This is a genomic window from Hyphomicrobium album (assembly GCF_009708035.1).
GTDB classification, from domain to species: domain Bacteria; phylum Pseudomonadota; class Alphaproteobacteria; order Rhizobiales; family Hyphomicrobiaceae; genus Hyphomicrobium_A; species Hyphomicrobium_A album.
In genome coordinates, this window is record NZ_WMBQ01000002.1 from 895,260 (window position 1) to 949,564 (window position 54,305).

The window sequence follows — 54,305 nt, forward strand, 5'->3', positions numbered from 1 at the left end:
CCGCGGGCTCCTCACCTCGTTCATCGGCCATGCTCTCCTGTTGGCCTACGCGCTGCTCAACCTCCCGCAGGAGCCGCTCGACCTGCCGACGATCATTCCGATCGAGGCGACGATCATCACGCCGTCCGAGCTGACGCGCCTGAAGCAGGGCGATCCGCAGTCCAAGCAGCTCGAAGCGAAAGCGAAGGAAGAGCCGCCGGAGGAGATCTCCAAGAAGGAGGCGGAGAAGCCGAAGCCGATCACGGCGCCGCCCCCCGCCGCCGAGCCGCCGCCGCCGGCCGAGCCGGAAAAGGCCGAGCCGCCGCCCGAGCCGAAGAAAGACCCGATCGCCGACAAGCTCGCCGCCGCGCCGCCAGAGCCGCCGCCGGAGCCTGGTCCAACGCCTGACGAGAAGAAGAAGCTCGAGGAGAAGCTCGAGCTGGAGCGCAAGGCCGAGGAAGAGAAGAAGCTGGCGGAAGAGAAGAAGCAGGCGGAAGAGAAGAAGAAGGCCGACGAAAAAAAGAAAGCGGAAGAGAAGAAAAAGGCCGAGGAAAAAAAGAAGAAGCTGGCCGAGGCGAAGCGCAAGTTGGCCGAGAAGCAGAAGTTCGACGCTGACAAGATTGCCGCGTTGCTCGACAAGACGCCCGACAAGCGCGGCGCGCCGCAGTCGGCGACGCCGCCGACCAAGCCGACCGACTACACGGGGCCGACCGCCGGCGAGCGGCAGGGCAACGATACGGTGCTGTCGGCGCGCGAGCAGGACCTGCTCTTGTCGATGATCAATCAGCAGCTCGAGCCGTGCGCACGTCTACCGGGTGGCGGCGGAGGCCCGGACACGCCGATCGTCAACGTGCGCTTCCAGTTGAACCAGGACGGCTCGCTCAACGGCGAGCCCGTCGTCGTCAACCGACAGAATACGCCGCTCTATGCCATCGCCGCCGATGCGTCGGTGCGTGCGATCAAGCAGTGCGCCCCGTTCCAGCTGCCGCCCGACAAATATGCGGCATGGAGCACCGTTACATGGGCATTCGACTGGCCGGTAATATTAGGGCTCGTGCAGCGATAGGAATGCGTGCCGCAGCGATTCGATGCTAAGCAGCCCGCAATCGGCAAGGGAATTTACGACATGCGAGACGACAAGCGAGTGACGGCGGGCGGGCGCAAAGGCTTCTCATGGCGCTCACATCTGCTGAGCACGCTCGCGTGGCTCTTGGCCGCCGCGCTCATCGCGCCCGTTTCGGCGCAGCGTCCCGACGACAGCTACAAGGGGCCTTCGACGGGCGGCGGTCTCGACGGGCAGATGCGCCAGTTCGATGCGCCGCCTCCAGCGCCCAGCGGCGGCGGTGGTGGTCTCGTTGGCGGTGGCGGCGCCGGCGGTCTGCAGGGGCGGCAGACGCAAGGCACGATCGCGCCGATCCCGATCGCCATTCCGATTTTTCTCGGACCGGATCCCAAGCTGTCGGCGGAGATCGCCGACGTCGTGCAGAACGATCTCGGCGGCTCGGGTCTGTTCGAGCCCCTCGACCGCGGCTCGTTTCTCGAGCAGGTACGTGACGTCAACGCGGCCCCGCGCTTTCCCGATTGGCGCTCGATCCGCGCCGACGCCCTCGTCGTCGGCGACGTCTCACGTGGCGCCGACGGCCGCATCGTCGCGCAGTTCCGTCTCTGGGACGCGACGACCGGAAAACAACTCGCCGGCCAACGATTCGCCACCAGCGCGCAGAATTGGCGCCGCGTCGGCCACATCATCGCCGACCAAGTCTACAAGCAGCTCACGGGCGAGTCGGGCTACTTCGACACGCGCGTCGTGTTCGTCGACGAGACGGGGCCAAAGGACAAACGCGTGAAGCGGCTGGCGATCATGGACCAGGACGGCTTCAACGTGCGCCTGCTCAGCAAGGGCCAGGAGCTCGTGCTCACGCCGCGCTTCAGCCCGACCAATCAGGAGATCACGTTCATGTCGTACGCCGGCGACCAGCCGCGCGTGTTCCTCATGAACCTCGAGACGGGGCAACGTGAGATCGTCGGCGACTTTCCGGGGATGACATTCGCGCCGCGCTTCTCGCCCGACGGTCAGCGCGTCATCATGAGTTTGCAGGCGGAAGGCAATTCGGCGATCTACGAGCTCGACTTGCGCTCGCGTCAGCGGCGGCAGCTCACGCAAGGCACCTCCATCGATACCAGCCCGAGCTATTCGCCGGACGGCCGGCAGGTCGTGTTCGAAACCGATCGCGATGGCAGCCAGCAGATCTACGCGATGAACTCGGACGGCTCGAACCAGCACCGCATCAGTCAGGGCGAGGGCCGCTACTCGACGCCCGTCTGGTCGCCGCGCGGCGACTACATCGCCTTTACCAAGCAACTCGGCGGACGCTTCCTGATCGGCGTCATGCGGCCGGACGGCTCCGGCGAGCGTGTCCTGACCGAGGGCTACCACAACGAGGGCCCGACCTGGGCGCCTAACGGGCGGGTGCTGATGTTCTTCCGCGAATCGCAGGGTGAGACCGGCGGAGCGGGAATCTTCTCGGTAGATTTGACCGGGTACAACGAGCGAACGATCCGTACGCCATCCTTCGCGTCCGACCCCGCGTGGTCCCCTCTCCTGAATTGAAACGGGCCTTAACCCGAAATTAACCAAAATTAGGGCTCTATGATGCCCAAGCGCTTCGAGGTCGGAGCGGCAACTTTAAGCCGCAGATTCAAGCTCTTCCGGCGACTCGGGGAAGGCGGTGCTGGCTGTGTGGGAGGGTGCGGATCGGCGTTGCATTTTCGCACCTACCGGCTTGGAAAACTGAGGGATAACTGCCTCTGTTCTTGATCAAGACGAGCCACGCCAGTACCCCAATAGATGGCTAGTGCCGATAAAGCATCAGGAGATGAGACCATGCAGGGTTTGAAGGGGCTGATCGTTTTGTCAGCAGTGGTTGCGGCCGTTGCGCTGAGCGCGTGCCGTCGTGAAGAGCCGGCGCCGTTGAAGCTGGGCGCTGATATGCCTGCCGCCGCGCAGCCCGCTCGCTAGAGCCGGCGGCAAGGCCAGGACAACAATAGGAGAAAATACTATGAAGAGTGCAATCGTACTCGCCGTCGTCGTCGCTGCTGTTGCTCTGGGCGCTTGCCGTCGTGAAGAGCCTGCTCCGCTGAAGCTCGGCGCTGACATGACCACGGAAGTTGCTCGCTAAGCATTTGCTTATCGAGGTGGGACAACCTTTTTTAGGAGAATGACGATGAAGGGGGCCATCCTTATTGCGGCTGTTGCCGCTGCGGTTGCTCTCGGCGCTTGCCGCCGCGAGGAGCCTGCTCCGCTCAAGCTCGGCGCCGACCTTCCGGTCGCTGCCCAGCCGGCTCGCTAAGTTTGCCGTAAGGCTAGCCTCCTCTGCGCAAGCGGAGGAGGCTCGATTTCAAGGTCGAGGTGGACGCTCAAGGGCGCCGCCTCGGCCTTGATGTGTTTTGGGGGCGTCACTGGGCGTCAATCGGTGCTCTGAGCGATTCTCAAGGCAAGCGCCGGCCGGACGTCGCTGGACGGGCTAATGGGATAGCCGCCACCGATCGCCGCAATGCCTCACATCCGAGCAATAGCGGGGATCGTGTTATTGCCTTCGGGCAACACCGGGTCCATTGGTCGCCGCGCCGGACTGCTTCCCACCGCTTATTGTTTTGACGTCGGTGCCTCCCATGGCGAATCGGGGGAAGGTGCCGGCTTACCACCGGGTTGGCGGCCACATTTTCGTACAAGCTGTGAGCTAACCCTCGGTCGATCTGGAACTCTCGCCCCGCTTTGATGTTGAGTGGTGGGCGACGAAAGGGACGTTCATGGCCACGACAACCTGGTTCACCCGCGCGGCGCGCCTGCTCGCAGTTCTGCTCGTGGGTGCCCTGGCCGCCGCCTGTGCCAACAACGAGAATCAGCCGAGCTCGCAACTGACGGGCCGCGACGGCTCGGTGACCCCCGGCTCGCACCGCGACTTCTCCGTCAACGTCGGCGACATCGTCTACTTCACCACCGACAGCACCGACCTGACGTCGGAAGCGACCGCGATCCTGCAGAAGCAGTCGCAGTGGCTGCAGCAGTATCCGCAGTACACCATCACCATCGAGGGTCACGCCGACGAGCGGGGCACGCGCGAGTACAACATCGCGCTGGGTGCCCGCCGCGCCACGACCGTGCGCAACTTCCTCGCCCAGAACGGCATCAACGGCTCGCGCATCCGCACGATCTCCTATGGCAAAGAGCGCCCCGTGGCGGTCTGCAACGACATCTCCTGCTGGTCGCAGAATCGCCGCGCCCAGACGGTGTTGAACTCGCGCACCGCCGGCAACTAATCCGCACGACGCCAAGTTACGGCGTTTAAATCCCGGGGCACGCCCCGGGATTTTTGTTTGTGCGCGCCCTGCAAAACCAGCCCTTGCAACGCCGTCTGTGGCACCCAAGCCGCACATCCACACCTGTGATCGCAATTGCGCAACACGGCAAAGATTCGCCGCAAATCCTGAGCAATGATCGTTGAGATTTCAGCGGTTTACTCGTGAGGATTTCGATGTCGTGGCTTCAGCGCGGATCGAGCGCTTCGCTCATCGCAGCTTGTGCCCTCTTTGCGTACGCAGCCGGCGATCCTACGCGCGTCGCCAACGCCGAGCCTTCGTTTTCTTCGCGCGCGGATGAGCGCTACGGCACCGAGCAGCGCGCCGACGAACTCTACCTCGACGCCGTCGAAAAGCTCGATGCGGGCCATCCGGACTTCGCGCGCGAGCTGTTCCAGTCGGTCGTCGAGCGCTATCCGATGTCGTCCGCCGCCGAGCGTGCGCGCGGTGCGCTCACTGATCTTGCGCGCAACGATGCAGCGCGCCACGCCGACGCGAGCCCGCCCGCTCGTCTCGATGGCACACCGCCCATGACCACCGGCTCGATCACCGCGCCGGAACTGCCGGACGCGCCTGCGGCGCTCCCCGTTCCCGGCATCCGCACGCCCGTCTGGGATATCGAGTTGCGCCGCAACGCGTCGATTCAATCGAAGCTGCGCGTCGAGGCGGGCGATCGCGTATTCTTTTCGCCCGGCAGCGCCGATCTCGGCAGCCGCGCCCGCACGGCACTCAGCGCCCAGGCCCAGTGGCTGATGCGCTGGCACGAGTTCGAGGCGGCGATCGAAGGCCATGCCGACGAGCCCGGCTCCGAACAGGAAAATGTCGTCCTTTCGCAGCAGCGCGCCGAGGCCGTGCGCCAGCGCCTGATCGAGGAGGGCGTCGAGCCCGACCGCCTCGCCGTCGTGCCTCTCGGCCGCTCGGTGCGGGTGGCCACTTGCGCCGACACCGACTGTCGCGCCCAGAATCGCCGCGCCGTGACGCTCGTCTTTGCCACCGGCACGCGCGACCGGTTGGGGCTCAACGCCGGCGCCCCGCGTGCAGCGGCAGTGAGCTTCGCGCCTGGCAACACTGCGCCCGCCGCAACTGCCCGGCAGGCGGGCGTGACGCGTTGACAAGGCATGCCGTAAGTGATGCGTAGGAACCGTGATCGGCCTGCCGCTACCTCGTTTGCCGCACCGCCGGGGGCCATGCATTTGACGACAACTGCGGGCCGCCGCGCATCAAGGCCGTCGCTCAGCTCAGGACGTCGAACGCTCATGCTTCGCCTTTTCGCCCCGATGATTTTCAGCTGCGTATGCGCCATCGGACTTGGATCGGCTGCCTTCGCCGAGCCGCAGCAAGCGCCGATCCGCGTCGCCCAGGCGGCGCCGCAGGCGCAACCCAAGGCCAAGGCAGCGCCGGCAGCACCGGTGGCCGACGATTCAGCTTTGAAGCAGCGCGTCGAGCAGCTCGAGGAGCAGCTCGTCGACATGCAGGTCGTCGTCGGCACCCTCGAATCACTCGCCCGCGGCGGCGGCGCACTGGCCGCTTCGGGCGCAGGTGGCGCCGGCTTTAGCGGCGGCGCCGATAGCGTGCGCCTCGACGGACTCGAGACGCAGTTGCGCGCCCTCTCCGCGCAGATCCAGCAGTTGACCGACCAGGTGCGTACGCTTGGCGGTCAGCCGCGCCGCTCCGATGCCGGATCGGCACCCACGAATTTCGCTGCGACGCCGGCGCCGGGTCCAGGTCCAGTCTCAGGTGCTGGCGCGGATGCGGGTGCGGCGCCGGCCGCGCCGCCCGCTGCGGATGCCGGCCGCTTCGGCTCGACGACGGTCACCGCCGGCAACGGCGGAGATTCGATCGGCGGCCTGATCGAGAGCGAGCAGCCAGCCGCCGAGGGTGGGGCCGCTGCCAGCCCGCCGCCCGAGATGGCGGCGCTGCCGCCGGCCTTCGGTGCCGCGACGGCTCCCAACGCCGCCGACGCCGGCAACGCCAAGCAGCTTTACGAGACCGCCTACGGTTACCTTATGCAGCGCGACTACACGGCGGCGCAGAGCGCGTTCGAGGATTTCCTCACGCGCTACCCGCAGGATTCGCTCGCCGGCAACGCGCAGTATTGGCTGGGCGAAGCCCACTTCGTGCGCGGCGAGTACAAGGCGGCGGCCAGCTCCTTCCTCAAGGGCTACCAGAACTACGCCGGCAACGCGCGCGCCGCCGACAGCCTGTTGAAGCTCGCCATGTCGCTCGACCGGCTTGGCCAGAAGGACGCCGCCTGCTCATCGTTCGGCGAGCTGTCCACACGGTTCCCCAATGCGCCCGAGAACGTCAAAAATCGCGCCAAGTCGGAGCGGCAGCGGATTGGCTGCACCTGAGGCCAGCGCCGCGCCCGCCCATTCGGCCGACGCTGCGGGAGCGGTGGGCGACGATGAGCTCGAGGCGCTTTTTGCATTCCTCGCCGACTACCCCCTCGTGATCGCTGCCGTGTCGGGCGGTGCCGACAGCATCGGCATGATGCGTCTCATCGCCCGCTGGCAGCAGCGACGTGCGCAACCGCCGAAAGTCACCATCGCCACCGTCGATCACGGGTTGCGTCCCGCCTCCCGCGCCGAGGCCGAGTGGGTTGTTGCCCGCGCGCAAGAGCTCGGCTTCGAGGCGGCATTGCTGACATGGTCCGGCGAAAAGCCAACGACCGGCATCCAAGATGCGGCGCGCGCCGCCCGCTATGCGCTCCTTGCCGATCTCGCGCGGCGCTCTGCGCCCCAAGGCCGGGTGGCTATCGTGACGGCTCATACCGAGGACGATCAGGCGGAGACGCTGCTGATGCGCTTGGCTCGCGGCAGCGGGGTCGATGGCCTTGCCGGCATGGCGCCGGCGCGTCCGCTCGACGGCGATAAGCGCGTGATGCTGCTGCGACCGCTGCTGTCGGTTGCGGGAGAGCGTCTGCGCGCGACGCTGCGCTCGCTGAACGCCGAGTGGATCGAAGACCCGAGCAACGACGCGACGCGCTTTGAGCGCGTGCAGGTGCGCAAGGCGCGCGACGTCCTTGCCCTCCTCGGCATCGACAATGAGAAGATCGCGCTGAGCGCCCGCCGCTTAGCGCGCGCCAAAGCGGCGATCGATGCGGGCGTCGACAAGCTGAAGCGCGACGCCGCCCTCGACCTGCACGCCGGTGCATTCGCCAGCTTCGATCGCGGTGTGTGGCTCGGCGCGCCCGAGGAGTTGCGCATCAGGATGCTCGGCGGCCTGATCGGGTCCTTCGGCGGCCAATCCGAGCCGCTGCGTCTAAGCCAGCTCGAGGCCCTCGTGACGCGCATGGAGCGCGAAGGGTTCGAGGGCGCCACCCTAGCCGGCGCCATGGTCTCGCAGCACGGCGGCATCGTTCGCGTGCAGCGCGAGCCCGGCCGTGTGCCGTTGCCGTCGCTGGTCCTGGTGCCTGGTGCGTCGGCAACCTGGGACGGCCGCTTCTTCGTCGCGGCGTCGGATCGAGCCCCAGCTCCCATCGAGGTGCGCCCGCTGGGCGGCGACGGCTATGCGGCCCTGCGCCGGCAGCTTGACCCGGCGCCTCATCTGCCGGCCAGCGCGGCCGCGACGCTGCCCTCTTTCTGGCGTTCCGGGTCGCTGATCGCCGTTCCGACACTGACGGCCGTTATGGGTCCGGTCGCGGCGCTCGAGGGGGCGGCTGGGCTCTATTCGGCCGAATTCCTTCGCTAGGACGCGGAAATCGCTGGTAATATGCGGTAATGCGACGGTCCGCCGGTCGCGCGATTTGTGTCGCGCCATTAAGCTCCTGGGGAGCGAAGGCCGTGTAACTTGGCAATGTCTGGGCTCACTCCTATGTTAACGGCCAGCGCCAAGCGGCATCCGGACATGTCCGGGCACAGGGTTTGCCCTCGCTGGTTTCGCGGTCCACAGGGAATGAAATGAACTCGAATTTCCAAAAGCTTGCCATCTGGGTTGCAATCCTGGTCCTGCTCGCGGCCCTGTTCAATCTATTCAACAATCCGACCCAGAGCCGGCGCGGCACCGAGATCACCTACTCGGAGTTCCTGACTGCGGTCGACAGCGGCAACGTCTCCGACGCCACCCTCGCCGGCAACCGCATCTATGGCACCATGCGCGACGGCGGCACCTCCTTCACCACCTACGCTCCGCAGGATTCAACCCTCGTCGAGCGGCTGGAGAAGAAGGGCATCAAGTTCCGCGCCCGTCCGTCGGACGAGGAAGTGCCCTCGATCATGGGCATGCTCCTCAACTGGTTCCCCATGCTGCTGCTCATCGCGGTGTGGATCTTCTTCATGCGCCAGATGCAGTCGGGCTCGGGCCGCGCCATGGGCTTCGGCAAGTCGCGCGCTAAGCTTTTGACCGAGCGCCACGGCCGCGTGACCTTCGAGGACGTCGCCGGCGTCGACGAGGCCAAGGACGACCTGCAGGAGATCGTCGAGTTCCTGCGCGACCCGCAGAAGTTCCAGCGCCTTGGCGGCCGCATCCCGCGCGGCGCGCTGCTCGTCGGCCCGCCCGGCACCGGTAAGACGCTGCTCGCCCGCGCCATCGCCGGCGAGGCGAACGTGCCGTTCTTTACGATTTCCGGCTCCGACTTCGTCGAGATGTTCGTCGGCGTCGGCGCATCGCGCGTGCGCGACATGTTCGAGCAGGCGAAGAAGAACGCGCCCTGCATCATCTTCATCGACGAGATCGACGCGGTCGGCCGTCATCGCGGCGCCGGTCTCGGCGGCGGCAACGACGAGCGCGAGCAGACGCTGAACCAGCTGCTCGTCGAGATGGACGGCTTCGAGGCGAACGAGGGCATCATCCTCATCGCCGCGACCAACCGCCCCGACGTGCTCGACCCGGCATTGCTGCGCCCCGGCCGCTTCGACCGGCAGATCACCGTGCCGAACCCGGACGTCGCCGGCCGCGAGAAGATCCTGCGCGTGCACATGCGCAAGGTTCCGGTCGCGCCGAACGTCGATCCGAAAGTCATCGCGCGGGGTACGCCCGGATTCTCGGGTGCCGATCTCGCCAACCTCGTCAACGAGGCGGCGCTGCTCGCCGCGCGCCGCAACAAGCGGCTCGTGACGCAGCTCGAGTTCGAAGACTCCAAGGACAAGGTGATGATGGGTGCGGAGCGCCGCTCCATGATCATGACCGAGGAGGAGAAGCTCGCCACCGCCTATCACGAGGCCGGCCACGCTCTGGTCAGCCTCAAGGTTCTGGGCGGCGATCCGCTACACAAAGTAACGATCATCCCGCGCGGCCGCGCGCTGGGCGTGACCATGAACCTGCCGGAGCGCGACAAGCTCAGCTACTCCAAGCAGTGGTGCGAGGCGCGCATCGCCATGTCGTTCGGCGGCCGTTGCGCCGAGCAGGCGATCTACGGCAAGGATCACCTCAACACGGGTGCCTCGAGCGACATCATGCAGGCGACCGATCTCGCCCGCCGCATGGTCACCGAGTGGGGCATGAGCGAGAAGCTCGGGCCGCTGCGCTATAACGAGAACCAGCAGGAGGTCTTCCTCGGCCACGCCATCACGCAGCGCCAGAACATGTCGGAGGACACGGCGCGGCTGATCGACCAGGAGATCCGCCGCATCGTCACCGAGGGCGAGGATACGGCGCGCAGGGTCATCGGCGAGAGCCGGCACGACCTCGAGGCCATCACCCAAGCGCTGATGGAGTACGAGACGATCTCCGGCGACGAGGTGCGGACCCTGTTACGCGGCGAGAAGATCACCCGCAAGCCGGACGACGAGGTGCCGCGCGACCAGAGTGGCTCGGCGGTGCCGAGCGCCGGTGGCCGCTTCCGTCCTGCCGGCGGCGCCGGCCCGATGGAGCCGCAGCCGCAGTCGTAACTTGGCCCTTTGCCGGGGCGCAGCAAACAATGTAGATGCGGCCGCGAGAATACCTCTCGCGGCCGCATCGCTTTTGGACCACAACCCCGTCATGCAACGCTCCTCCTACGTGCGCCCCATCGGCTTCTATCCCGCGCCGCCAGACGCCGAGGAGAACGTCTTCAGTGGCCTGCCGCTCGCCGGTCAGCCGCTGCGCTTCACTGCCCTCGAGATCGCCCGGCGTGACGGCGTGCACGTGAAGCGCCGTGTCATCTCGCTCGAGGAGGCCATCGAGCGCGAATGGGGTCGCGGTACGTTGGATGCCGCGCAGGATCTCGAGGCGATCACCGCCGCACGCCCGCGCCTTGCCGGCCTGGCGCTCGACCGCCCGCGCCTCATGGGCATCATCAACGTCACGCCCGACAGCTTTTCCGACGGCGGCCTGCATGACGCGGCCGAGGCCGCAATCGCGCACGGGCTGAAGCTCGCCGCCGAGGGTGCCGATATCATCGACATCGGCGGGGAATCGACCCGGCCCGGCGCCGACTACGTGCCGGTCGAGGAGGAGCTTCGCCGCGTCATTCCGGTGATCGAGGGACTGCGCGCGCGCACCGAGGCGCTCATCTCCATCGATACGCGCAAGGCGGAGGTGATGCGCCGCGCAGCGGTCGCGGGCGCCGACATCTTGAACGACGTCTCGGCGCTGACGCACGATCCGGCGGCGATGGCCGTCGCGGCCGAGACCGGCCTGCCCGTCATTCTCATGCATGCGCAGGGCGACCCGCGCACGATGAACGACGACCCGCAGTACACCGATGTGGTCCTCGACGTGTTCGACTTTCTGGAATCGCGCATCGCGGCGTGCGAGGCGGCCGGCATTCCCCGCGCCAAACTCGTTGTCGATCCGGGAATCGGCTTCGGCAAGCACCTGCACCACAACGTCGCCGTGCTGGCGTCGCTATCGCTCTACCATGCGCTCGGCGTGCCGGTGCTGCTCGGCGCCTCGCGCAAGAAGCTCATCGATCACATCTCGGACGTCCCCAATCCGCGCGACCGCGTGCCGGGCTCGCTGGCGGCGGCGCTCGCCGGAGCCTCCCAGGGCGTGCAAATCGTGCGCGTGCACGATGTGGCGGCGACGCGGCAGGCGCTCAACGTTTGGCGCGCCGCCCTGGCCGGCAGCGATAAGATCCTGGCCTGACGGCCGGCCGCAAACGGCCCCGATTTCGGGTTCTTAAAGGTGCCGCGTGTAATCTGTACCAACAGTATTTGATGGGTTGGCGCCCCGGCGGTCGAAAAAACCGCCGCGTGGGCGCTCTACCGTGCTCGCAGGCGGTCAACGGACGGGGTAGCCTATGCAATCGAATTCGCGGAATGGTAGGCAAAAGCCGCAGACGAAAGCCAAGGGGATCACCATGTCGCGCCGCTATTTCGGTACGGACGGTATTCGCGGTCTCGCCAACAAGTCGCCGATGACCTCGGAGGTCGCGCTGAAGGTCGGCATGGCCGCCGGCAAGATCTTCCAGACGCAGACGAACTACCGCCATCGCGTCGTTATCGGCAAGGACACTCGGCTCTCCGGCTACATGCTCGAGGCGGCGCTGATGTCGGGCTTCACGGCCGTCGGCATGGACGTGTTCCTGCTCGGCCCGATGCCGACGCCCGCCGTCGCCATGCTCACGCGCTCGCTGCGCGCCGACCTTGGCGTGATGATCTCGGCCTCGCACAATCCCTTCGACGACAACGGCATCAAGCTGTTCGATCCCGATGGCTACAAGCTGTCCGACGAGACGGAGCAGCGCATCGAGCAGCTGATCGACGCCGACACCGCCGAGCTGCTCGCGCCCGCAGGCGCCATCGGCCGCGCCACGCGCGTCGAGAGCGCCCAGGAACGCTACATCGAGTTTGCCAAGCGGACGCTGCCGAAGAACCTGCGCCTCGACGGCCTGCGCATCGTCATCGATTGCGCCAATGGCGCCGGCTACAAGGTGGCGCCGGAAGCCCTGTGGGAGCTTGGCGCCGAGGTGATCAAGATCGGCGTCGAGCCGAACGGCCGCAACATCAACGACAAGTGCGGCTCGACCGCCCCTGAGGCGCTGATCGCCAAGGTGCGCGAGGTGCGCGCCGACGTCGGCATCGCGCTCGACGGCGACGCCGACCGCGTCGTGATCGTCAACGAGAAGGGCGAAATCGTCGACGGCGACCAGCTCATGGCCGTCATCGCCGACACCTGGCACCGCTCCGGCAAGTTGACCGGCGGCGGCGTCGTCGCAACTGTGATGAGCAACCTTGGGCTCGAGCGCTATCTGAAGAGCATCGGCCTCGACATGGTGCGCACGCCGGTGGGCGACCGCTACGTCGTCGAGCATATGCGCAAGCACGGCTTCAACGTCGGCGGCGAGCAGTCGGGGCACATCGTGCTGTCGGACTTCGTCACTACGGGCGATGGCTTGGTCACGGCGCTGCAGCTCCTCGCCGTCGTCGTGTCGACCGGCTCGACGGTGAGCGAGGTGACGAACCGCTTCGATCCGCTGCCGCAGATCCTGCGCAATGTGCGCTACGGGAGCGGGAAGCCGCTCGAGGATACGCGCGTCGTCAAGGCGATCGACGCCGGCAAGGCGAAGCTCGGCGAGTACGGCCGCCTCGTCATCCGCCCCTCCGGCACCGAGCCCGTCATCCGCGTGATGGCGGAAGGCGACGACGAGCGCCTCGTAAACACTGTTGTTGGTGACATCGTCGAAGCTGTCCGCGCCGCCGCGGCCGCCTGATCACGGCGCGACGAACTGCTGCAAGTTTCGATTGATGCTCTCGGCGCCAAGCCGGAGCGCCCGCGCTTGCGCGTTAACGGCTCGTTAACGGATCGCGTCCGGCGCGATGTGTCGATCCGATACGCCGATTAAGCGTCCTTTAAACCTTCTTCCTCATAGTCGTTCACTGAGCACGTTTCGCGTTCGCCACACGAGCGCCGCCGTATGCGGCATGACGAATTCGAAGGGGAAGTACCATGAATACCAATCGCAGTTCCTACTCGCTAGGTGCGGCGCTCGGGTCGGCAATCGTGCTCGCCTTGTGCGCTCCCGCCATGGCGGCTGACATTTACGACGGCGGCCTCAAGGGCGGCTACGACGTTCCTCCGCCGCCCTCCGATCGCGGCATTTACATCAAGGGCTACGTCGGCCAGGCCAATCCCGACGTTGGCAATATTTGGACGGAAGCTTTCGAGACCAACAACTTCACGGTGCACCACAAGGACATCAAGTCGAGCCCCCTTTTCGGTCTCGGCGTCGGCTGGCAGGCCCGCCACTGGCTGCGCTTCGACCTGACCGGTGAATATCGCGGCGATGCAATCTTTGTTGGCCATGACCAATATCCCGGCGGCGTCGGCTTCCTTCCGGGCACGAACGAATATACGGCCGACATCAAGAGCTGGCTGGGTCTCGCCAACGCTTACGTCGACATGGGCAACTGGTGCGGCTTCACGCCCTACATCGGCGCCGGCATCGGCTTTGCATCGATCAGCGTCGAAGGCATGAAGGACATCAACGTTCCTCGCGCCGGTGCTGCCTTCGGATCGGATCACACGAGCACCAACTTCGCTTGGGCCCTCCACGCTGGCGTCAGCTACGACGTCACGCCCCAGACGGTGATCGATCTGGCCTACCGTTACTCCGACCTCGGCACGGCACAAAGTGGTGCTGTCTACACCTATGATGGCGCGCTCGCGCATAGCGGCGTGCACATTAAGGACGTGACCTCCAACGACCTCCTCTTGGGCGTCCGCTACAAGCTGCAGCGTGAGGCCGTCGTCTATCAGCCGGTGAAGTAAGCCGGCCGGCGCCTCACGGCGCACCACGAAATGCGCCGGGCTCTCAGTCATAGGGGCCCGGCGTTCACGGCCCCGGCGTCGATCGCGGCCGCCCGAAGTCAAGTTCGATTTCCTAGTTTGCTTACGCGTGAGGCGAGCGCCCGTCGGCGCCGGCCTTCAAGAGCAGAGTTAGGACGTCGGGCGAGGCTTCGAGGCCTGCCGGCCGTCAAGCAAGGATCGACGCATATGAACGTTGCACGCACCCGGATTTCGCTCGCGCTCGCACTGGCCGCCACTCTCCTTGGCGCCACAGCCGTGCTCGCCGACGGCGATCCCTACTATTCGAACGGCATCAACCCGTCCGGCGTGCGCACGCCGGTGCCGGCACCCATTCCCGTCCCCGTCGAGGAGGCCGATTGGTACTTCCGCGGTGACTTCGCCGCCGGCTTCGGCGCCTCGCCATCGGTGAACATCATCGGCCTCAATTATGCGGGCCAGGTCCCCGGCGGGGCGGTGGAATCGAACAGCTTCGAGCCATCCTTCACCGGCGGCGTCGGCGTCGGCTACGTCTGGGCGTCCTACTTCCGCACGGACCTGACGGTCGACATACACTCGCTCATGAACACGGAGCTTACGGGCGGCACCGCTGACATTACGCTGACCGACAAGACCAAGTTCATGTCGACGATCCTGCTCGCCAACGCCTACTACGACATCCGCACCGGGACGCCGTGGACGCCGTACTTCGGTGGCGGCGTCGGCTTCGCGGTCAACCAGCTGACGCGCAACCTGGACTTCACCTCCGTGACGACGCCCGCGGCCAACGTCAGCGCGGGTAACCGCACGACGGACGTGCAGTTCGCCGCCGCCGCCATGATTGGCACCTCGTACGAATTCTCGTCCTTCTTCGCGATCGACGTGAACTACCGCTACCTCTACATCGGCGGCTCCGAGGTCGGTCTCAAGCCTGACGTGGCGTCGAGCACCGCCATTGGCAGCTTCAACGAGCACCAAATCCGCGCCGGTCTGCGCTTCTACGTGAACTAACGGACGGCTGACGAAATTCCGGAAGGGGCGGCGCGGATGTGCCGCCCCTTTGGCGTGCCCGGTCTATTGACGCGAAGGCTGGCGCCACCTGGAGCTGGCCGTCATGCGCCGTCTCGATGAACCAAGCCGTCTACGGGCGCGCGGCTTGCGGGTCGGGTGCGGGACGACCGTCGAGCGGGCCGGCGTCGAGGGGCTCACGCCTTGGCTGGACTGGGCTTACGGCGAGGCCCGGCACGCGCTCGGTCAATGTGCCGGCCGTGTTCACGCCAGCTGTCATAATTCAGACGTGAACCGCCCTCACTCGTCTCGTCGTACCGGCCTGACGCGTCCGCTGGTTTACGGCCGAAACATCTAGCTAGGAATTGGCCAAAATGCGCATTCTCGCCGCGCTCACCGGCGTCCTCGTCGCCGTCATCGCCAGCCACGCTGCGGCCGACGAGATCCCCGTCGCCTCGCGTCTGGAAACGATCACCGTCTTCCCATCGGGCGCCGAGGCGACGCGCACGGCACGCCTGTCGCTTGGCAAGGGCGAGCACACGCTGGTGCTGATCGATCTGCCGGCCGAGACGGTGCCGGGTTCCATCCGCGTCGACGGCAAGGCCACCGCCGGATTGGATATCCAATCGGTGGACACGCGACGCCGCTACATCCCGCGTGCCGATCAAGAGGCGCTGCAGGCCGAGCGCAAGACCATCGAGGACAATATAGAGAAGCTGCGCGACGAGCGCGGTCTTGTTCAAGGCCAGGAGGACGCGGCGCAGACGCAGAAGACGCTACTGCAGAACCTCGCGCAGATGCCGGCGCGGCCGCAGCCCGAGGAAGGGCAGCCGGCCCCTGCGGCGCTGCCGGTGCCGCACGTCGACTGGCAGCAGATATTGTCGCTGATCGGCACGGGCATGGCGGAGGCGCAGAAGCAGGCCCTCGATGCCGAGGTGAAGAAGCGCGATCTCGACCGCCGCATCGAGGAATTGGAGAAGAAACTTTCCGCCCTAGCCCCGGCGCGCACCGAGCAGACGGAGATCAAGGTATTCGTCGTCGCCGCGGCACAGCTCGAGGCCGACCTCACCGTGCGCTACCAAGTGCGCAACGCCGCTTGGACGCCGCACTATGACGCCCGGCTGGCCACGGGCTCCAAGACGGCGCCACCGTTCTTGGAACTCACGCGCCGGGCTGACATCGTGCAGCGCACCGGCGAGAGCTGGGACAACGTCGCGCTTCTATTGTCGACGACGCGTCCCACCGCCAACGCCGCGGCACCCGCTATCGAAACCATGATCGTCGACTTCCAGCCGGAGGCCCACCCGGCTTCCGTTTCAGCTGCCCCGCCCGCGCCGATGGCCGGCTACGATGGTCTAGCCGTGCGCCAGAAGAAGGTGCGCACCGCGTCGGAAGAGATTAGAGACCAGAGCGCCCAGGCAGAACCCGAGGTCGCCCTCGGCGAGATCGGCGCGCAAGTCGTCGCAGCACCGTTCCAGGCCGTATTCGCCGTGCCGGGCCGCCTCACGGTTCCGTCCACCGGCGAGCCCAAGCGCGTCTTCCTGCAGCAGGATGGCGTCGAGCCGGTGCTCACCGTGCGCACGGTGCCGAAGCTCGATGCCAAAGCCTACCTCTATGCGAAGTTGATCTTGCCGAAGGGAGCGCCGGTGCTTCCCGGCGCGGTGTCGCTGTTCCGCGACGGCACCTTCGTCGGCACTGGCAGTTTTCCCGTCCTGTCGCCGGGCGAGGAGCACGAGCTGGGCTTCGGCGCCGACGACCAGGTCCGCGTGCGCCATGCCATCGCGGACGAGAAGCGGGGCGAGACCGGGCTCATTTCCTCGTCGAAGACGGACAGCCGCAACTACCGCATCGCCGTGAAGAATATGCACGAGCGGGAGGTGGAGCTGGTGGTCCATGACCAGATCCCCGTGTCCCAGAACGAGGACATCAAGGTCGAGCTCGTCGGTCCGGCCCAACCCACCAAGAAGGACATCGACGGAAAGCGCGGCGTGGTCGCCTTCGAGTCCAAGCTGGCGCCGGAGGAGGAGCGGGTGCTGGAGTTCGGCTACCGCGTGATCTGGCCCGGCTCGCGCGCCATCATCTATCAATAGGCCCGTTTTCCGGCCCTCGGCCGCCTGCCCGCCCCCAACCCTCTACGCGGGGGCTTGGCAGGCTCGAATCTGCGCTATAAGGCCTCGGATGGCCCCGGCGTCGTTCGGGGCCTAATCGTGAGTGGGGCATGCATGGCGAACGTCGCGGTGGTAGGCGCCCAGTGGGGCGACGAGGGCAAGGGCAAAGTCGTCGATTGGCTGTCGGAGCGCGCCGACATCGTCGTGCGCTTCCAGGGCGGCCATAACGCCGGCCACACCCTCGTCATCGGCGACAAGACCTTCAAGCTGTCGCTCTTGCCGTCTGGCGTCGTGCGCCCCGGCAAGCTCGGCGTGATCGGCAACGGCGTCGTCGTCGATCCCTGGGCGCTTTGCGCCGAGATCGACAAGCTCGCCGGCCAGGGCGTCACCGTCAACCGCGACAACCTGCGTATCGCCGGCAACGCCACGCTTATCCTGCCTCTGCACAGCGAGCTCGACATCATGCGCGAGGAGGCGGCGGGCGAGGGCAAGATCGGCACCACCGGCCGCGGCATCGGCCCCGCGTACGAGGACAAAGTCGGCCGTCGCGCCATCCGCGTGCAGGACCTGCGCAACCCGACGACCCTCGGCGCCAAGGTCGACCGCATCCTCGTGCATCACAACGCTTTGCGCCGCGGCTTGTCGAAGCCGGAGATTTCCAAGGACGCGCTGCTCGCCCAGCTCAACGAGGTCGCGCCGAAGATACTGCCTTTCACCGACGTAACGTGGGAGTTGCTCGACGTCGCACGTCGCGCTGGCAAGCGCATCTTGTTCGAAGGCGCGCAGGGCGCGCTGCTCGACATCGACCACGGCACCTATCCGTTCGTCACGTCGTCCAACACGGTTGCGGCGCAGGCGGCGACGGGCTCCGGCATGGGACCGCGCTCGATCGGCTACGTGCTGGGCATCGCCAAGGCGTACACGACGCGCGTCGGCTCCGGGCCGTTCCCGACCGAGCTCACCGACGACATCGGCGAGCGCATCGGCCAGCGCGGGCGCGAGTTCGGCACCGTCACCGGACGCAAGCGCCGCTGCGGCTGGTTCGACGCGACGCTGGTGCGCCAGACTTTGAAGATTGCCGGCATCGACGGCATCGCGCTGACCAAGCTCGACGTGCTCGACGGCTTCGAGGAGCTCAAGGTCGGCGTCGGCTACATGCTGGACGGCGAGCGCATCGACCGTCTCCCGGCCAGCAGCGGCGCGCAGGCGCGCGTCACACCCATCTACGAGACGCTGCCTGGTTGGACGCAATCGACGGCGGGCGCCCGCTCGTGGAGCGAGTTGCCGGCGCAGGCCGTGAAATACGTGCGCTACATCGAGGAGCTGATCGAGCGCCCGGTGACCATGCTGTCGACGAGCCCCGAGCGCGACGATACCATCCTCATGAAGGATCCCTTCGCCGACTGATCACTTGGGTGCGGGATTCTTCTCGGCGCAGGGGACGTCCTAGGAGATCCATTCGGATTCGAGCCCAAACGAAAAGGACACCCGCCTCGAATGTCCGAGATGCGAGTGTCCTTTCTGATAGGTGGACCCGAACCTCGACGAGGGGATGGGGGGAGGGGAGCGAGGCCCGTGTCCGCACAGATAATGCCGGCGGGTAGAGTTCGTTCCGCGGCACGTTCAAAAAAATTGGGTGCTGAATTGTGTAGGAATTTCAGTGACTAGAGCCAAAAAGCAAAAGGCGCCCGAACTGCGTATGCAATTCGAGGCGCCAGCGCCGGGACGTGCCTGTCGTCGACTCAGATCACGTTGAAGATGTTGAGCAGGATGATGATGCTGATCGGCACGCCCAACAGCCAAAGAAGAACGCTGCGCATGTCTAACTCCTTGTCGTTGCTCTGCCGATAAACTCGGGGCGCAGACAAGAGTTCCGCGGGCCGGCGCAGTTGCCTCTAGAGCTTCTCGGGGAACAGCACTATCGCCTCGCTCGCCAGCACGCCGCCGGTGAGGTCCATGGTGGCGAAGGACGTTGCCTCCGCGATCTGCTTGGCGGTGATGTCGATCTGCCCGATGCGTGTGGCGAGCTGCTCGATCGACGCCGCATAGACGACCCGGGTGATACCGCACCAGATGATCGCGCCCATGCACATCACGCAGGGCTCCCCCGACGTGTAGAGCGTCGTCCCTTTGAAGTCGCTCGGTTCGTGCATGTTCAGGAAGCTGCGGATTGCCACCATCTCGCCGTGCGCCGTCGGGTCGGCGTTGCGCTTGGAGCTGTTGAAGCCGCGGGCGGCGACCTTGCCCTCGCGCACGATCACCGCGCCGAACGGATAGTCGCCCTGCTTCGCCTCGTCGATAGCGAGCTGCATGAAGCGCGCGTCTTCCGCCGTCGCCGGCGAGGGCACCGCCCGGGCGTCGGCCCCGACAGTGAGAACGCGGGTGGCGATGAGCGCGCCGCCGCCTGAGAGCACTGTCCGTCGGTCCATGCGCAATCTCCCGGCCTGGCTGTTGCCGCGGTAAGTTTAAGCGCAGGTCCTTGCAAGTTCACCAATCAAAAATGAGCGCCGGCAATCAGACCATGCGCACCAGCCAGCGACCCCGGCACCAGCTCGGCCGCCAGCAGGCGGCGCGGATCGACCGGCCCCGGCATGGTGATCTGTCCGGGTGGCACGGGGTGGAAACCGAAGCGGCCGTAATAGGGTTCGTCGCCGACCAGTACGACGAGCCGGACGCCGTCGTCCTTGGCCGCAGCCATCGCCTCGGCAATGAGCCGTTTGCCGAACCCCTGTCCGGCAAAGTCGGGCTCCACGACGAGCGGCCCCAGCAGCAGCGACCCATTTGCGCCGCCGATGGTGATCGGCGTGAAGCGCACGGCCGCGATAAGCCGGTCGCCCAGCATTGCCGTGCGGCAGTAGCGCGAGATGTCGGGTGTGCCCTCGCGCACGCGGTAGGCGGTGCGCGTGAAGCGGCCCGGGCCGAACGCCCGCGCGTGCAGGTGGGTGATCGCGGGTAGGTCTTCCGGCGTCACGGGCCGATTGATGACGTTGGGTGACATGAACAGCGAGACTTTCGAGGCGGGCCGCCGGTCAGGCAGGCCCAGTGTCTAGCACGGAAATTCACGCACGCGCGGCAGGTGCACCCGCGCCGCGTCGTCGCAATTCCGAGCCTCGTAGCCGTCTCGTCATGGCGCGCCGTGTAGCACGCGGTCGACAGGTGGTCCAGGGTCACCAGTCGTGGGCGCGCGGTGCGCCGTCGAAGATCTCGGCGATCCGGCGGGCGGTTGGCGCATTGATGTCGGCGGGCAGCGCATCGCGGGCGAACATTCCCTGCTCGGCAATCTCGAAGGTGGGGGCGGGCGTTCTCACTTGCTGCCAGTCGCGCACCAGGAACAAGGCGACGTGGTCGTTGGGGAACAGGCGGAAGTTGGCGTAGATGCCGAACAGCTCCGGCTTGCCGCGCATGGCGACGCAGGCCTCCTCGTCGAGCTCGCGCGCGAGCGCCGTCTCGACGGTCTCCATCCGCTCCACACCGCCGCCCGGGAAATGCCAGCCCGGACGATAGGTGTGACGGATGAGGAGGATGCGGTCGTCCTTGTCGATAACCGCGCCCTGCACGCCCATCGTCAAGCCGCGCGACAGCCGCCAGTAGCGCTGCAAGACTTTGCCAACGATCGGCGGTCTGGACAAACTCTTCGCTCCTTCGTAGCGCGACCTTTAGCGCGTCCCGGACGTTAGGGGCCGTAGGTAATTCCTCAGCGCCGCGTGCTAGGTTCCGCTCCCAATCCTGCACGCAGCGCCGTTAACGACGAGCCCCATACCGAGCCTACGATGAGCGAAACGATTACGCTTGCCCACGTGTCGGATGTGCACCTTTCGCCGATGTCGGGCGTCGCGCTGCGCCACCTCAATCTCAAGCGCAGCCTCGGCTACATCAACTACCGGCGCCAGCGCCGCCATACGCACCACCGCGCCGCGCTCGATCTCGTCGTCGCCGATATGCTTGCGCACAAGCCCGACCATATCGCGGTCACCGGCGATCTGATCAATCTCGGTCTGCCCGTCGAGTATGAGGCGGCGACGACCTGGCTGCACGAGATCGGGACGCCCGACCACGTGACCGTCGTGCCGGGCAACCACGACATCTACACGTCGCTGCGCCATGATCCGGGCGTCGCGCGCTGGGCGGATTACATGCGGCCCGACGCGTGGGGGGAGAAATTCGCTCCGCGCGCCCCGGCGCAGTTTCCGTTCGTGCGCCGCGTCGGTCCGGTCGCGCTCATCGGCGTCAATTCGGCGGTCGAGACGCCGCCGTTCGTCGCCGCCGGCAAGGTCGGATCGCGCCAGCGCGCCGCGCTCGCCGCTTTGCTGCCGCAGCTCGCCGCCGAAGGCCTCATCCGTGTGGTGCTGATCCATCATCCGCCGCTCCCCGGACAAGCGCCGCCTCGCCGGGCGCTGCGCGATGCTTCCGCGCTGTCACAAATACTCGCCGAGCATGGCGCCGAGCTCGTGCTGCACGGACATAACCACGTCGATAGCCACATGGTGTTTGCGCGACTCCCCGAGGTGGGCGGTTCGAGCATTCCGATCATCGGCGTCGCCTCGGGCTCTGTCGCGCGGGCGCACAAGAACGAGCCGCTCGGCCGCTACAACCTGCTGCGCATCACGCGCAGCGAGGATGGGCGCGCGATCATCGAATGCACGACGCGCGGCCTCGATGCGCGCGACAACGCCATCGTGCAGGTGGCGCGCAGGTTGGTGACGTAAGCGGCGCGCTCTGTTGTCGCACAGCCGCGCGCAGTGCGTGCCCTCGCCGCGCACCATTGCCCAATGGCTGCCCAGACTTTCATCCATGTGCGGCAAGACGCGCAGGCCTTGCTCAAATCTATGGCGCCGGAGCCACGCTGGCGCGTCGAGTGATGCGCGACACGCTCCTCCCCATACCGCGGTCGTCGTGACACTATATACGGCTACGGGCGCTGGCGGAGCGCTCAAGGTAGGCGGGGCGAATGCAAGTGCGATTATTTCGGCGTAACGCTCGTATCAATCTTGCGCTGCAAGGCGGTGGCGCGCACGGCGCCTTCACCTGGGGCGTGCTCGATCGGCTGCTCGAGGACGAGGAGCTCGAGATCAACTGGGTGAGCGCGACGAGCGCCGGCGCGGTGAACGCGGTCGCTGTCGCCTCGGGCTTCAGCGAGGGCGGCAAGACGTCGGCGCGCAACAAGCTGCGCAGCGTCTGGGAAGCCGTGCATAAGGCCGGCGTTCCCGACCTTCTGCGCCTCAACCCGTTTCTCTACGGTCTCAGCCGCACGCCGCATCTGGCGCAGATGGCGAGCCTCTGGTCGCCCTATGAGTTCAATCCGCTGGGCTTCGATCCCCTGCGCCGCCTGCTCTCGGAAAGCATCGACTTCGAGAAGCTGCGCAACAATTCTCCCATCGAGCTGTTGATCGCTGCGACGGAGGTGGCGACAGGGCGCGCGCGCATCTTCCGCCGCAAGGAAATCACCGTCGAGGCGGTCTTGGCTTCCGCCTGCCTGCCTACACTGCATCATGCCGTCGAGATCGACGGCGTCTCCTACTGGGACGGCGGCTTCTCGTCCAACCCCGACATCAAGACGCTGGCGATGGAGAGCCCGGTCGAGGACACGCTCATCGTGCAGCTCAGCTCGCTCGTGCGTCACGCTGTGCCGACCGGCGTGCGCGAGATCGCCCTGCACGCCAACCGGCTCACCTTCAACGCGCCGCTCATCCGCGAGATCGAATTGATCGAAACGGTGCGCGAAAGCCAGCAGGGGCGCATCGGCGGTCCGCGCGGCCGCTACAGCCGTCTGGCAACGCACCGCTTCCACCTGATCGAGGCGGGCCGCTACACCGGGGCGCTCAGCCCCGACAGCACCATGAAGCCCGATTGGCAGCTCCTGAACTACCTGTTCAGCGCCGGCCGCGACGAGGCCGACAAGTGGCTGTCGCTCAATCGCTCGGCGATTGGCCGCCGCTCCAGCGTCGATTTGAAGGAGCGCTTCCTCGCCCACGACACCGGCAGGGGCGCTGAGCGCGACCGCACCTCCGCTAAAGCGAAAGCCGCCGTCGGTAGCGATATTCCCGACTGAATATAACGCTCGACTGTGACCGGGGTGGCTGATTAACTGCCGCCGCAAACGGCACGGAGGATCTTATGAGCGTTACTCTCGGCGCGCTGATGCGCGGCTTTGCGATTTGCGTTTTCGCGCTGACGGTGGCGGGTACGCACGGTGTTGCGCGGGCAGACGAACCGCCGGCGATCGCCGCGGCCGCGAGCCTGCGCTATGCGATCGACGAGATCGCCAAGGGCTTCGAGAAGGACACCGGCAAGAGCGTCAAGATCACCTACGGCGCCACCGGCAATCTCGTGCATCAGATCGAGGCGAGCGCGCCGTTTCAGGCCCTGTTCGCCGCCGACGACGAGAGCGTCAAGAAGCTCGCCAAGGGCGGACTGACGGACGGTGAGCCGGTCGTCTTCGCGCGCGGGCAGCTGAGCGTTGCGACCCCGAAGGGCTCGGCCGTCGCCGTCGATCCGGCCCTCAACGGCCTCAAGCAAGCGCTCGCCGCCGGCAAGGTGAAGCACGTGGCTATCGCCAATGCCGAAACGGCGCCTTACGGCCGAGCGGCTCGCGAATCCCTGCAGAAGGCCGGGCTGTGGGATGAGGTGCAGCCGCTGCTCGTCGTCGGCGAGAACATCGGCCAGACCGCTACATTTGTATCGACCGGTGCCGCCGAGATCGGTTTCATCGCCAAGTCGCTCGCCATTTCGAAAGAGATTGAACCGAAGATCACCAGCGCTATCGTGCCGGAATCCTGGCACGAGCCGATCGATCACGGGCTGGCTCTGATCAAGAGTGCCAGCCCCACCGCCAAGGAATTCGTCGACTACGTGCGCGGACCCAAGGGCCGCGCCGTGCTAGAGGCGAGCGGCTTCGCGGTGCCAACGTCCTGAAGTAGTGCGCGCATGGATTGGACCGCCTTTGCACTTTCGCTGCAGCTTGCGGGCTGGACGGTGGTGCTGTTGCTGCCGCTCGCCGTCGTCATCGCGCGCGCGCTCGCCTGGGGGCGGGTGCCGGGCAAGAGCGCCGTCGAGGCGCTCATCATGCTGCCGCTGGTGCTGCCGCCGACGGTGCTCGGCTTCTACCTGCTCGTCGCCTTCTCGCCCCAGTCGGGCCTCGGCAGTCTCTTGAAGAGCGTGTTCGGCACGTCGCTGGTGTTCAACTTCGCCGGCATCCTCATCGCGTCGCTGATCATCAACCTGCCGTTCGCCGTGCAGCCGATCCAGCGCGCCTTCGAGGCCATTCCGGCGAACGTACGCGAGGCCGCGTTCGTCAGCGGCCTGTCGCGTTGGGAGACGATGCGGCGCATCGAGCTGCCGCTCGCCTGGCCGGGCCTCGTCTCGGCGATCGCGCTCACGTTCGCGCACACGCTGGGCGAATTCGGCGTCATCCTGATGATCGGCGGCAGCATCCCCGGCGAGACGCGTGTCCTCTCCATCGCCATCTACGATCAGGTGCAGGCCTTCCACATCGACCGGGCGGGCGTGATGTCGGCGGTGCTGCTCGCCTTCTCGCTCATCGCCATCGCTATCGTGCACATGCTCGCGCGGCGCCGACGGACGGACGCGCATGCCCTCTGACAACCCCGCGCTGTCGGTCGCGCTGCGCCAGGCCGGCCCCATCCCGCTCGACGTCAACCTCGATTGCCGGCGCGGCGAGCTGTTGGCGCTGATCGGTCCGTCGGGCAGCGGCAAGAGCACGGTGCTGCGCGCGATCGCCGGGCTCTATCGACCGCAGGAAGGTCGCGTCGTCGCTGCCAGCGAGACGTGGCTCGACACCGATGCCCGCATCGACCTGCCGCCACAGGCGCGTAGCGTCGGTCTCGTCTTCCAGGACTACGCGCTGTTTCCGCATCTATCCGCCCGCGACAACGTGCGCCTCGCCATGCTGCGGCTGCCGGAGCCGGAGCGCAGCCGCCGCGCCGCCGAACTCTTGGCGCGCGTGCATCTGCAGGGTCTCGACACCCGCCGCCCCGACGAGCTGTCCGGCGGCCAGCGCCAACGCGTGGCGATTGCCCGCGCCCTCGCCCGCGATCCGAAGGTGCTACTGCTCGACGAGCCGTTCTCCGCCGTCGACCGCATCACCCGCGACGCGCTGAAGGAGGAGCTCGCGGCGTTGCACCGCTCGCTCGATATCCCGATGGTGCTGGTCACCCACGACCTCGATGAGGCGCAGGCGCTCGCCGACCGCATCTGCGTGCTGCACGGGGGAACAACGCTGCAGATCGGCACGCCGGACGAGGTGCGTCTGCGCCCCCGAAACGTTCGCGTTGCGCGTCTCATGGGGCATACGAACCTCATACCGACGCAGGTGCAGGATCATGGACGCATCCGCTGCGGAGCGCAGACGCTTACCGTCGCCTCGACCAACGGCGTCGCCATTGGCGAGCGCGTCACCGTGCTCATTCCGCCCGACGCCATTTCGCTCGGGGGCGGCACTACAAATTCAGCCAACGCAGTCGCCGGAAAGCTTACGAACGTGCAATCGCTGGGTGACCTCACGGCGGTCACGCTCGCCTTCGACGCGGGGGAATTGCGCTTCCGCCTGCCATCGCGCGAAGCAGTCGCGCGCCACCTACAGAGCGGAGCGGCGCTCTCGGTAGAGATCGATCCGGCGCTCGTGCATCTGCTGCGCGAAGACTGAGCAGACACGTCGCCGATGCTCCTTCGCGGAGGCCACGATTGTCGCGGCGGCGGGCTAGGGCTCGATGAGCTTCGCGTAGCCGTCGCCCATCGTGTCCTCGAGCATCTTCTTGTACCGCGCATAATGCGGATGCGCCGAGGTGATGTCGCCGAGGTTGCCGTCGAACTCCTCGCACTTGGCGTAGACGATCGGCGTCGCCACCGGCACCAGCACCGCGCCGTGCTTGTGGATGGTGGTGATGATGCCCCGCATCTCCCCGAAGCGGTCGACCTGCGAGACGACGATCATGCGCATCGCGCCCTTGGTGAGCGACACGAGGTGGATGAACATCGACGAGGCGGGAACGTAGAGCCGCCCGCGGTGCGAATATGGCGCGTCCAGCCGGTCGCGCTCCTGGAACAACAGGCTCGGCCAGTCGGGATCCCAGGTCACGTCGGTGCGGTAGGCGACGATGCAGCCGGGGCGCGAGAACGACGAGCGCAGCGTCAGGTAGCTGCCGATGTAGTGGTCGACGGCGCCGCGCGTGTAGGCGCCCATGTAGAGCGGCGCGACCACGCCGCCGTTTTCGCCATGCAACTCGGGAGGGGCCGCGACCGAGGCATTGGCGCCGGTCCAGGCGCCCTTCAGTTTGTCGAAGTCGAGCCCCAGCACCATGCAGACGTCGAACAAGGTCTGATCCCGGACCGAGCGCCCGCCGAGCAGGTTCTGGATGGTCTTCTCGTGGCAGTCGGACGCGTCCGCAAGTTCAGCCTGGGTAAGCTTTTTTTCGATCATTGCGGTCTTGATCTGGGCAACCGCGGATTCGCGCGCTGATCTCGACACGGTGGCCTTCATGGACGGGCTGCCTCGGAGTGGACGCCATTGCGAACGCAATTTGCCGGAATTTACCGGCAATTCTCCTCTCTGGGCAAACGGAACTACGCGCTAGCGACGTTTCCTGGAAGTTGGGGGTTGGGCGTCGTGTCTTTCCAGCACGATGCGGGCACTGTCGAGGTGGAACTTGCCCAGGGTGCGGCGCGGCCGCACCACCGTGATGAGGAGCTCCTGCCATGAAGGCCCCGAGCATGAATATGAGCGAACCCCGCAGCATTGCCGGCCCGTCGGCGGCCCTCTTCGTCGCCTTCGGCGGGGCCGTAGTCGTGATTGGCGCCATGCTGCTGGTGGCGGTGCCCGAACTCAGCGTCGCCAACTACCTCCCCGATTTCGACACCCTGCAGAGCCTCATCATGGGCTGAGCGGTTCGCCCGCTCGCTCATAGAAAAAAGGCGGCGGATGCACGAGGCATCCGCCGCCTTTTCGTTTCAGTTCGCGCGCGAGCTTAGTTCTTGGCGATGCGCTCGACCGTCACCGGCGCGAGGCCCGACGACTTCATGCCGATGACACCGGCGGCAGCCGTCGACAGGTCGATGACGCGGCCGCGAATGAACGGACCGCGATCGTTGATGGTGACGACCACCGTCTTACCGTTGCGCTTGTTGGTGACGCGCACCTTGGTGCCGAACGGCAGCGTGCGGTGCGCGGCGGTCATGGCGTTCGGATTGAAACGCTGACCCGACGCGGTCTGCGAGCCGGCGCCGTAGCCGTAGAAGGAGGCGATGCCGCTCTGCGTCGAGGTCACGCGAAGGTTGCCCTCGGTCTCGACCTTGGTCTCGACCTCGCGCACAGCGATCTTCGAGTTTTCAGCTGTCGCCGGCTTCTCGGCGGCCTGCTTGCGCTCCGGCAGATCGACCTTCGCCTGCGGCTTCTCGGCAGCCTCGGTGCGGGCAACCTTCTGCTTCTTGACCTCGACCTCATCGGTCTTGGCGACGCGGTTGCGCGAGCGCTTGGACGTCGCCTGGCGGCGATAGGTGCGCTCGCCCGCATAGCCGTCGCGGTCACGGTAGGTCTTGGCGGCAGGCGCGCCGCCGCACGCGAACGCCGGGCTCATGCACTGCCACGGCGCGTTCTCCGCACTTGCCGGGCCGGCCAGCAGCGCGCCCGCAGCCACGGCGGCAATGGCGGAGAGAATGATAGTCCGCATTTCGTACTCCTCGTTGTCGGCGGCGATGCTCGGATGCTGCTCGATCCCCGGACCAGCGCGCTCGAGGGCGGCTGGAGGCGCGCTCGTTCAGCGGCGCGCGATTGGGTGGGAGGGGATCTTCCTGCGCAGTGATAATTCCTGAGCCGAACACCAGAACCCGTTCAGCCGCCTTCAAGAGTGATTGGGGTGTCCCCCGTTCTGGTAGGCGCTACGGACCACCGGTAATTGTGGCGGTCAATGCTTCAATTTGAGAGGCAATTGCGCAACAATCGAAGGAATGACGATGGGCAAAGGAGTTAGCGCTCTCGCGTCGGTCGCGAGGCGCGACGGCGGGTCGCAGATGAAGGGCCCCAATGCACAGGTTCGCGTTGTCGCGCGCGTGTGGTGCGCGTAGGATTGGATCGGGGCATGATCGGCCGCCCCGTTAGACCTCGTGTCCAAGCGCCGTCTCCAACGCCTTTGGAGGCACGCATGGAACCTTCGAGTACCGCGGAAGCGACGCACGCGTCCACCGCACCTTCCTTTTCCAAGCTCATCTCCGTGTTCGGCAGGATAGGTCTCCTGTCGTTTGGCGGCCCCGCCGCGCAGATCGCGCTGATGCACCGCGTGCTCGTCGACGAGCATCGCTGGCTCGACGAGCGGCGCTTCCTGTCGGCGCTCAGCTTTTGCATGCTGCTCCCCGGCCCCGAGGCGATGCAGCTCGCCACCTACTCGGGCTGGCGGCTGCACGGCGTGCGCGGCGGCCTCGCCGCGGGGCTGCTGTTCGTCGTGCCCGGCGCCCTTCTGGTGCTGGCTTTGTCGATGCTCTACGGCGCCTACGGGAGCACGCCCACCGTTGCCGCGGTGTTCGTGGGCGTGAAGGCGGCGGTGCTCGCCATCGTGCTGCAGGCTCTCCTGCGCGTTGCCAATCGCGCCATCAAGGGGCGCCTCGACTGGGCGACGGCGGCGGCGGCGTTCGTCGCCATCTATTTCCTCGATCTGCCCTTCCCGCTGGTGATCGCGGCGGCGGCGGCGGCGGGCTATCTGCTGGGCACGCGCGAAGTCGCGGAGCCCGATGCGCCGCCGCCCGTTGCCGTGCCGCTCGCACAGACGCTGCGCACGCTTTGCATCTGGCTCGCCGTGTGGCTCGTGCCGCTGTTCGCGGTCGCCGCCGTGTTTGGGACCGGGCATGTGTTGGCGCAGCTCGCGTTCTTCTTCTCCAAGCTTGCGGTGGTCACCTTCGGCGGCGCCTACGCGGTGCTCGCCTACATGGCGCAGGCGGCCGTCGATCACTACAGGTGGCTGACGGCGGGTGAGATGCTCGACGGTCTTGGCCTGGCCGAGACGACCAACGGCCCGTTGATCCTCGTCACCGAGTTCGTCGGCTACATGGCTGCCTTGCGCGCCGGTGGCGTGGGCATGGGGCTGCTCGGCGCCCTCGTGACGCTATGGGCAACCTTCGCGCCGTGCTTCCTGTGGATCTTCGTCGGCGCGCCGTACGTGGAGCGCCTGACGCACGCGCCGCGTCTCGCGTCGGCGCTGCGTACCGTCACCGCCGCCGTCGTCGGCGTCATCGCCAACCTGTCTTTGTGGTTCACGCTGCACGTGCTCTTCGCGCACATCGACGAGCGTCACGTCGGCCCATTGCGGCTCTACGTGCCCGATCCCGCATCGCTCGACGTCGTCGCCTTGGCACTCACGGGGCTGGCGCTGGTGCTGGTGTTCGTCCTGCGCGCCGGCATCGCCACCACGCTCGCCGTCTGCGGGGCGGCGTCGCTGCTGTGGCTGCGCTTGGCGTCCTAGAACCAGCCCTTGCGGCGGAAATAGATGATGGGGACGACGGCGCAGATTGCCATGAGGCCGAGAGCCCAAGGGTAACCGTAGGTCCATTCCAGCTCGGGCATGTGTTTGAAGTTCATGCCGTACACCGAGGCAACGAGCGTCGGCGGCAGCAAGATAACGGCCATCACCGAGAACAGCTTGATGATCTGGTTCTGCTCGTTGGAGATCATGCCGAGCGTCGCATCGAGAATAAAGCTGATGCGCTGCGACAGAAACTTTGTGTGATCGAGCAGCGTGTTGATGTCGCGCTGTGCGGCCTTGATGCGCTGGCGGATGCGCGGGTCGTCTTCGCGGTCCTGCGTCGCCTGCACGAAATAGAGCAGGAGGCGGTTCATCGACGCCGCGCTGTCCTCGGCACGCGCGGTGATATCGCCGGCCTTGCCGATGCGCCTCAACTGGACATCGAGGCGACGGTTGCGCGTCTGCTGCCCTCCGCGCAAATCGAAAACCGACTGCGCGAGGCGCTCGACCTCGTCCTGGATGCGCTCGATGAGGTCGGCCATGCGATGTACGACGGCATCGATCAAGCCGGTCATGATCGAGGCGCCGGTCGTGCACGCGGCGTCTCCCTTCTCGACGCGCTGCAAATAGAGCGGGAAGGCCTTCGGCTCGGCGTAGCGCACCGTCACCAGCCGGTCGCCGGCGAGAATGAACGTGACCGCGGTCGATTGCGGCACCGGCGCCTCGACGTTGTAGACGATCGACGCCGTCATGAAGTAGGCGCCGCGCTCCTGATAGAAACGGTTGGACGGCTCGATCTCGCGCATCTCAGCGCGCGATGGGATGTCGATCGCCAGCGCATCCTCGGCGAACTTGTCCTCCTCGGCGGTCGGCTGCAACAGGTCGATCCAGACAGAATTGCCGGTCAGCGGCGTGCCCGGCTCATGCACCGTCAGCCCTTTGCCGTTCGAGTCGTAGATCGTCATCATGCGCAGGCCCCTGCGACCTATATTTCTGGGGGCTTCCTACGCCCGCGCCATGCAGGGCGCAACCGCATAAGCTGCGGTGCTGGGCGGCCGATGGTCGTTGGGATCGGGCCGGAATGGTTGTGGGCGGGCGCGGAGGCTACGCGTGGCTGATCACACGCCGGCCCGGGGAGTCCTCCGGCTTCGGCTTTTCCCGGCTCTCGATGCGCAGCCGCCACAGCTTCATGCGGCCGCCCTCGCGCTTGAGCTCGGCGGTGACATCGGCGACGCCACCCGCGAACTTGCCGACGAAGGAGACCTTCACGGCGCGATTGATCAGGTCGGAGATACGCTCGGCAGCTCCGCCGGCTGATGTCACGTTCTGCCACAAATCGCGCGACCACCGCGTTTCGATGCGCACGTTGTCGGTGTGGAGCAGGGGCCCGAGGGGTTTGAGATCGCCGAGGTCGGCATCGAAGACCGGCAGCAGTTCGTCGCGCGCGTCAGCGACGTAGTGCTCGCGGATGTCCGCCAGCTTCCAAGTGCGCGCCAGCTCGCGCGTCACGTCGACGGCGAGCGCCTCGTAGTCGGCGCTGCGGCGGTCGAGGTCGGCGGCGACGTTGCCGAGGAAGCTCGCGCTGAACACGAGCAGCGCAGCGAACATGACGCCGAGAATCGAAAAGAGCGTGCGTAGCATCCGTTGTCCCGATCGAAGTGCGGGAATGTGCGCACTCGGGCATCGTTGCCCGGGTAGCTCCGCCCGCCAGATTGGAACCGGTATGCAGTATAGGCCGACCTAGGGCTGTTCCGCAAAGCACATGACGGGGAGCCGGGACCCCAAATTTTGGGGGACGTCAGCCGACCAGCTTGGGGTCCTCGCTGTCGTGGGCGTGGCCGACGGCGCGGAGGAGCGCCTTGTCGAGCTTGCCGGGGTCGAGGATGACTTTGCTGTCGTGCACCTTGCGCACAGCCGCGCGGGGGACGGTGAACTCGCCGCCGTTTTCCACGTAAAGGACGATGTGCTCGGGGGAGACCTCGCGCACCGCGGCGATGCCTTCCTTGCCCTCGGCGAGGAATGCCATGAAGCCCTGCTCGATCCGGTCGGTCATCGTCTCTCCTTCCGATTGGTCTCGGCGTCGGGGCAGTATCGCCGTCCTCCCGCCAATGTGCGAGATGGGAAATAGGATATTGCCTGCACAACCATTTACGTGGGTCTAAGTTGCCGCCCGCGGCCGTGGCGCTTGCGCCCCGCAACCTACAATTGGATTTAGCGCGTGTCGAAATCCGCATCCCCGGCCTATGCTCGGGGGCGAAGCGTAGCGTCGCGGGCATGGCGAGGGAGATGCAGATGGCGGTCCGGCGGAACCTGATCGGTATGGCTGTCGCAATCGGTTTGACAGCCACGTGTTGGGCCGCGGCAGGTCTCGACGAAATGGCCAAGTCGATCGTCGGCGCCACGCAGACATCCGACCATGCCTCCTTCATCAACGACAACTTCGTGAAGGAGGTGGCGTCCAAGCTGTCTAGTCCGGGCGAGTCGGACGATGCGGAGGGCATCGACTTCGACATCTTCACCTACTCGCAAGATCCCGACTACGAGCAGATCCGCAAGACGATCAAGAGCGAGGTGAAGCAGGCCGGCGACGCGAATGGCGTCATCCGGGTTACGTTCACCCAGTACGGCGACGAGATCGCCGTCGAGTATCATTTGAAGAAGTCGGGCGAGCGCTGGCTGATCGACGACGTCATCTACCCCAACGACGATTTCTCGCTGCGGTCGGGCCTCGACATGAAATAGGCCGCGAGCACGGTCGGCGCTCGCGGGTGCAACGACGACCAGAGTGATCCTACTCTGCCGCGGCCTTCCCGGCGTGGCCGAGCTTGACGTTGAGCTTGTTGATGAGATCGGATGCAGCCTCGGGAATGTTGGTCCCCGGACCGAACACGGCTTCCGCGCCCGCCTCGAACAGCGCCGGATAGTCGGACGGCGGGATGACGCCGCCGACGACGACCATGATGTCGCCGCGGCCTTCCTTTTCCAGTGCCTGCTTCAAATCCGGAACGAGCGTCATGTGTCCCGCGGCGAGCGAGGACACGCCGATGATGTGCACGTCGTTCTCGACCGCCTGGCGGGCGGCCTCGTCGGGCGTTGCAAACAGCGGCCCGATATCGACGTCGAAGCCGAGGTCGGCGAATGCCGATGCGATCACCTTCTGGCCGCGGTCGTGTCCGTCCTGGCCCATCTTGGCGATGAGGATGCGCGGGCGGCGTCCCTCGTTCTTGTCGAACGCTTCGACCAATTGCAGAACTTTGGCGACGTCCTTGTTCATGCTGCCGGCCTCCGACCGGTAGACGCCGGAAATGGCGCGGATCTCGGCGCGGTGGCGGCCATAAATCTTCTCCATGGCGTCGGAAATCTCGCCGACGCTCGCCTTGGCGCGGGCCGCCTTGACGGCCAGCTCCAGCAGGTTGCCGTTTCCGCGCGCCCCTTCGGTCAGCGCCGCGAGTGCCGCCTGGGTGACCTTCTCGTCGCGCTCGCCGCGCAGCCGCTGCAGCTTGGCAATCTGCTGCTCGCGCACCGACTTGTTGTCGACCTTGAGAATGTCGATCGTCGCCTCGTCGTCGACGCGATACTTGTTGACGCCGACGATCGTCTGCCGGCCGCTGTCGATGCGGGCCTGCGTGCGGGCGGCCGCCTCCTCGATGCGCATCTTCGGAATGCCGGCGGCGATCGCCTTCGCCATGCCACCGAGCCGCTCGACCTCCTCGATGTGGGCCAGGGCCTTGCGGGCGAGGTCGTAGGTGAGGCGCTCGATGTAGTAGCTGCCGCCCCACGGGTCGATGACGCGGCAGGTGCCGGTCTCCTGCTGCAACACAAGTTGCGTGTTGCGGGCGATGCGGGCGGAGAAGTCAGTCGGCAGTGCGATGGCCTCGTCGAGCGCGTTCGTGTGCAGCGATTGGGTATGACCCTGCGTCGCCGCCATCGCCTCCACGCACGTGCGCGTCACGTTGTTGAACACGTCCTGCGCCGTGAGCGACCAGCCCGACGTCTGGCAGTGCGTGCGCAAGCTGAGCGAGCGCTCGTTCGCCTTGAACTCCTCGTGCAGGAGCTTCGCCCAAAGCAGACGCGCGGCGCGCATCTTGGCGATCTCCATGTAGAAGTTCATGCCGATCGCCCAGAAGAACGACAGGCGCGGCGCGAAGGCGTCGATGCCGAGGCCGGCGGCGACGCCGGCGCGCGCATATTCGATGCCGTCGGCCAGCGTGTAGCCGAGCTCAAGGTCGGCGGTCGCACCGGCTTCCTGCATGTGGTAGCCGGAGATCGAGATCGAGTTGAACTTCGGCATGTGCTTCGACGTGTAGCCGAAGATGTCCGAGACGATGCGCATCGAAGGTTCGGGCGGATAAATGTAGGTGTTCCGCACCATGAACTCTTTGAGGATGTCGTTCTGGATCGTGCCGGAGAGCTTCTCCGGCGGCACGCCTTGCTCCTCGCCCGCAACTATGAACAGCGCGAGTACCGGGAGCACCGCGCCGTTCATCGTCATCGATACGGACATCTGCTCGAGCGGGATGCCCGAGAACAGCGTGCGCATGTCGTAGATGGAATCGATCGCGACGCCGGCCATGCCTACGTCGCCGCGCACCCGCGGGTGATCGCTGTCGTACCCGCGGTGGGTGGCGAGATCGAAGGCGACCGACAGTCCCTTCTGGCCGGCGGCGATGTTGCGTCGGTAGAAGGCGTTGCTGTCCTCGGCCGTCGAGAAGCCGGCGTACTGGCGCACCGTCCACGGCTGCAGCGCGTACATCGCCGGGTAGGGGCCGCGCAGGTAGGGCGGGATGCCGGGGAACGTGTCGAGGAAGTCCAGCCCGGCAGTGTCGGCGGCGGTATAGACCGGCTTGATGGCGATGCCTTCCGGCGCCTCCCACGCGACCGCATCGCTGGCGGCGGCTGGAGCAGCCGCGGCAGCCACGCCGCTATCGAGGGCAACTTGCGTGAAGTCGGGGAGGCCAGTCATCCTTCGCCTTGCATCTTTCCTGGGTGTGGCGAACGTTTAGTTGTCGTTCGTTACCATCAACATAGCAGAGCCGCACCTCTTCGCCCCGGGGCGCAGCGTCGCCGTGGTTGGGCAGTTTGCGCAATTTTGTCCGGGAGGCCAACGGCCTTAACGCTATCCCCATCGCCGCGGGAGCCCGCCAGGTCGGCGTGAGGCGTCGGTGGTACCGCTAGGCGGAGCTCGGCTTGACGCTGTCGAGGAAAGCTTGGATTTCCCCGAGGCGGAGCTCCTGAACCAGCTCGAGCACTCTGCCGTTGGCCACGCGCCACCGGTGCTGGAAGGTCGTTTCGAGCACCTTGCCGGTTTGCTTGTGGTGGAAGACCCCCTGCGCCTGCGTGTAGGCGAACTCGCCGTCGTAAACGAACTCTCCCGGCTCGAAGACGACGATGTCGTAGGCTTCAAGAAATTTGTGGCAGATCAGCGTGAACTCCGCCCGGCTGCGCGGGCGCGTCGGATCGACCGGGTCGTTGGGCAGGTGTGTCTTGAACTGGAAGTCGTCGCTGAACAGCGCGACGGCCTCGGCGAGGCGCCTCTCGCGATAACATCGATAGAATGCCAGCAGTGCTGCGGTGTCCATTAACTTGGCGCCGCGACACGCGTCGGAGCAACCGGGCGTGTCTAGCGACACCCTCCCCAAATTTCAGATTGACGGATTCAACCGACCTGCCGTGCGGAAATGCGCGTGCGCCTGTCGGTCATCCGATTGTCAGCATACAGCGGCTTTCAATGCCCTATTTGTTGAACGATGAACAGCAAAAAGCGACGGATGTCCGTCATATATGATCTGACGCGCGGTGGTTCTCCGCAGCAGTCCTGGCAAAACCGAATTCTTCCCTTCAAATCCAAGTGTTGCGTGCAGTTTGTCGACGGGCGCAAGGCACCTGCGCTAGGACTGGCGGCCGGAGAGGGCGAAGAATGACGGGCGGGGACCGCCAAAAGTACGATGCCACCATGCTGGCCGCGCGCCTTGCGTCGGAGGTGCGCAAAAACTGGCGGCTGCTCGTCGGTGCGGTGCTCGCCTTCGGCGCCGTCGCCGTCGCAATCGAGCTGAGTGACCGCCAGGGACGTCACGATCTTCCTGCCGGCTATGCGGCGCGCATGACGTGCGAGCAGGATCCGGAATCGGCGCTTTGGAGCGGCGGCTGTGACCGAGTGGCGGCGGACATCGCCCGCACTGACAAGCCGTCGTTCATCGAGCTCTATCGGGCCTTCGTAACCGTGCATCACCGGCATATCCCCTCGCCGGCGCTGCAAAGGGATATTCGGGAGGCCGCGTGCGATGCCGGCTTCGATCTCGACACCGCACTGAAGGGCACGCGCTACGTCTTCATACCCCTGCGCCCGCACTTTGCCGGTGTGTGCACCGCCGCGCACGCCCGGGCGGTGATGGACGAGCTCGATGCCCGCGACCGTGCGCTGCTGGCCATCGAGCGCGAGGGTCTAAGTCAGGAGGCGCTGATCGCCGGAGCGCTCGCCAACCTCGCTGAGCCCGTGGCGATCCTGGCCGGCATCTTGGTCATCGCCGCCCTGATCATCCTGTGAGATGTCAAACTGCTGATATCACTTTGCTATTGGCGGTCCCCATTTTGGCAGGGGGGTGCGTCCCGCCGGTCATTGTCGGTGAGGTGATGAATCGCCTACCTTGAGCCCGGTAAGGGGTGCCACATGCAATTGAAGACAGCGTTCGCTGCCATCGGTCTGGCTTTGACGGCCGGTCTGTACATGCACGCGCCGGCGACGGCGGGCTGGTTCTGGCGGGACAAGGATCCCGACGCGCCGGACCGCTACCCCTATGTCTACGAGCCGCCGCGCTACTATCCGTACTACAACTCGGGAGACTGGCGCCCGGCGGCCGAGATGCGCCGTCCGCGGCCGTACTACAACCAGCCGCCCTACTATCCGGCCTGGGGCTATCCCATCGGCTGTGGCGACAACTGCGACACCGGTCCGCTGAAGTAGGGTTGACTAGGTCAGCCGCCGCTCGTGCGCGATTCGACGCGCGCGACGAGTATTTTGACGCTCTCGAACGCGAACATGATGCCACCTGCGAACAGCAGCGGGGCGACCGCGTAATGCCAGCCGGTGGTCGCGTGCATGGCAAGCGCGACGCCTTTCGCCGTCAGGGCCACACCGAATAGCGCGCGCAGAACGAGCCAAGAAGTCGGCCGGCTGGCGAGGATGGCGTCGGTACGGGCGTTGTCGCGATCGATCCAGTCGATAATGCGGGACATGATGGGCCTCTCTATGTGGCTAAGGCCCTTCCGCTAGTCCGACTCGCGATGCGGTGCTGTCACGGCGGGCACAGCGCCATGCGCCATGCCCGCCGGCAGCTTACTTAACGTCGAGCAGCTCGACGTCGAACAGCAGCGTTGCGTTCGGCGGGATGACGCCGCCGGCGCCGCGCGCGCCGTAGCCGAGCTGCGGCGGGATGATCAGCGTGCGCTTGCCGCCGACCTTCATGCCGGCAACGCCTTCGTCCCAGCCCTTGATGACGCGGCCGGCGCCGAGCGGGAACTCGAAGGGCTCGCCGCGGTCGAGCGATGAGTCGAACTTCGTGCCCTTGGCGCCGTTCTCGTACAGCCAGCCCGTGTAGTGCATCACGCAGTTGTTGCCCGGCTTGGCCTCGGCACCCGTGCCGACCTTGGTATCGGCGATGGTGAGGCCGGAGGATGTCGTCATCGGCTTTCCTTCTTGTGCAAGGGCGGGGGGAGCGGCGTGCGGCAGGACGCCGAGCGAGGCAATGAGCGCGAGGGCCGCAACGGCTCCCCGGCGCGAGAAAGCGACCATACGATTCCTCCGATGTTTTTTGTCGCGGCTCTAGCGGCGCTACTTAACGCGACGCTGGCAGTCGAGCCATTTAGCGACGACCGTGCGGTCGTGGAACTGAATGGCACCGCAGTTCTGGCAGACGACCATCAGCACGTCCACCGGTGTCGATGCAGTCTGCAAGCTCGTCGATTGCGCGCGCTGGCAGCTGATCGAGTGCACCTCAAGATCGCACTGGGAGCGGAAGCGTCCGCAGGCCGGGCAGGCGGTGATGTGCTTGCCGTAGAGAAAGCGCTCAACCTCGGCCTTGGAAATGTCGCGGGTCGAAGTTTCTGTCATTGTCGTCACCTTGAGCGTCTCCTTACCGCTGAGCCTAGGCGGGTGTTCCAACGCTGGCAAGACAAAGAGTCGCACCCGGCGCCGCTGCCAGGTGATTTCTTCCGTCCTCAAATCTCGGAGTGGAAAGCGGCCTTAACCGGCCGCATGCGAAAGACGCGACGCGGTCGCGGACTGGCGAGGAGCAATCGATGCAGCGGATTTTGGGTTGGGCGGCTCTGTTCGCCCTCGTCGGCGCCCAGGCGCATGCATTGATGGCGCCCGAGTATTACCGGAAGGCACGCGCCGAGGCGCCCTATCATGTGCAGATCGACATCACCAAGGTCGAGGCGCCGCGCACCGGCGCGGGCACCTGCGCCGTCGAAGGACAGGTGCTCAAGATTTTCAAGGACGCGACCGGCAAGCTGGCGAAGGATCAGATCGTCGGCTTCACGGTGGCCTGTCATCGCAAGGGCGACAAGGTGCCGATCGGCGGCACGCTCTGGCTCGACACCGACGCGCTGGAGAAGGCCGACTACATGGAGGTCTATCTCACCGACGCGGCCGCCGGTTTCGACGTGGCGCTGTGGAACTACAAGCTGATCCCGAAATTGTCGGACACGCCGCAGCTCCCCGTCGACTGAGCACTCACGCGTCGGCGTAGCGCGCAATCGCGTTGCGATCGCCGAGCGGCACGACATGCCCGCGCGGCCAATCGACGATGAGCAGAGTTGCCGAGAACGGAAGCTGAGCCAGCGCCGCGAGAAGCGCGTCGAGTTCACCGCGACTGCCGTTCATGACCAGCGCAATCATGGCGACGTGGGCCCGCGTCTTGTCGCCGACGAGCACCGCTCCGGTATTTGCGGCGGGGCCGAAGCCGCGCACGTGCGGCACTGGCTCCGGTGATGAGAGCGTCCCGCTGCTCACGATCTCGAACGCCGGCAGGCGTGCGCCGATTACATCGGCCGCAGCGTCGAAAGGAATGCGCACGCTCTCCAGCGGCACCGGAGCGACGGATCGGACGTACATGTCGGTCCAGCCCGTGCCGTCGGGCGAAGCGTGGTCGCGCGCGAAGTGATCGATGCGCGCGATCTCGGCCTCGCACCACGCTGCGCAGGCGGCTGGAAGCACCTCGATTTGGCCCCAATCGTCCTCGTGCACGAACAACTCGCGCGGGGAACGCCCACGTCGAAGCACCCGATTGAACAGTCGCCGCATCATCGTCGCGCCCGTCGTCATTGTCCGTGGGCCCCGTTTTACGGGGATGGAGACGGTCCGCATGACGCTTCGCGGCCACACCCCGCACGCCAAACTCACGCAGAGCAAATGCGAGACGTCGCGTCGCGCTCGACGGCCGCTATCGTGCCTTCGGGACAGGGCACGATGCAAGAAGGACAGGCAATTCGGGGGAATATCCCAGCATGAGGATCGCATCCTCTGCGCTTTGCCGCTTTGGCTTCGGCCTCGCGGCATCGGCGCTCGTTTTTGCATCGCATTCCGCGCACGCCGAGCCGCGCAGCTGCGCCGGCGTCGACTACAACGCGATGATCGTCGACATCATCCATTCGCTGCCGACGGGTGGCGGCTACAGCATCGGCTCCGATTTCGTCGCGCCGACGATCCAGACGCACAACATCGGCGGTGGCCGGCACGAGCTGCGCGTCTACGACGGGTTCCCCTCGCACTGCACCAGCGCGACCTACGCGCTCTACAGCCACCTCGTGGCGGTGCTGCACAACAATGGCAGCATCAATCTCAGCGCCGACAATCTTCGCTCGCTCGCCGTCCGCCGCTCGCTTCCCGACGGCTCGGAGCTCGTCGACGGTCAAGGCCCGTTCTGGATTTTCAACGCCAACGGCGCCGGCGTCGCGGCGTTCCTGAAGCACACCGGCACGGGACAGAGCTTCCGCGACGACCAGCTCGCCCACGCGCGTCCGGGCGACTTCCTGAAGCTGTTCTGGAACGAGAACGTCGGTGCGTCCGAGCAGGGCCACCAGGTCGTCTACCTCGGCCATCGCAGCGTCGATGGCCGCGAAATGCTCTGCTTCTGGGGCAGCCAACGGCAGAACAAGAAGAAGCGCGGCAAAGGTACCGAGGCGCTGTACTTCCCGGCCAGTGGCGGCGGCAAGGTCGTCAACGGCTACGGCGAGGCGTGCCGTCCGCGCGCCGACATCAAGGCGATGATCTTCTCGCGCGTCACCTGCATGGAAAATCTGGCCGCCGGGCTCGACAGCATGCGGGCGCGGGCGGATGCGCGCGGCCTCGGCCCGATGCGCATGTCGCGGCCGTTCGAGGACGAGTTCCTCGTCTCGCTGCGCCGGAAATCGTCCGACCAAGCGACGCTCGATCGGCACTATGACATCCTGCCGGCGCCTTCCGAGTTCGCCAACCTGGGTCCGCCTGCGCAGTAACGGCGCGCTGACGATCCGCGCCGCGAGCCCCGCACCTCGATGGCGTCCGTTGGCATGGGCGCACCCCCTTATGCAGCCGTGCCGGCGGCTTTTCCCCCTCTGCTTCCCTCGCTATAGTCGGGGAAGCAGAGGGCGTCGCATGCGTTTCCTCTATGCCACGATCGGCGTGCTCGGCGGGGTGCTCAGCATCGCCGCCACTTACCTCTTCTTGCTGTTCGCGATGTTCATGGGCGGCGGCGGGCCGAACCTTCAGTCTGTCATCCTGTACGTCATCGGTGCCTTCCTCCTCGCCTCACTCATCAATCTCGTCGCCGGATTTCTCGACCCGCGCCGGCCCTTGACGCCCCGTCTCCTACTGGCCAGCGCCAGCATCTGGGTGCTGGCCGGCGCATTTCTCGGCGTCTTCTCCTACTTCGCGTCGACGAGCACGGTCAGCGTCGTCGAGACCCTGAAGTTCGTGGCGGTTCTGCTGGTGCCAGCGTTGCTGCCGCTTGCCGCCTGGGCCTTTGCCCGGTGGAAGCTCCCCGTCGCATAGCTATCGGCCTGCCCATTCAAATCCGCGGCCACAAGGCAATCCCCAACGGAATGGCGCCACATTTCGGATGTTATACTATCCGGAATGTCTGCGATTGGAGGATTGTGCATGAAGGCGTCCGCCTCTGGACTGATCGGAGCGATGCTCGTCGGGTGGGTCGGCATGCCCCACGTTACCTTTCCCCAGCCGGAGATCGCGGCTGCGGCGCGTCAAGGCGCGTCAGGGGGTTGGAGCAAGGTAACGCTCGCCCAGAAGGACCGCGCGACGTGCCATTCGCATTCCGGCACGTGTGGATGTGCGCGCTGCACCACCGCTCGCGGCGAATGATTTTCTCGTGCATCTGCTGAACTAGCGAGTGCTCACTCGTCGGCGCTGGTCAACGCCATGATGGCCAGCGCGAGTGCACGCGTGTCGTCGTCGCTCGGCTGGATGGCGCGCGGGCGCTCGATCCAGCTGAGCACAGACGTGCTGAATTCCTCGGGCGCGCTCGCGGTGCGGCCGCCGTCGTATCCGTCCATCGGGTAGTGGCTAACTTTCGGCGAGGTCATGGCGCTTCTCCCTTCGTGAGTTCAGGTCGCGTGCAGCTGCGCCGGCTTGAGAAGTACGCGCTCCGGCGTATTGGCGATGAGCTCGACGGCGGTGCGCGTCCCCGGCTGCGGCTTCTGTCCTGCAGGCAGCGTGTGCGACGTCCACAGAAGCGCGGCGCACGAAAACGCCGTCACCCCGTTGGCCACCGCTTGCCACGTATTGCTCTGAACTTGACCGCACATCGGCTCGGCTCCGTCGCATCTCACGCAGGGAGAGTGGGGCGTCGGGGGTGCTTCAGCCATTGCACGTGCGTAGTTGTGGCCGGCCCATTGGTTGGGCCGGCTAACCCCGTGGGTCGGGGCGACTATCCGATGGTTTAGTGGTCCGCAAGCATAAGCCTGCTGCGCTGCCTAGTTCGACGGTGGCGTGGGGAAGAGGCTCGGCGCTGCTAGCGCCTCAAACCGCCTACTCGATCACGTCGGTGACGATGTTCGCCTGCCGCAACTCGTCGACGGTCGGGAACCAGACCTTGTCTCCCGGCGTCGCCAGCATGTGTTGGATGAACTCGTCCGGCACGTTCGCCGTACGCAGCACGCCGGCCATGTGCGCTCCGACGTTGGAGAGCACTTGATCGGTGTTGCCTGAAGGCGCGTGATACCCCAGCCGCGCTCCGGCTTGCAGCGTCCGGTTATGGCCGCCAAGGTAAGCGAACGTGCAGGCGCTGGCACACATCTCCGTCGTCAGCGTATCGAGACCGTTCTCGTTGATCAGCACGGCCATTCGGCGACCGACCGCGTAGTGTCCGCCGTTGCTGTTCAGCACGATGGTCTGCACCTGGTCGTCGCGCAGCGCCTGCACGAACTGATCGTACAGCCCCCACGACAGTTGGCCTGTGATCACGACCCGATCGCCGTCGACCGTGAGACTATGACCCTGCTGGCCGATATAGTCGGTGTCGTTCATCTCGGAGTAGAAGCGCGCCATGGCGGGTGGCACCGTCGAGAGCACGAACGCCGTCAGCGCGAACCCCGCGACGGCCACGAGCCGCCCCATCCAGCGCGTGATCCACCATCGGTCCGGCGCTTTGCTTCTGGAGCTGGCGCGCCACGTGCCCACGAGTTGCCAGACGCCGACAACGGCGATCAATGAGAAGATGATGGCGCTGGCTATGATGCTGCGCTGGGGCGTGCTTTCGATGGTGTCGGCGCTGAGCCATTGAGTGCCGCCAACGATCAACGCCCAAGGCAGTATCAAGGAAACGACGAGCACGCTGACCCAGAACGGTGCTTCGCCGCGCCACTGCCGCCCAAAGAACTTCAACATTCCGATCTCGCCCTCTGACCCGTGGGCGCCCAAACTAGCGCGCGCAACATTCCCAGTCGACGCGTTCCTGGCTTCGCAGCGCTTGGAACCGGCCGCTCCACGCGGCGCGACGCCTCTGCTTGCATCGGGTCGCTCGCGGTCGTACCGAAGGAGCGAGCCGCTTTGGCGCGGGGCCCGCGATGCGCGACCGCCTGCTGTACCTGATCCTGATGGCCAACGTCCTGGTGGTTGCCGGTCTTGGCGCCAAGGCCGTCTACGACTACCGCGCATTTCGGACGCTCAACGACGAGGGGCGGATCGCCTCGGCGATAGTCCGCGACGTGCGGCCCGCGGTACGCAATCGGCTCGCCAGCCGAGGACGCTGGATACTAGACTACAGCTTCACGACGCCCGCCAACGCGACGGTCGATGCGAGCCTCAGCGTGCCCCGGGATACGGCGGCGCGGTTCCACGCCGGCCAGCACATCGATGTCGTGTACGCGCCCGACGACCCGTCGCTGACGGCGCTCAACCCCGAGCAGGCGTGGGCGGTCGTGGTCTACGACGAATGGGTGCTGGTGCCGTACCTGGCCACCTTGATGATGCTCGGCTGGATTGTGCTCGAGCGCCACCGCAGCCGCGGCAGTTAGCGTGCCGCCGCTACGTGGGAGCCTGCCCTGGTGGCGTTATGCCCATCGAAACGTACACGCTCATCAGCTCGTCGATGCCGCCTTCCGCGGGCTCGACCCACGCGGCGGGAACGTAGACCAGCGCGCCGCCGATCGGCACCGGGGCGGAGGGAATGAGGACGGCGAGATAGTCCTCGCCGCCGAGGCGGACCGGCGTCTTCGACGGGAGCAGCGCCAGAACGGCGGCGCCGGGCTTGCCACCGAAATAGCACCATGCCGGGCTCATGCCCTTCACGCTGTCGCCGTTCTTGGTGTCGACGATCGAGACGAAGCGGCTCGAGAGATCGTAGACGCTCGAGATCAGCGGGACGCGGCGGATAAGTCGTTCGAACAGTGCGGCGCCCCATGCGCCGAGCCGCGAATGCACGACGAGCCCAAGCGCATAAATGGCAGCGCCGATCAAGCCTAGGCCGATCAGGTAGGACGCGAGCTCGGAAGGGCCGCCGCCGAGGCCGAGCGATGCGAGGATGCGGCCGAAGCCGCTGCTCGGCCCCAGATATTGGTTGAGCAGCGACAGAAGCCAGGCGACGATGAAGATCGTGAGCAGCAGCGGCAGTGCGGCCAGCAGGCCGGTGAGGAAGATGCGCCCGATTCTGCTCATCGGTTTTTCCCTTGTCGGCAGGAGAATCCTGCGGTGCGAGAAGCAAGCGTCTGCAACGTTCGCGGCGGCGTCAAGGTCTGTGCCGGGCTACGGTGCGGACCGTTCGGTCCTACTGCCCCGGCCAGCCGGTCTAGCGGGGCGACCGCGGCGGCCCCGCTTCTCCGCTTCGGTTGGCACGTCGACGGTGCGCGGCTCGCTCGCTGAGCGTTCGTTCGCGCTAGCCTGTCCTAACCGATGAGCCTGTCATAGTCCGAATGATGGCCGATCCAGAACCAAAGGAAGCCATAAGGCCGCTCGACGGCTAGCGCCCGATAGGAGCGGCCCACGCGCGCGGACCAGTAACGGCCAACTTTCTTGAACCTGAGTGCCGGATGCTTCGGGTCGTCCTTGAGCAAGCGAAAATTCTTGTCGGCAAGGGCGCGAACGTCATCGGGTAGCGCGCGATAGGCTCGCCGGAAGTCTTCGCTCTTCCGGTGTTCCATGGTTGGCTTTCGCAGTGCTGTTTAAAGTTCGGACGTCGTGCCCGCATCGTCCTCGGCGATCGCCTTGGCGGCAAGCTTGTCGAGCTTGCCCGCCTTCGCATCCCGTTCGATCTTCTCGTCGAACAAGCGCTCATCCAGCTCATCGAGCCACGCGCGGAGCTTTTTCAGATCCGCGGGCGAGAGCTGGGCAACTGCGGCTTCGATTTCCTCGAGCGATGTCATGCTGTTCTGATAGCACGGGACGCCGGCCCGCGCGAGATGCCCTACTGCCCGGGCCGGCCGGTTTTGCGGGGGCGGCCGCGGCGGGCTTTCTTCTCGGTCTCGGTCGGCACGTCGATGGTGCGCGCCGGGCGCGGCCCGCTCTTCACCGGCAGCGACGCGTGCGGCCCCATCTCGTCGAGCGTCGGCTTGTGCGGTCCGCGTACGCCCTCTCCAAAAGCACCTGCCTTGGCGCGCGCATCCACATTCGGCGCCCGTGCGGGAACCTGCGTCTCGCTCACACTCACCGCTTCGCGGCGAGGAATGGCGCGGTCCGTCCCCGGACCCATATCGTCGAGTGACGGCTTCTTGATCCGCGACGTCTGCTGCGCGTGCGTCGGCTGCACCGGTTCGTACTCAGTAGCGATCTTTGACGCGCCCTTGCCGCCACCGATATCGGCTGTGGGGCCGAATTTACGCGCGCCCTTGAAGCTGCCCGCCTTCTCTTCGACCTCCGCCTGACGCGCCAGCGGATCGTCGGAGACGGCAAGCTCGGTGTCGCGCAGCCGCTTGATCTCGTCGCGCAGCCGCGCCGCCGTCTCGAACTCGAGATCGGCCGCCGCCGTATGCATGCGCTTTTCCAGGTCCGCGATGACGGCGGCGAGGTTGTGCCCGACCATCGGCGCATCGGCGAGGCCGATATCGACCGTCACGTGGTCCTGCTCGTAGACCGAGGACATGATGTCCTGGATTTGGCTGCGGATGCTCTCCGGTGTGATGCCGTGCGCCACGTTATACGCCGTCTGCTTCTCGCGCCGCCGGTCCGTCTCGGCGATGGCGCGCTCCATCGAGCCGGTGACGTTGTCGGCGTAGAGGATGACGCGGCCGTCGACGTTGCGCGCGGCGCGGCCGATGGTCTGGATGAGCGACGTCTCCGAGCGCAGGAAGCCTTCCTTGTCGGCGTCGAGAATGGCGACGAGGCCGCACTCGGGGATATCTAGGCCCTCGCGCAGCAGGTTGATGCCGATCAGCACGTCGAAGGCGCCAAGCCGCAAGTCGCGGATGATCTCGATGCGCTCCAGCGTCTCGATGTCGGAGTGCATGTAGCGCACGCGGATGCCGGCCTCGTGCATGTACTCGGTGAGGTCCTCGGCCATGCGCTTGGTGAGCGTGGTGACGAGGGTGCGATAGCCACGCTTGGCCGTTTCCCTCGCCTCGAACAGCAGGTCGTCGACCTGGCTTTTGGCGGAGCGGATAAGCACGGGCGGATCGATGAGGCCGGTGGGACGAATGACCTGCTCGACGAACGTGCCGCCCGTCTCCTCGATCTCCCATGAGCCCGGCGTCGCCGAGACGAACGCCGACTGCGGGCGCATCGCGTCCCACTCCTCGAAGCGCAACGGGCGATTGTCCATGCACGAGGGCAGGCGGAAGCCGTATTCGGCGAGCGTCGCCTTGCGCCGGTAGTCGCCGCGGAACATGGCGCCGATCTGCGGGACGGTGACGTGACTTTCGTCGACGAAGACCAAGGCGTTGTCGGGCAGATACTCGAACAGCGTCGGCGGCGGCTCGCCCGGCTTGCGGCCGGTGAGATAGCGCGAGTAGTTCTCGATGCCGGCGCACGAGCCGGTCGCCTCCATCATCTCCATGTCGAAGATGGTGCGCTGCTCCAGCCGCTGCGCTTCGAGCAGCTTGCCGTTGGCGTAGAGCTCGTCGAGGCGCAGCTTCAGCTCCGCCTTGATCGACTTGATTGCCTGCTGCAGCGTTGGCTTCGGCGTCACGTAGTGCGAGTTGGAGTAGATCTTCACCAGCGACAGCTCGTCGGACTTCTGGCCGGTGAGCGGATCGAACTCGACGATGCTCTCGACGTCGTCGCCGAACAGCGAGATGCGCCAGGCGCGGTCTTCCAAATGCGCCGGGAACAGCTCGACCGTGTCGCCGCGCACCCGGAACGAGCCGCGCACGAAGTTGATGTCGTTGCGCCGGTAGTGCAGGGCGACGAGGTCGGCGATGAGCTGGTCGCGCGACAGGCGCTCGCCCACCTGCACGGTGAAGGTCATCGCCGTGTAGGTCTCGACCGAGCCGATGCCGTAGATGCACGAGACCGACGCGACGATGATCACGTCGTCGCGCTCCAGCAGCGAGCGCGTCGCCGCGTGGCGCATGCGGTCGATCTGCTCGTTGATCGACGATTCCTTCTCGATGTACGTGTCGGTGCGCGGCACGTACGCCTCGGGCTGATAGTAGTCGTAGTAGGAGACGAAGTACTCGACCGCGTTGTCGGGGAAGAAGCTCTTGAATTCGCCGTAAAGCTGCGCGGCGAGCGTCTTGTTCGGGGCGAGGATCAGCGCCGGGCGCTGCGTGCCCTCGATCACCTTGGCCATCGTGAACGTCTTGCCCGAGCCGGTGACGCCGAGCAGCACCTGGCTGCGCTCGTGCTTGGCGACGCCGTCGACCAGCTCGGCGATGGCGGTCGGCTGGTCGCCCTTCGGCTCGTACTCGGAGACGATGTCGAAGCGGATGCCGCCTTCCGACTTCTCCGGCCGCGGCGGACGGTGCGGCACGAATGTCGGCCGATCGCCAGAGACGAGCGGATGCTCGGCGAGCATCGGCTGGGTGAGCAGGATCTCGCGCGCCCGCTCGTTGCGTTGCTCGGGCTTGGCGAGCAGGGCGTCGAGGTACTTGCCGAGCGCCTCGCCGGCGAACGGGGGGCGTGGCCCTTGCTGGCGCAGCGCCGGCAGCGGCTTGTGCTCCGCCTCGCCGTCGTAGGACGGCCGCCCGCTGGTGTCGTCGGTCGCGGGGGCGCCCGGAAAGGCAAGGGCGCGAAGAGCGTCATAGGTCGCCTGCGGCGCCTCCTGCATCCCCGGCGCCGGGGCGGCCGGCTTTCGCCCTGCCTTGCCACGGGCGCGCACCTCTGGCGTGCCGGCCGCGGTCTCGGTCGGCGGCGCCGGCGGCTTGCCGGATCTGACGCGCGAGGCGCGCGGCTTGGGGATCTTGTCGGGGTCCTTGGGGGGAGGGGGCATGCGCCGAATATGGCCTCGACCGCCGCCCCGCTCAAGCGCCCCCGGGGGCGCAGCGCGGGATAGAAGGGGCATTAACCCGCTGCCCCCAAGCTGCCGCATCGAGGCCGCGATTGGGAGGAACACTGCCGATCTGGGGATAACGAGGATCCTGTATGCGTTGGAATAGATTAGCGCTTGCCGTTCTCACCGTTTGCGCCGGCGCCCATGCCGCCGCGGCCGCGCCGCGCGCCGTGCTCGAGCTGTTCACCAGCCCGTTCTGCTCGTCGTGCCCGCCGGCTGACGAGCTGTTCGTCAAGCTGGCCAGCCAGCCGGACCTCATCACCCTGGTGATGCCGGTCGATAGCTGGGACCGCCCCGGCCGCAAGGACGCCCTCGCCAAGCCGGAATTCACCGAGCGCCAGTCCGCCTACGCCGACGTGCGCAACGAGGACAGCCTCTACACGCCGCAGGCGATGGTCAACGGCGCGGCGGAGGCGATGGGCTCCGATCCCGGCGAGATCAAGGACGCCATCGCCCAGACCGCCGGCGTGCTCTCGGTCCCGGTCAAGGCCGCTGTGGCGGGAACCGAGATCGTCATCTCTGTCGGTGCGGCCAAGCGCGCCGTCCAGGGTGGCGCGATGATCACCATGCTGCCCTTCATGACCTCGCGCGAAATTCCCATGCGCCGCGGGGAGACGCTGCACTATGCCAACCTCGTGCGCGATATCGTGCCGGTCGGCCGCTGGGACGGCAAGCCGGTCAGGCAAAAGCTGCAGCTGAGGGACACCGCGCACTACGACGGCGTCGTCGTGCTGCTGCAGGCCGGCACCGCGGAAAAGCCGGGCGCCATCCTCGGCGCGGCGCGCGTGCTGTTGCGCGCCAAGACGGCGGCATTCCCCAGTGCCGAGAACGCCGATAACTGAGCGGCGCAGTAACGAAGGCGCGCGGCGAGCGTACTATGGGCACCGGAAACCGGGAGCTCGCCTATGCGCTGGATGAAGCACGCCTGCCTGATCGCTGCCTTCACGGCCATTGCCGGTGCCGCCACGGCTGCACCCCGCTACGTGCTGGAGCTGTTCACCAGCCAGGGTTGTTCCTCGTGCCCGCCAGCCGATGAACTGCTTGCCAAGCTCGCCGACGATCCACAGTTCCTCGCCCTGTCTCTGCCCGTGGACTACTGGGACCGGCTCGGCTGGAAGGACACTTTCGCCAAGCACGCCTTCACCGAGCGCCAATACGCCTACGCGCGCATCCGCGGGGACGGGCAGGTCTACACGCCGCAGGTGGTCGTCAACGGCAGCGAGCACGCCAACGGTGCCAACCGACGCGCCATCGATGCATCGGCGGAGACCACGACACCTCCGCAGCTGCCGGTGAGCGTCAAACGCTCCGGCGACGAGATCGAAGTTACGGTCGGCGCGACCGGCAGCGGCAGCCCGCGTGCTACGGTCGTGCTGCTGCCGTATCTCGGCTCGCGCGCGGTCGCCATCGGCCGCGGCGAGAACGCCAGACGCAAGATCGCCTACACGAACATCGTGCGCGAAATCATCCCCGTCGGCGAATGGTCCGGCGCAGGGGCGTCGTTCAAGGCGAAGCTGGCGAACGATCAGGGTTACGACGGTGTCGTGGTGCTCGTGCAGGAAGGCACGCCCGCCAACCCAGGCGCCATCCTCGGCACGGCGCTATTGCCGCTGCACGGCCCCCGCGCCTAAGCCGTTTGCCTCCGCGGGATTCTGCTGCGGATGCCATAGAACCGCAATGCCGATCACCGCCGATATAAGCGATGCCGCGAACACGGCGATCTTGGCCGCCGCGAAGTCGCTCGCCGCCGGGAACGATTGTCCGGCGATGAACAACGACATGGTGAAGCCGATGCCGGCAAGGGCCCCGGCGCCGGAAAGTTGGCGCCATGTGTACCCCGCGGGCTTCACCGCCATCGCCGTCCACACCGCGGCTCCCGACGCGAGGAGCATCCCCACCGGCTTGCCGACGACCAGTCCGGCCATGATGGCGAGCATCAGCGGCTCATGGGCGGCGATCACGTCCATCGTCAGCGGCACGCCGGCGTTGGCCAGGGCGAAGATCGGCAGGATCAGGTAGCTCGAGCGCGCGCCGGCGTGGCGCAGCAGGCGGTCGGCCGGAGATTCCATACGATCGAAGATCGCATCGATAGCGCGCAACGCAGGCAGCGACGGCCCGTGGCGCAGCACCTCGTCGCCGTGGCGTGCCTCCGCTGTGACGATCGTCGACAGCTGCGCGGTGAGCGCATCGAGGTTGGCCGGCGGCCGCGTGGGAATGAACAGCGCCAGCACCACGCCGGCGAGCGTCGCGTGCAAGCCGCCCGCATGCACGCACGCCCAAAGCACGATGCCGAGCACCACGTAGGGCGCGACGCGATAGACGCGCGCCTTGTTGAGCAGCGCCAGCGCCACCGTGACGGCCAGCGCACCGGCGAGATAGACCCAATCGATGCCGTGCGAATAGAACACCGCGACGACGAGGATGGCGCCGATGTCGTCGACGATGGCGGCGGCGGTGAGGAAGATGCGCAGCTCGACCGGAACCCGGCTCCCCATCATGGCGATGATGGCGACGGCGAACGCCGTATCGGTGGCCATCGGCACGCCCCAGCCGTGCGCCCACGGACCCGACGGCAGGATCAGCGCGTAAAGCCCGGCCGGCACGACCATGCCGCCGATTGCCGCCGCGATGGGCAATGCCGCGGAACGGCGGCTCGCCAAATGTCCGACGGTGAACTCGCGCTTTATCTCCAGTCCCACCACGAGGAAGAAGACGGTCAGCAGTCCGTCGTTTACCCAGTGACGGAGCGACATCTGGAAGCCGCCCGCGCCGACGGCGAATCCGAACGGCTGTTCCCAGAAGGCCTCGAATCCCGGACCCCATGCGGAGTTGGTGATGGCAATGGCGGCGATGGTCGCGGCGAGAAGCAGCAAGCCCGCCGAAGGTCCCCAGCTGGCGAAGTCGAGCGCGGCGGTGCGGAAGCGATGGCCGAGGGTGCCCAGCATCGCATCGGAGAACGAGCTTTCGTCCCAGGCGCCGTCGTAGCGGCGTCCGTTGATGAAGAAGGTAGGCGTGATCATCACGCCGCTGGCGTTGGCGCTGAGTTCATCGGCGTCCACCCGCTCCTTGGCGTGCTGCTCGAAATCGGGGGAGGCGGTGGCGTAGGGCACGTCGATGCCGAGATCGCTGGCTACGGCCTTGAGATCGTCCTCGGTCAGCGTCTCCGAGCGCGACATCAGCTTGACGTGCGCATCCCAGAATTTTTCAGCGTCCGGCGCGTGCTCGACGAGTTCGGCGGCGCGGCGGGCCAGGTCGTTGCCGCGCACCGGCCGGTGACGGAACACGTAGCGCAGCCGGTCGCCGAGCTCGTCGCGAACTTGCGAGATGCGCTCGTTGGCGGCGCGGCAGTAGGGGCAGGCGTAGCTACCGTACTCGACGAGGGTGATGGGCGCGCCGGCCGGTCCGAGGACGTGGTCTTGCGCGCCGACCTGCCGGTCGAGGCGGCTGCTCAGGTTCGATTGCTCCACTGTCGCGTTTGCTCTCTAGCTGGCGGGAAAGTTCGCGCCGACACTAGCCGAGGACACGACCAAATCAATGTGCGTGCCCGACGCGGGGGGCTGTAGGGTCGCCCCCCAGTCCGATGTGCCGTCTGCTATTTCCGCCGGAACACGCGTGCAGCCGCTTGGCGTCTTACATCGCCGGTTGCGACACACAATCACCCTTGCCCTCTCTCCCCGCCGCGGTTAACGACGCCGCCAATCGCATTCTCACCGAGCCAAATCCGTCACATGCCTTCGCCAATCGAAACGACCCATAGCGTCGAGCAGCCGCGCGGTGTGCTCGGCAGCGTCGTCGTCCATCTGATCCTCGGCTTCGTGACGCTGATGGGAATCGCAGCATCCTTGGGCGGCATCGCAGCGTTTCATCGCGGCGAGACCGAGCTCGCCGGTGCAATCATTTGCGTCGTGGTCGGCGGCGTATTCACCGCTTTTGGCATCGGGCTCTACTACCTATTGTTCTTCGTCGAGCCCGCACGCGCAGCGCGCAGTGCCCGCATAAGCGCGATGCATCCGGACGCGCCCTGGATGCTCCGGCCGGATTGGGCGGCGCGCAAGGTGACCGATCGATCGAGCCTCGCCGTCGCGATCTTCCTGTGGGTCTGGTCGGCCGGCTGGTGCGGCGCCTGCACGTTCATCTGGAGCGTCAACAGTGACAAGATCATCGCCGCGGCGCGCGAATCGTGGGGCGAGGCGGCGCTCGGCCTGATCTTTCCGATCGGCGGCCTGATCGGCGTCCTCTGCGCCATCGGTGCCACGCGCACGTGGTGGCGTCACGGCACCTCGACCCTGCGCATCGACACGCTGCCGGGTTACCTAGGCGACGAATTCAGCGGCAGCGTGAGCGTGCGTCTTCCGTATGCGATCGCTTTGGAGGCTGAGATTGCCTGCGAGCGGCGCACCTATCATTGGGCGCAGGGCTCGAAGGGCCGTCGCAAGGAATGGAGCACCGAGACGCTCTGGTCCGCGACGCACAAGATCCCGGCCGACCGCCTGATGCGATTCAAAGACGTCACGACCATCCCGATCGACGTCCCGTTGCCTGGTGACAAATTGCCATTCGCGCTCGACGAGGAGGGCGTCGGCATCCAGTGGACGCTCTACGTGCGCACGGACTACGAGGTGAAGCCGCCTCGGCCGGGCGAGCCGCACCCGCGCTACGAGGCGCGGTTCCTTGTGCCGGTCTTCGCCCGCCGTTAGGTCCTGCCTAGGGAAGCTGGCGGGGACGCCGGAGCAACCTGGCGCCATCCTCGGCGCTGCGCGCCTGGCGTTGTCGAAGGCGTCGGTTTCCTGACACGCTCCCATCGATGACCGAAGTGGCGGTTCCCCGGGTTACAGGGCGCGCCCACGCGGACTGCTAGGTCCAGCTCCCGTTCGAGCTTCATCGAGGTCCCATGTCCACGTCTCCCGCCGATACTCCCGCCGCTGCGCGCCTCGCTAATCTGTTCGGCGCCCTTGTCATGCATTTCTTCGTCATCCTTGCCACGCTGATGGGCATCATCTCGGTCGTCGCCGGATTGTCCGCCTATGGTCGCGGCGAAGCCGATCTCGTTGGGGCGATATTTTGCGTCGTCCTCGGCGGCGTGTTCAGCGCCATCGGTCCCGGCTTCTATTACCTCACCTACGTCGCCGCGCCGGTGCACGCCGCCCGCGAGGCGCGCCGCGCCGCGCTCTACCCCGGCCAGCCGTGGATGCTGCACGACGACTGGGCGGCGCGCAAGGTCGTCGACCGCTCCAGCCTCGCCGTCATGATCTTCCTGTGGATCTGGTCGGGCGGCTGGTGCGGCGCCTGCGCCTTCCTATGGAGTGTCAACAGCGACAAGATCATCGCCGCCGCGCGCGACTCGTGGGGCGAAGCGGTGCTCATCGTCTTCCTGCCGCTGGCCGGGCTCATCGGGCTCGTCTGCGCCATCAACGCGACGCGAACCTGGTGGCGCTATGGCACATCGATCCTGCGTATCGACACGCTGCCCGGTATCCTCGGCGATCGCTTCCGCGGCAGCGTCATCGCCAATATGCCGGAAGTCGTCGCCCTCGAAGCGTTGATCGCCTGCGAGCGTCGCGTCTGGCGCTGGACCACCGACGAGAAGGGTCGCCGCACCAAGGAGTGGCGCACCGTGACGGTGTGGTCGGAAACGCATGCCATCGGGCGCGACCGCTTGATGCGCAGCAAGGACGGCGTCAGCATTCCCATCGAAGTGCCATTACCGCCCGATCAGCCGGCGTGTGCGCTGGACGATGACGGCGCCGGCATCCAGTGGAGCCTCTACGTCCGCGCCGTCGAGATGATCGGGCCACGCTTTTCTGCGCACTTTCTCATCCCGGTCTACGCGCGCGGTTAGCCGCGCGCCCGCCGCACGGCGAGCTCGAGCGCTTCGAGAAAGCGCGAGCGATCCTGCCTGGTGAAGCTGGCGTTGTAGCCTTTGCTCTCGCCGGTTTCGCGCAGGTGCTGCGATAGTTCGCGCATCGCTAGCGCCATGCCGATGCCGGACTCGGTGAACGGTTTGCCGGTCGGGCCGATGACCTGCGCACCCTTCTTGAGGCTGCGGGCGGCGAGGGGAATATCGGCGGTGACGGCGATGTCGCGCGCCCCGATGTGCTCGACGATCCAGTCGTCGGCGGCATCGGGGCCTTCAGCAACGACGACGCGGTGGATCAACGGCCCCTCGGGCAGGCGCATGAAGGCGTTCGACACGAAATGGATGTGCAGGCCGTGCCGCTCGGCGACGCGCACCGCCTCGTCCTTGACGGGGCACGCGTCGGCATCGACGTAGATCGTCGGGTCGCCGGTCTCGGGTTTGGCTTCGCTGCTCACGCTGCCGCTGTTTAGCGATTTGTGCCCGGGGCGCAAGCCATCGGCTGCACCGCTCAGGCCATAGGCTCGGAAAGCAGCTTCGCCACACCGTCAGCGTCGAGGACCTTGTCGCCCATGCCGGCAGCCGGCGTGCGCGGATCGGCGTCCATTACCGGACCGGGTCGGACTGCGGCGATGAGGTGCTCCCAGACCGACGGGCAGATCGACTGCTGCCCCCAAGTCGCCGACAAGAGGTATCGCACCTTGGCGTGTTGACGGGCTGCGCGCTCGAGAGGGCCGATCACTTGCGGACCGTGCATCTTGAGCAACGTCTCGAGCGCGCCGGCGCCGAGCAGGGAGACCTGCGCCGACGTTCTGCACTCATCGAGTGCGGCAAGAATGAAGGTAACGCTCGCCTCGGGCGCAGTCTGCACCATCTCGTCGACGCAGTCGTAGGCGCGCATGCGGTCGCATTTGTCGTCGGGGGCACCCTCGGCCGGGCCGATCTTCAAGAGGATGCGGGCAAGCCGTTTGGGATC

Annotated in this window: 57 protein-coding genes and 1 pseudogene (2 of these 58 cut by a window edge); 33 read left to right on the top strand and 25 right to left on the bottom strand. The window is 66.4% G+C overall.

Features of this window, described 5'->3' with window-relative positions; all coding sequences use genetic code 11:
• From tolA to GIW81_RS16585, 15 genes are all read left to right on the top strand, one after another.
• On the top strand, positions 1-1,045 hold the 3' portion of the coding sequence (tolA, locus tag GIW81_RS16525) for a cell envelope integrity protein TolA (protein WP_324615078.1). 5 nt of this gene lie to the left of the window's left edge; the window shows 1,045 of its 1,050 coding nt (coding positions 6-1,050); its start codon lies off the left edge, out of view; the stop codon is at positions 1,043-1,045.
• Positions 1,046-1,105: 60 nt separating this feature from the next.
• Positions 1,106-2,590: a Tol-Pal system beta propeller repeat protein TolB gene (tolB, locus tag GIW81_RS16530; RefSeq protein WP_229309371.1), complete on the top strand. Its 1,485-nt coding sequence runs from the start codon at positions 1,106-1,108 to the stop codon at positions 2,588-2,590.
• A gap of 273 nt (positions 2,591-2,863) precedes the next feature.
• Positions 2,864-2,998, top strand: coding sequence for a hypothetical protein (locus tag GIW81_RS19260; RefSeq protein ID WP_267873851.1), 135 nt, complete (start codon positions 2,864-2,866; stop codon positions 2,996-2,998).
• Between the two features lie 205 nt (positions 2,999-3,203).
• Positions 3,204-3,329 (top strand): hypothetical protein, encoded by a 126-nt coding sequence (locus GIW81_RS19265; RefSeq protein WP_267873852.1) that lies wholly within the window; start codon positions 3,204-3,206, stop codon positions 3,327-3,329.
• A 460-nt stretch (positions 3,330-3,789) separates the two neighbouring features.
• Complete coding sequence (pal, locus tag GIW81_RS16535) at positions 3,790-4,299, top strand: peptidoglycan-associated lipoprotein Pal (RefSeq protein WP_154740427.1); 510 nt, start codon at positions 3,790-3,792, stop codon at positions 4,297-4,299.
• A 215-nt stretch (positions 4,300-4,514) separates the two neighbouring features.
• Positions 4,515-5,450, top strand: coding sequence for an OmpA family protein (locus GIW81_RS16540; RefSeq protein ID WP_154740428.1), 936 nt, complete (start codon positions 4,515-4,517; stop codon positions 5,448-5,450).
• Between the two features lie 144 nt (positions 5,451-5,594).
• Positions 5,595-6,689, top strand: coding sequence for a tol-pal system protein YbgF (gene ybgF, locus GIW81_RS16545; RefSeq protein ID WP_229309376.1), 1,095 nt, complete (start codon positions 5,595-5,597; stop codon positions 6,687-6,689).
• Positions 6,676-8,028, top strand: a complete 1,353-nt coding sequence (gene tilS / locus GIW81_RS16550; protein WP_195930611.1) for a tRNA lysidine(34) synthetase TilS — start codon at positions 6,676-6,678, stop codon at positions 8,026-8,028. The genes ybgF and tilS overlap by 14 nt, the downstream gene beginning before the upstream one ends.
• A gap of 209 nt (positions 8,029-8,237) precedes the next feature.
• Positions 8,238-10,166: an ATP-dependent zinc metalloprotease FtsH gene (gene ftsH / locus GIW81_RS16555; RefSeq protein ID WP_154740430.1), complete on the top strand. Its 1,929-nt coding sequence runs from the start codon at positions 8,238-8,240 to the stop codon at positions 10,164-10,166.
• 91 nt (positions 10,167-10,257) lie between these two features.
• Positions 10,258-11,343 (top strand): dihydropteroate synthase, encoded by a 1,086-nt coding sequence (gene folP, locus GIW81_RS16560; RefSeq protein ID WP_154740431.1) that lies wholly within the window; start codon positions 10,258-10,260, stop codon positions 11,341-11,343.
• A gap of 214 nt (positions 11,344-11,557) precedes the next feature.
• The gene (gene glmM / locus GIW81_RS16565) at positions 11,558-12,910 is read left to right on the top strand and encodes a phosphoglucosamine mutase (RefSeq protein WP_154740432.1); all 1,353 of its coding nucleotides are present in this window, start codon (positions 11,558-11,560) and stop codon (positions 12,908-12,910) included.
• 236 nt (positions 12,911-13,146) lie between these two features.
• A complete protein-coding gene (locus GIW81_RS16570) occupies positions 13,147-13,968 on the top strand; it encodes an outer membrane beta-barrel protein (protein WP_154740433.1) in 822 nt (273 codons plus the stop codon).
• Between the two features lie 225 nt (positions 13,969-14,193).
• The gene (locus GIW81_RS16575) at positions 14,194-14,994 is read left to right on the top strand and encodes an outer membrane protein (RefSeq protein WP_195930612.1); all 801 of its coding nucleotides are present in this window, start codon (positions 14,194-14,196) and stop codon (positions 14,992-14,994) included.
• A 371-nt stretch (positions 14,995-15,365) separates the two neighbouring features.
• The gene (locus tag GIW81_RS16580; RefSeq protein WP_154740435.1) at positions 15,366-17,081 is read left to right on the top strand and encodes a mucoidy inhibitor MuiA family protein; all 1,716 of its coding nucleotides are present in this window, start codon (positions 15,366-15,368) and stop codon (positions 17,079-17,081) included.
• A gap of 132 nt (positions 17,082-17,213) precedes the next feature.
• Positions 17,214-18,506 (top strand): adenylosuccinate synthase, encoded by a 1,293-nt coding sequence (locus GIW81_RS16585; RefSeq protein WP_154740436.1) that lies wholly within the window; start codon positions 17,214-17,216, stop codon positions 18,504-18,506.
• Positions 18,507-18,841: 335 nt separating this feature from the next.
• On the opposite strand, the gene GIW81_RS19270 is transcribed toward GIW81_RS16585, so the two are convergent.
• The 4 genes from GIW81_RS19270 to GIW81_RS16600 all read right to left on the bottom strand — a co-directional run bounded on the left by GIW81_RS19270 (position 18,842) and on the right by GIW81_RS16600 (position 20,728).
• Positions 18,842-18,967 carry a hypothetical protein gene (locus GIW81_RS19270; RefSeq protein WP_267873853.1) on the bottom strand — a complete coding sequence of 42 codons (126 nt, stop codon included), beginning with the start codon at positions 18,965-18,967 and terminating at the stop codon, positions 18,842-18,844.
• A gap of 27 nt (positions 18,968-18,994) precedes the next feature.
• On the bottom strand, positions 18,995-19,528 hold the full coding sequence (locus tag GIW81_RS16590) for a nucleoside deaminase (RefSeq protein WP_154740437.1): 534 nt from the start codon (positions 19,526-19,528) through the stop codon (positions 18,995-18,997).
• A 65-nt stretch (positions 19,529-19,593) separates the two neighbouring features.
• Positions 19,594-20,097, bottom strand: coding sequence for a GNAT family N-acetyltransferase (locus tag GIW81_RS16595; RefSeq protein ID WP_154740438.1), 504 nt, complete (start codon positions 20,095-20,097; stop codon positions 19,594-19,596).
• A gap of 169 nt (positions 20,098-20,266) precedes the next feature.
• Positions 20,267-20,728, bottom strand: a complete 462-nt coding sequence (locus GIW81_RS16600; protein WP_154740439.1) for an NUDIX domain-containing protein — start codon at positions 20,726-20,728, stop codon at positions 20,267-20,269.
• Between the two features lie 141 nt (positions 20,729-20,869).
• On the opposite strand from GIW81_RS16600, the gene GIW81_RS16605 reads away from it, so the two are divergent.
• From GIW81_RS16605 to GIW81_RS16625, 5 genes are all read left to right on the top strand, one after another.
• Positions 20,870-21,805, top strand: a complete 936-nt coding sequence (locus GIW81_RS16605; RefSeq protein ID WP_154740440.1) for a metallophosphoesterase family protein — start codon at positions 20,870-20,872, stop codon at positions 21,803-21,805.
• A 242-nt stretch (positions 21,806-22,047) separates the two neighbouring features.
• Complete coding sequence (locus GIW81_RS16610) at positions 22,048-23,148, top strand: patatin-like phospholipase family protein (protein WP_154740441.1); 1,101 nt, start codon at positions 22,048-22,050, stop codon at positions 23,146-23,148.
• Between the two features lie 65 nt (positions 23,149-23,213).
• On the top strand, positions 23,214-24,011 hold the full coding sequence (modA, locus tag GIW81_RS16615; protein WP_154740442.1) for a molybdate ABC transporter substrate-binding protein: 798 nt from the start codon (positions 23,214-23,216) through the stop codon (positions 24,009-24,011).
• A gap of 12 nt (positions 24,012-24,023) precedes the next feature.
• Positions 24,024-24,698: a molybdate ABC transporter permease subunit gene (gene modB, locus GIW81_RS16620; RefSeq protein ID WP_154740443.1), complete on the top strand. Its 675-nt coding sequence runs from the start codon at positions 24,024-24,026 to the stop codon at positions 24,696-24,698.
• Positions 24,688-25,761 (top strand): ABC transporter ATP-binding protein, encoded by a 1,074-nt coding sequence (locus GIW81_RS16625; RefSeq protein ID WP_154740444.1) that lies wholly within the window; start codon positions 24,688-24,690, stop codon positions 25,759-25,761. Before modB ends, GIW81_RS16625 begins: the two co-directional genes overlap by 11 nt.
• 54 nt (positions 25,762-25,815) lie before the next feature.
• Here the strand turns inward: GIW81_RS16625 and GIW81_RS16630 are convergent, their stop codons facing one another.
• Positions 25,816-26,535 (bottom strand): helix-turn-helix domain-containing protein, encoded by a 720-nt coding sequence (locus tag GIW81_RS16630; RefSeq protein WP_229309377.1) that lies wholly within the window; start codon positions 26,533-26,535, stop codon positions 25,816-25,818.
• A gap of 296 nt (positions 26,536-26,831) precedes the next feature.
• Here GIW81_RS16630 and GIW81_RS16635 point away from each other — a divergent pair, with 296 nt between their 5' ends.
• Entirely contained in the window at positions 26,832-26,996 is a 165-nt protein-coding gene (locus GIW81_RS16635) for a hypothetical protein (RefSeq protein WP_154740446.1), read from the top strand.
• 83 nt (positions 26,997-27,079) lie between these two features.
• Here the strand turns inward: GIW81_RS16635 and GIW81_RS19140 are convergent.
• Positions 27,080-27,364, bottom strand: a pseudogene (locus tag GIW81_RS19140) (septal ring lytic transglycosylase RlpA family protein); the annotation flags it as partial.
• Between the two features lie 888 nt (positions 27,365-28,252).
• Between GIW81_RS19140 and chrA the strand changes: the two are divergent.
• Positions 28,253-29,563, top strand: a complete 1,311-nt coding sequence (chrA, locus tag GIW81_RS16645; protein WP_154740448.1) for a chromate efflux transporter — start codon at positions 28,253-28,255, stop codon at positions 29,561-29,563.
• On the opposite strand, the gene GIW81_RS16650 is transcribed toward chrA, so the two are convergent.
• The 3 genes from GIW81_RS16650 to GIW81_RS16660 all read right to left on the bottom strand — a co-directional run bounded on the left by GIW81_RS16650 (position 29,560) and on the right by GIW81_RS16660 (position 31,616).
• Positions 29,560-30,528, bottom strand: coding sequence for a magnesium transporter CorA family protein (locus GIW81_RS16650; protein ID WP_229309378.1), 969 nt, complete (start codon positions 30,526-30,528; stop codon positions 29,560-29,562). The genes chrA and GIW81_RS16650 overlap by 4 nt on opposite strands.
• Before the next feature lie 139 nt (positions 30,529-30,667).
• Entirely contained in the window at positions 30,668-31,204 is a 537-nt protein-coding gene (locus GIW81_RS16655; protein WP_154740450.1) for a hypothetical protein, read from the bottom strand.
• Positions 31,205-31,361: 157 nt separating this feature from the next.
• The gene (locus GIW81_RS16660) at positions 31,362-31,616 is read right to left on the bottom strand and encodes a hypothetical protein (protein WP_154740451.1); all 255 of its coding nucleotides are present in this window, start codon (positions 31,614-31,616) and stop codon (positions 31,362-31,364) included.
• Positions 31,617-31,855: 239 nt separating this feature from the next.
• Here GIW81_RS16660 and GIW81_RS16665 point away from each other — a divergent pair, with 239 nt between their 5' ends.
• The gene (locus GIW81_RS16665; protein WP_195930613.1) at positions 31,856-32,305 is read left to right on the top strand and encodes a DUF3828 domain-containing protein; all 450 of its coding nucleotides are present in this window, start codon (positions 31,856-31,858) and stop codon (positions 32,303-32,305) included.
• Positions 32,306-32,354: 49 nt separating this feature from the next.
• Here the strand turns inward: GIW81_RS16665 and scpA are convergent, their stop codons facing one another.
• The gene (scpA, locus tag GIW81_RS16670; RefSeq protein WP_154740453.1) at positions 32,355-34,526 is read right to left on the bottom strand and encodes a methylmalonyl-CoA mutase; all 2,172 of its coding nucleotides are present in this window, start codon (positions 34,524-34,526) and stop codon (positions 32,355-32,357) included.
• Positions 34,527-34,734: 208 nt separating this feature from the next.
• Complete coding sequence (locus GIW81_RS16675; RefSeq protein ID WP_154740454.1) at positions 34,735-35,142, bottom strand: nuclear transport factor 2 family protein; 408 nt, start codon at positions 35,140-35,142, stop codon at positions 34,735-34,737.
• Positions 35,143-35,480: 338 nt separating this feature from the next.
• Between GIW81_RS16675 and GIW81_RS16680 the strand changes: the two genes are divergently transcribed.
• On the top strand, positions 35,481-36,107 hold the full coding sequence (locus GIW81_RS16680; RefSeq protein WP_154740455.1) for a hypothetical protein: 627 nt from the start codon (positions 35,481-35,483) through the stop codon (positions 36,105-36,107).
• 123 nt (positions 36,108-36,230) lie between these two features.
• A complete protein-coding gene (locus tag GIW81_RS16685) occupies positions 36,231-36,524 on the top strand; it encodes a hypothetical protein (protein ID WP_154740456.1) in 294 nt (97 codons plus the stop codon).
• 11 nt (positions 36,525-36,535) lie between these two features.
• Here the strand turns inward: GIW81_RS16685 and GIW81_RS16690 are convergent, their stop codons facing one another.
• From GIW81_RS16690 to GIW81_RS16700, 3 genes are all read right to left on the bottom strand, one after another.
• Complete coding sequence (locus GIW81_RS16690; RefSeq protein WP_154740457.1) at positions 36,536-36,796, bottom strand: hypothetical protein; 261 nt, start codon at positions 36,794-36,796, stop codon at positions 36,536-36,538.
• A gap of 100 nt (positions 36,797-36,896) precedes the next feature.
• The gene (locus GIW81_RS16695; RefSeq protein ID WP_154740458.1) at positions 36,897-37,352 is read right to left on the bottom strand and encodes an FKBP-type peptidyl-prolyl cis-trans isomerase; all 456 of its coding nucleotides are present in this window, start codon (positions 37,350-37,352) and stop codon (positions 36,897-36,899) included.
• A gap of 39 nt (positions 37,353-37,391) precedes the next feature.
• Positions 37,392-37,670, bottom strand: coding sequence for a hypothetical protein (locus GIW81_RS16700; RefSeq protein ID WP_154740459.1), 279 nt, complete (start codon positions 37,668-37,670; stop codon positions 37,392-37,394).
• 188 nt (positions 37,671-37,858) lie between these two features.
• On the opposite strand from GIW81_RS16700, the gene GIW81_RS16705 reads away from it, so the two are divergent.
• Positions 37,859-38,290 carry a hypothetical protein gene (locus GIW81_RS16705; protein WP_154740460.1) on the top strand — a complete coding sequence of 144 codons (432 nt, stop codon included), beginning with the start codon at positions 37,859-37,861 and terminating at the stop codon, positions 38,288-38,290.
• Positions 38,291-38,294: 4 nt separating this feature from the next.
• Here GIW81_RS16705 and GIW81_RS16710 read toward each other — a convergent pair whose 3' ends face one another.
• Positions 38,295-38,885: a hypothetical protein gene (locus tag GIW81_RS16710; RefSeq protein WP_154740461.1), complete on the bottom strand. Its 591-nt coding sequence runs from the start codon at positions 38,883-38,885 to the stop codon at positions 38,295-38,297.
• Positions 38,886-39,067: 182 nt separating this feature from the next.
• Between GIW81_RS16710 and GIW81_RS16715 the strand changes: the two genes are divergently transcribed.
• On the top strand, positions 39,068-40,057 hold the full coding sequence (locus GIW81_RS16715) for a hypothetical protein (RefSeq protein WP_154740462.1): 990 nt from the start codon (positions 39,068-39,070) through the stop codon (positions 40,055-40,057).
• Positions 40,058-40,196: 139 nt separating this feature from the next.
• The gene (locus GIW81_RS16720) at positions 40,197-40,592 is read left to right on the top strand and encodes a hypothetical protein (RefSeq protein WP_154740463.1); all 396 of its coding nucleotides are present in this window, start codon (positions 40,197-40,199) and stop codon (positions 40,590-40,592) included.
• A 359-nt stretch (positions 40,593-40,951) separates the two neighbouring features.
• Here the strand turns inward: GIW81_RS16720 and GIW81_RS16725 are convergent, their stop codons facing one another.
• From GIW81_RS16725 to GIW81_RS16735, 3 genes are all read right to left on the bottom strand, one after another.
• On the bottom strand, positions 40,952-41,140 hold the full coding sequence (locus GIW81_RS16725) for a hypothetical protein (protein ID WP_154740464.1): 189 nt from the start codon (positions 41,138-41,140) through the stop codon (positions 40,952-40,954).
• 21 nt (positions 41,141-41,161) lie between these two features.
• The gene (locus tag GIW81_RS16730; protein ID WP_154740465.1) at positions 41,162-41,362 is read right to left on the bottom strand and encodes a hypothetical protein; all 201 of its coding nucleotides are present in this window, start codon (positions 41,360-41,362) and stop codon (positions 41,162-41,164) included.
• Positions 41,363-41,585: 223 nt separating this feature from the next.
• A complete protein-coding gene (locus GIW81_RS16735; protein WP_154740467.1) occupies positions 41,586-42,443 on the bottom strand; it encodes a COG3904 family protein in 858 nt (285 codons plus the stop codon).
• Between the two features lie 179 nt (positions 42,444-42,622).
• Between GIW81_RS16735 and GIW81_RS16740 the strand changes: the two genes are divergently transcribed.
• Complete coding sequence (locus GIW81_RS16740; RefSeq protein WP_154740469.1) at positions 42,623-43,072, top strand: DUF3592 domain-containing protein; 450 nt, start codon at positions 42,623-42,625, stop codon at positions 43,070-43,072.
• Positions 43,073-43,082: 10 nt separating this feature from the next.
• Here the strand turns inward: GIW81_RS16740 and GIW81_RS16745 are convergent, their stop codons facing one another.
• From GIW81_RS16745 to uvrB, 4 genes are all read right to left on the bottom strand, one after another.
• Positions 43,083-43,712, bottom strand: a complete 630-nt coding sequence (locus GIW81_RS16745; RefSeq protein WP_154740470.1) for a DUF502 domain-containing protein — start codon at positions 43,710-43,712, stop codon at positions 43,083-43,085.
• Between the two features lie 227 nt (positions 43,713-43,939).
• Positions 43,940-44,194 carry a ParE family toxin-like protein gene (locus GIW81_RS16750; RefSeq protein ID WP_154740471.1) on the bottom strand — a complete coding sequence of 85 codons (255 nt, stop codon included), beginning with the start codon at positions 44,192-44,194 and terminating at the stop codon, positions 43,940-43,942.
• 21 nt (positions 44,195-44,215) lie between these two features.
• Positions 44,216-44,416, bottom strand: coding sequence for a hypothetical protein (locus GIW81_RS16755; protein ID WP_154740472.1), 201 nt, complete (start codon positions 44,414-44,416; stop codon positions 44,216-44,218).
• 41 nt (positions 44,417-44,457) lie between these two features.
• Positions 44,458-47,415 carry an excinuclease ABC subunit UvrB gene (gene uvrB / locus GIW81_RS16760; protein WP_154740473.1) on the bottom strand — a complete coding sequence of 986 codons (2,958 nt, stop codon included), beginning with the start codon at positions 47,413-47,415 and terminating at the stop codon, positions 44,458-44,460.
• Positions 47,416-47,567: 152 nt separating this feature from the next.
• Between uvrB and GIW81_RS16765 the strand changes: the two genes are divergently transcribed.
• Positions 47,568-48,317, top strand: coding sequence for a DUF1223 domain-containing protein (locus tag GIW81_RS16765; protein WP_154740474.1), 750 nt, complete (start codon positions 47,568-47,570; stop codon positions 48,315-48,317).
• A 63-nt stretch (positions 48,318-48,380) separates the two neighbouring features.
• Positions 48,381-49,106: a DUF1223 domain-containing protein gene (locus tag GIW81_RS16770; protein ID WP_154740475.1), complete on the top strand. Its 726-nt coding sequence runs from the start codon at positions 48,381-48,383 to the stop codon at positions 49,104-49,106.
• Here the strand turns inward: GIW81_RS16770 and nhaA are convergent.
• On the bottom strand, positions 49,077-50,942 hold the full coding sequence (nhaA, locus tag GIW81_RS16775; protein ID WP_324615079.1) for a Na+/H+ antiporter NhaA: 1,866 nt from the start codon (positions 50,940-50,942) through the stop codon (positions 49,077-49,079). The genes GIW81_RS16770 and nhaA overlap by 30 nt on opposite strands.
• Positions 50,943-51,203: 261 nt before the next feature.
• Here nhaA and GIW81_RS16780 point away from each other — a divergent pair, with 261 nt between their 5' ends.
• On the top strand, positions 51,204-52,172 hold the full coding sequence (locus tag GIW81_RS16780) for a hypothetical protein (RefSeq protein ID WP_154740476.1): 969 nt from the start codon (positions 51,204-51,206) through the stop codon (positions 52,170-52,172).
• 194 nt (positions 52,173-52,366) lie between these two features.
• A complete protein-coding gene (locus GIW81_RS16785) occupies positions 52,367-53,314 on the top strand; it encodes a hypothetical protein (RefSeq protein ID WP_154740477.1) in 948 nt (315 codons plus the stop codon).
• Here the strand turns inward: GIW81_RS16785 and GIW81_RS16790 are convergent.
• Together GIW81_RS16790 and GIW81_RS16795 are read right to left on the bottom strand one after the other, a co-directional pair.
• A complete protein-coding gene (locus GIW81_RS16790) occupies positions 53,311-53,787 on the bottom strand; it encodes a YaiI/YqxD family protein (protein WP_324615080.1) in 477 nt (158 codons plus the stop codon). The two genes, GIW81_RS16785 and GIW81_RS16790, sit on opposite strands and share 4 nt — an antisense overlap.
• A gap of 53 nt (positions 53,788-53,840) precedes the next feature.
• Positions 53,841-54,305 carry the 3' portion of a DUF6869 domain-containing protein gene (locus GIW81_RS16795; protein ID WP_154740479.1) on the bottom strand. The gene runs 78 nt beyond the window's last position, so 465 of the gene's 543 nt are visible here — the last part of the coding sequence; its start codon lies off the right edge, out of view; it ends in the stop codon at positions 53,841-53,843.

Coding starts and splice junctions, on each gene's coding strand:
- glmM (WP_154740432.1), top strand. CDS start 11,558: ATGTCGCGCCGCTATTTCGGTACGGACGGTATTCGCGGTCTCGCCAAC.
- GIW81_RS16625 (WP_154740444.1), top strand. CDS start 24,688: ATGCCCTCTGACAACCCCGCGCTGTCGGTCGCGCTGCGCCAGGCCGGC.
- GIW81_RS16755 (WP_154740472.1), bottom strand. CDS start 44,416: ATGACATCGCTCGAGGAAATCGAAGCCGCAGTTGCCCAGCTCTCGCCC.
- chrA (WP_154740448.1), top strand. CDS start 28,253: ATGGAACCTTCGAGTACCGCGGAAGCGACGCACGCGTCCACCGCACCT.
- GIW81_RS16660 (WP_154740451.1), bottom strand. CDS start 31,616: ATGACCGACCGGATCGAGCAGGGCTTCATGGCATTCCTCGCCGAGGGC.
- GIW81_RS16695 (WP_154740458.1), bottom strand. CDS start 37,352: ATGGTCGCTTTCTCGCGCCGGGGAGCCGTTGCGGCCCTCGCGCTCATT.
- GIW81_RS16590 (WP_154740437.1), bottom strand. CDS start 19,528: ATGGACCGACGGACAGTGCTCTCAGGCGGCGGCGCGCTCATCGCCACC.
- GIW81_RS16665 (WP_195930613.1), top strand. CDS start 31,856: ATGGCGGTCCGGCGGAACCTGATCGGTATGGCTGTCGCAATCGGTTTG.
- tolB (WP_229309371.1), top strand. CDS start 1,106: ATGCGAGACGACAAGCGAGTGACGGCGGGCGGGCGCAAAGGCTTCTCA.
- GIW81_RS16715 (WP_154740462.1), top strand. CDS start 39,068: ATGAGGATCGCATCCTCTGCGCTTTGCCGCTTTGGCTTCGGCCTCGCG.
- GIW81_RS16750 (WP_154740471.1), bottom strand. CDS start 44,194: ATGGAACACCGGAAGAGCGAAGACTTCCGGCGAGCCTATCGCGCGCTA.
- GIW81_RS19265 (WP_267873852.1), top strand. CDS start 3,204: ATGAAGGGGGCCATCCTTATTGCGGCTGTTGCCGCTGCGGTTGCTCTC.
- pal (WP_154740427.1), top strand. CDS start 3,790: ATGGCCACGACAACCTGGTTCACCCGCGCGGCGCGCCTGCTCGCAGTT.
- GIW81_RS16610 (WP_154740441.1), top strand. CDS start 22,048: ATGCAAGTGCGATTATTTCGGCGTAACGCTCGTATCAATCTTGCGCTG.
- uvrB (WP_154740473.1), bottom strand. CDS start 47,415: ATGCCCCCTCCCCCCAAGGACCCCGACAAGATCCCCAAGCCGCGCGCC.
- scpA (WP_154740453.1), bottom strand. CDS start 34,526: ATGACTGGCCTCCCCGACTTCACGCAAGTTGCCCTCGATAGCGGCGTG.
- GIW81_RS16580 (WP_154740435.1), top strand. CDS start 15,366: ATGCGCATTCTCGCCGCGCTCACCGGCGTCCTCGTCGCCGTCATCGCC.
- GIW81_RS16595 (WP_154740438.1), bottom strand. CDS start 20,097: ATGTCACCCAACGTCATCAATCGGCCCGTGACGCCGGAAGACCTACCC.
- GIW81_RS16655 (WP_154740450.1), bottom strand. CDS start 31,204: ATGCTACGCACGCTCTTTTCGATTCTCGGCGTCATGTTCGCTGCGCTG.
- GIW81_RS16785 (WP_154740477.1), top strand. CDS start 52,367: ATGTCCACGTCTCCCGCCGATACTCCCGCCGCTGCGCGCCTCGCTAAT.
- GIW81_RS19260 (WP_267873851.1), top strand. CDS start 2,864: ATGCAGGGTTTGAAGGGGCTGATCGTTTTGTCAGCAGTGGTTGCGGCC.
- folP (WP_154740431.1), top strand. CDS start 10,258: ATGCAACGCTCCTCCTACGTGCGCCCCATCGGCTTCTATCCCGCGCCG.
- GIW81_RS16690 (WP_154740457.1), bottom strand. CDS start 36,796: ATGTCCCGCATTATCGACTGGATCGATCGCGACAACGCCCGTACCGAC.
- GIW81_RS16730 (WP_154740465.1), bottom strand. CDS start 41,362: ATGTGCGGTCAAGTTCAGAGCAATACGTGGCAAGCGGTGGCCAACGGG.
- GIW81_RS16700 (WP_154740459.1), bottom strand. CDS start 37,670: ATGACAGAAACTTCGACCCGCGACATTTCCAAGGCCGAGGTTGAGCGC.
- GIW81_RS16675 (WP_154740454.1), bottom strand. CDS start 35,142: ATGGACACCGCAGCACTGCTGGCATTCTATCGATGTTATCGCGAGAGG.
- GIW81_RS16650 (WP_229309378.1), bottom strand. CDS start 30,528: ATGACGATCTACGACTCGAACGGCAAAGGGCTGACGGTGCATGAGCCG.
- GIW81_RS16770 (WP_154740475.1), top strand. CDS start 48,381: ATGCGCTGGATGAAGCACGCCTGCCTGATCGCTGCCTTCACGGCCATT.
- GIW81_RS16780 (WP_154740476.1), top strand. CDS start 51,204: ATGCCTTCGCCAATCGAAACGACCCATAGCGTCGAGCAGCCGCGCGGT.
- GIW81_RS16685 (WP_154740456.1), top strand. CDS start 36,231: ATGCAATTGAAGACAGCGTTCGCTGCCATCGGTCTGGCTTTGACGGCC.
- GIW81_RS16570 (WP_154740433.1), top strand. CDS start 13,147: ATGAATACCAATCGCAGTTCCTACTCGCTAGGTGCGGCGCTCGGGTCG.
- GIW81_RS16575 (WP_195930612.1), top strand. CDS start 14,194: ATGAACGTTGCACGCACCCGGATTTCGCTCGCGCTCGCACTGGCCGCC.
- GIW81_RS16735 (WP_154740467.1), bottom strand. CDS start 42,443: ATGTTGAAGTTCTTTGGGCGGCAGTGGCGCGGCGAAGCACCGTTCTGG.
- GIW81_RS16765 (WP_154740474.1), top strand. CDS start 47,568: ATGCGTTGGAATAGATTAGCGCTTGCCGTTCTCACCGTTTGCGCCGGC.
- GIW81_RS16540 (WP_154740428.1), top strand. CDS start 4,515: ATGTCGTGGCTTCAGCGCGGATCGAGCGCTTCGCTCATCGCAGCTTGT.
- GIW81_RS16745 (WP_154740470.1), bottom strand. CDS start 43,712: ATGAGCAGAATCGGGCGCATCTTCCTCACCGGCCTGCTGGCCGCACTG.
- ftsH (WP_154740430.1), top strand. CDS start 8,238: ATGAACTCGAATTTCCAAAAGCTTGCCATCTGGGTTGCAATCCTGGTC.
- GIW81_RS16585 (WP_154740436.1), top strand. CDS start 17,214: ATGGCGAACGTCGCGGTGGTAGGCGCCCAGTGGGGCGACGAGGGCAAG.
- GIW81_RS16720 (WP_154740463.1), top strand. CDS start 40,197: ATGCGTTTCCTCTATGCCACGATCGGCGTGCTCGGCGGGGTGCTCAGC.
- modB (WP_154740443.1), top strand. CDS start 24,024: ATGGATTGGACCGCCTTTGCACTTTCGCTGCAGCTTGCGGGCTGGACG.
- modA (WP_154740442.1), top strand. CDS start 23,214: ATGAGCGTTACTCTCGGCGCGCTGATGCGCGGCTTTGCGATTTGCGTT.
- GIW81_RS16740 (WP_154740469.1), top strand. CDS start 42,623: ATGCGCGACCGCCTGCTGTACCTGATCCTGATGGCCAACGTCCTGGTG.
- GIW81_RS16605 (WP_154740440.1), top strand. CDS start 20,870: ATGAGCGAAACGATTACGCTTGCCCACGTGTCGGATGTGCACCTTTCG.
- GIW81_RS16635 (WP_154740446.1), top strand. CDS start 26,832: ATGAGCGAACCCCGCAGCATTGCCGGCCCGTCGGCGGCCCTCTTCGTC.
- GIW81_RS16680 (WP_154740455.1), top strand. CDS start 35,481: ATGACGGGCGGGGACCGCCAAAAGTACGATGCCACCATGCTGGCCGCG.
- GIW81_RS16705 (WP_154740460.1), top strand. CDS start 37,859: ATGCAGCGGATTTTGGGTTGGGCGGCTCTGTTCGCCCTCGTCGGCGCC.
- GIW81_RS16710 (WP_154740461.1), bottom strand. CDS start 38,885: ATGACGACGGGCGCGACGATGATGCGGCGACTGTTCAATCGGGTGCTT.
- ybgF (WP_229309376.1), top strand. CDS start 5,595: ATGCTTCGCCTTTTCGCCCCGATGATTTTCAGCTGCGTATGCGCCATC.
- GIW81_RS16630 (WP_229309377.1), bottom strand. CDS start 26,535: ATGATCGAAAAAAAGCTTACCCAGGCTGAACTTGCGGACGCGTCCGAC.
- GIW81_RS16725 (WP_154740464.1), bottom strand. CDS start 41,140: ATGACCTCGCCGAAAGTTAGCCACTACCCGATGGACGGATACGACGGC.